The sequence below is a fragment of the Neolewinella agarilytica genome, from assembly GCF_900110645.1.
GTDB classification, from domain to species: domain Bacteria; phylum Bacteroidota; class Bacteroidia; order Chitinophagales; family Saprospiraceae; genus Neolewinella; species Neolewinella agarilytica.
Window position 1 is genome coordinate 57,672 of record NZ_FOFB01000019.1, and the last position, 57,671, is coordinate 115,342.

Here is a 57,671-nt window from a genome sequence, read left to right on the forward strand (position 1 = left end):
CATCAAAACTATCCAGCTGCATGCGTGCCTTCCTCCTCACCCTGCTTTTATCAGCCATTCTCTGCACCAGCGTCAGCGCCCAACAACGCTTTGCACAAAACCCGCAGACCTTTAGTGTTAACCGATTACCGGCTCACGCAACGATGTATCACTACGCCAACGAGGCGACGGCAAAAGCCGGTGGTGCGATCGTTGGCCGGACGAGCCTGAACGGCAGCTGGAAATTCAAGTGGCATGAACACGGAGACAACGGGATCCCCGACGACAATAAGAAGCTGGACCTGAGTGATTACGGTAACATCCAGGTGCCCGGCAACTGGGAAATGCAGGGCCACGGCATGCGGATTTACACCAACTGGGAGTATCCTTTCCGCCCCGCTAACCCTCCCTTTGTTCCTTCCACAACGGGCCCGACGGATCATGACCGCAACCCCATGGGGGCCTACCATAAAACCTTCGACATTAAGGGCTTTCGGGCCGGCGACCGGCAGGTACTTCACTTCGGGGCCGTTAGCTCCGCCTTCCACGTCTGGGTCAATGGCCGCTACGTGGGTTACAGCGAAGGAAGCCGCACCCCCGCAGAATTCGACATCAGCGATCTGGCCAAAGCCAGTGGCAATGAAGTATACGCCGAAGTGTATCGCTACAGCTCCGGCTCCTACCTGGAAGATCAGGATCACTGGCGGCTCAGCGGGCTGCACCGGCAGGTGTACGTACAGAGTACGCCGGCTGAATACCTTATGGATCTCTTCGCCAAACCCAGTCTGAAAGCAGACAAGACCACCGGCCACCTGCGGGTAGAACCAAAGATCCATTTCCGGAACCCCGCCAGCCTGAAAGACTGGACCTTCGAGATACAACTCTATGACCCAACGGGAAAGGCCGTCCTGCCCAGGGCTGAATCCATCTCCGTCAACCCGATTCCAGATTATTACAAACGCAAAGCCTACCGTAACCCCTACGGCATTCACCAGTTCTACGGCCTGGAAGTAGAGGTACCCAACGTAGCACCCTGGACGGCCGAAACACCTACCCTCTACCGCCTGACGGCCACGCTAAAAAATGCCGCAGGGCAAACCGTTGATGTGACCGGCCACAACATTGGATTCCGGAATCTGAGCTGGGGAAAGGATGGCTTTAAAGTCAACGGTAAAGAGGTGATATTCTATGGCGTCAACCGACACGACCATTCCGCCAAAAACGGTAAGGCCGTCACCCGGGCAGAAATCCGGGAAGACCTGCGGCTGATGAAGGCTTTTAACCTTAACGCGGTGCGTTGCAGTCACTACCCCAACGATCCTTACCTCTACGAACTGGCCGACAGCATCGGTCTTTATGTAATGGACGAGACCAACTTAGAGACCCACAAGGCCGGCAGCATGATCAGCAGTATGTCCATGTACGCCACGGCGATGCTGGACCGGGCCATCCGAATGGTGGAGCGCGACAAGAATCACCCCAGTGTGGTGAGCTGGAGCCTGGGCAACGAAGCCGGCACCGGCCCCAACCACGCAGCGATGGCCGCCTGGATCAAAGGAAGGGACGGCAGCCGGATGCTTCACAATGAAGGAGCCGCCAGCAGCAGTTTCTCCATTGATGGCGACGTGAAGAATGACCAGGCCTACGTTGACGTTCGCAGCCGGATGTATACACCAAAAGAAACCATGCGGGAACTGCTGGCTGGTGATGATGATCGGCCCTTGATTTATTGCGAGTACGCCCACTCGATGGGCAACTCAACGGGCCACCTGGACACCTTCGTCAATATGTTCCGCAGCTACCCCAATTTTGCGGGTGGATTCATCTGGGACTGGGTGGACCAGGGCCTGGAGAAAACCGATGAGAAGGGGCAAAAATTCATGGCCTACGGCGGTGATTACGGAGAGGACATCAATGACAACAACTTCCTGGCGAACGGTTTGATTTACAGCGACCAGACGCCTCAGCCAGCGCTCTGGGAGGCGAAACATGCCTTTCAACCGGTAGCCATCAGTCAGCAGGGGGAAAGCTTCCTGTTCAAATCCTGGCTCACCCACACGAACCTTAACCAGTATGATATGGAAGTCCGGGCCGTCATGATGGGCGAGACGAAAGTCATCTGGAAAGGCAGTGCTCCGGATGCGGGCGCCGGTGCGCAGGTGCAATGGACCTTTGATGGCAAGGTGCCCGACGATGCCAAATATCTGGAAATCGCCTTCCTGCAGCGGGTACCGGAGTTCGGCCGCCCGGCGGGGCACGAGATTGCCTTTGAGCAGTTTGAGCTGGAGCCCCGCTTCATCGCGATGGCTCCGGCCATCCAACGGAGCAACTTTCAGGAAACCCCAACGGGGCTTTACCTCACCTCCGGCGATTTCAGCGTAGAGGCAGACCCCAAAACCGGTATCATCGTCAGCATCACCGAGCGAGACGTCGAGCTGCTGGCCGCCCCGCTGACGCCCAACTTCTGGCGGGCACCGACGGACAACGATAAGCCCGCGGGCCTGGCCCGCGCCTACAAAGTCTGGGCAACGGCCTCCCCCACCCTGGTAAGTAAAAAAGCTACGGGTGCCGGGATGCAAATCATCCGTACCTACCTGAACGGCAAAGTGGAAGAGACCGTTACCTTAAACTTCATTAAGGATACTCCGCAGAGCAAAGCCCGCCTGCAGATTTCTTCTTATCTGGAAGCCAAGGAGTCCGTGCCGGGTGTCTTCCGCTACGGACTACAAACTCAGGTCAGCAAAGAATATCACACCCTCAGTTGGTTCGGTCGCGGACCGCACGAGGCCTATGCGGACCGTTTTCGGGGTGCTCGCTTTGGCCATTGGACGATGTCTGCCGATAAGATGACTGAGCCCTACATTAAGCCCGCCGAGAACGGCAACCGGATGAATGTCCGGGAGCTATCCCTCAACGGAGACAACGTAGAAACACTTCTCATTCAGGGAGATGGATTCGACTTCAGCCTCTGGCCCTATACCCAGGCGACGCTGGAAGCCGCCGAGCACACCAACGAGCTCACCCCCGCTACCAACTTCATTCTTAACATCGATTACGGCCAGATCGGCGTTGGTGGAGACAATAGCTGGCTGCCAAATGCCGGTCCGTATAAAGAGCACCGGCTGGAACTGGACAAGCAGCTGAAGTATTCGTTTACGATTGGGCTGGAGTAACCGTCACCTGTTGGCAAGCTTAGCCGATGCTGCCTCAGAACTTAAACGTCAGCTCCATTAGCATGGGGTTATCGTCATTGCCAAAGTAATTTTCAGCGTTTCCCTGAGGGCCCATCGTTTCTGGATGCTGAAACTTTGTGCCAATCGGAGCGATATTTTTGAGGAATGAAATATCTCCTGCCGGAAAATATGGAGACACTCGCTTTTTGGGATCACCACCGGCCTCGTGGGCTTTGGGGCTTAGCATACGGAAAAAGGTCTGGGGAGAATGACAAAAAACGGTAAAACCGTTGTTGTTCCTGCCCTCTACCTTTGCCCAGTACAAATTGGAAAAATACCCTTTAAACTCAGGGTATTCCATGCCTGCCTCCCCCGTAACCGTGTTGTTATACTCATTTTCCCAGACCTGGAATCTGCTGCCCTTCATACGGTTTCGCCAGACCCGATAAGGGCCGTCACCAAGCCACTTTTTATGCTTTACGGCCGACTCCGGAAATGAAAAGCTGATCCCTTTTAAGTCTTCAGCGATCCTTTTTCCTTTAAACTCTACGTAAAGATTCAGCAGGCCATCGGGATACACCGTCCACTGTACTCTGTCGGCACTTTTTTCTTTGACACTTGCCCAGGCTGGCGACTTATTGGTTTTTTCAAAGAGCGTTACAATTTCTATCTTCTCTTTCGATCCAGATACGGTAATGGTATCTACCTTATCCTGATGGCCTAAAATAGTGGGGCCGTCCCTTAAGGGGATCAGTTCATTGCCCTTCAGCACCTTGAGGAGCCTACCGTTTTCTCCGGAAAACGTATAGGTCATATTTCCGGCCTGCACAGTTATCCGGTCATTTTCAACGGATGACTCAAGCTTGTTTTCTTCGGTACTGCCACCAGGCTGAGGTCTTACTTCCTCTGGTCTCATTACGGGATAGGACCAGGTGAAAATTTCGTTTCCGTTCTTATCGGTGGCGGTGAGGTGAAGCGCATGCGCCGATGTCCATCCGGCAGGTTTTTCAACGAAGAAAGATCCTTTTTCGCCTGGGTTTAAGGCAGGCAGATTAACCTTTCGCTGGTCTAATACAAGACCATCAACAGCATCGTCCGGCCCGCTAAACCTCATCCATTTGGCCGTCATCGTGCAGTTATCCAAAGAAGTGAAGTGATAACGGTTCTCCACCCGAAAAACGCCATTAAAATCTTCTCGGATAAAACGATCTTCAACGTAAACCGGAGACCAAATTTCCTTTATGGTGAAGAAACTGGCTTCCTTTTCACCGTAGGGCCCAACGATGCCATCGGCGGCGTGATTACCATCGGTATCAAGCACTCCGTTCTTATCGGTCCGTACTACGGCTTCGTCCGCAAAATCCCACAAAAAACCGCCAGCCACGGTTGGCATATTCCACATGAGTTTCCAGTAATCGTCCAGGCCCGCTCCGTGCCCTCCATCGTACAAGCCATGTAGAAACTCCGTCGGGAATAATATGCGATCAGCAGAATAAGCATCATTGGCTAAAGCATGGTAGTTGAAATAATGCAAGGTATTCGTTTTCCTGAAGATGTTCCAGGGGTGAATCACTTCTCTCTGTTGAATATCCCATCGGGCATAGTCGTCGTCCAACTCCGTATTCCAACCGGTTTCGTTACCGTTGGCCCAAAGGATTATCGATGGATGGTTTACGTCCCGGATGACTGTTTCACGCACAATTTTCCGGCCGACCTCCGTATCCAGTTTTGGCTTATGCCAGGTACAAACCTCATCGATTACGAATAAGCCCAAAGAGTCACAAACATCCAGAAAATGAACATCAGGCGGATAATGAGACATCCGCACCGCGTTCATATTCATCTCTTTCATCATTTTCACATGCTCGATGCTCAAAGCTCTTGAGGTTGTTCTTCCGGACTCAGGATAGAAGGAGTGGCGATTCACCCCTTTTAATTTAATCCGGACATCATTCACGTAGATTCCGTCACTTTCCAGAACTTCTACTGTTCGAAAACCAATCCGCTGATCGACTTGGTGTACTATTGCTCCCCTGGTATCCAGCAAGTTGAACCTTAAGGTATAGAGCTTAGGCGATTCCGGGTTCCAGGTCTTAACATCGGGCGCTTTTGCCTTAATGCTCCACTTATCCTGCTCTTTCATCAGGTTTTGCATCGAAACATTTCGAACCGGTGTTCCATCGAGCTCGTAAAGTTCCAGTTCTATACGTTCTGCTTTGTCTGATCTGATGTAGACATCAGCGTTGATGGAGCCATCCGCCTGCGCGTCTGTAGCTACCCGGTCAATATGATCGGCGGGTAATCTTTCCAGATAGACTGGTCGGAAAATTCCTCCGAAAATCCAAAAATCCGCCTTACGCTCTGCGTGGTTGATGGATTCGTTCGATGAAGCTTTATCCACTCTTACCTCAAGAGTATTTACACCATCATAATTAAGTAAGTCACTTATCGGGTATTTAAATTCATAGAAAGCCCCCTGGTGAACGGGGCCCGCCATCTTACCGTTTATTTTCACCTCAGCATCCGTCATAACGCCTTCGAAGACAATTCTTATCTCGTCTTTTCCCCATGAATCGGGAACCTGAAACTCGTATTTATACAGCCCATACTCGTTTAGGCGATCATCAAAATCATCATGACCATAGTTGTAGGCACCGAAGCCCTGCAGTTCCCAGCAAGATGGTACTTCGATGGTAGACCATTGTTTGCTGTTCATTCCTTCCGACACGAAAAAGTCCCAGGTGACCGTATTGTCTTTTCCTGTTCCGGACAGATACAGTCGTTCCGTTCTGGGGGGAGCGTCTCCGTACAGGTTGAACGAACCCACAATCACTAACAGTAAGAAAATTACTCTGCTCATATCCGAAGTTGTTTCAGCCAGGTTGCTTGTTTCTTAGCACACATTCTACTCGTGAATTGAAATTGTACCTGGCTGTAGCCTGAGTATAGTCCGGCTGAAAAATTATTTTAGCCCGTATGCTGGCAGCTAAGCTAGTTTCAAGACCAGCCAGAGTGAAATTTTACATAGATTGTTGTACAGAAATAACTATTACTACATGTCTCCCTCTTTCCTGGCCACCTGTTTTGCCCTTATCGTCGGTCTCACCATTGAGCTGTTCTCCCGGGCAGCGGGCAAAAGTGACTGGCGGCTTTGGGCGGGAATATTCGTTTATGCCCTGATTCAGTTTGCGGTGGCGGCCACGGGATTTTACGAAAATACGGAGGCGATCCCGCCAAGATTTTTACTGAACGTATTGCCGGCCATTGCCCTCATCATCTGGCTTTTCACCAGTGAGCGTGGGAAAGCCTTCCTTAATAGCCTCGACCTGAAAAAGCTGACCTGGGTCCATGTCGTTCGCGTCCCCGTAGAGCTAGTGCTTTATTCTCTTTTCCTTCAGGGCAGTATCCCCGAGATCATGACCTTTAGCGGAAATAACTTCGACATTGTGATGGGGCTCACGGCGCCGGCCATCATCTACTTCGGCTACGGCAAAGGGATGATCTCGCCTACCCTGATTAAGATCTGGCACATCGTAGGGCTTATCCTGCTTATCAACATTATCGCCACGGCGGTGCTTTCCGTACCGTTTTCCTTCCAGCAATTTGGCTTTGAGCAGCCCAACGTAGCGGTGCTGAAAGCTCCCTATAACTTGTTGCCGGCAGTGATTGTACCGCTCGTCATTGTGGCGCATTTGGTGGGACTGAGCAGAAAGCCGGCAAACAAGTGATTTTTACGCTGCACAACTTGACCCAAATCTGACCGCCGGCGGCCTCCCTCACCGTACCTTCGCACAGCGAAGGGCGGTGGGTTCCCCCCTGCGTTTCAGTATCTCTTTGCACCTGCGTGCAGCGCCCAAATTCATGCCGTTATGAAAAAGACATATATCATCGCCCTCATCATGGCCATCGTAGCCATCGCACTGGTCGTCAACGCCGGTGGAGAAGTGGCACCTTACGCTGACTTTGAAACCGCCGCCGAAAGCGGCGAATCCGTAAAGCTGGTCGGCACCCTGGTGAAAGACAAACCTATGGTTTTCGAGCCCATGAAGGACCCCAACAAGTTCACCTTCTTCCTCGAAGATCAGGCAGGTACCGAGCGGGAAGTCCTCCTGCTGATGGGTAAGCCGCAGGATTTCGAGATGTCCGAGTCCATCGTCCTTACCGGCCGCATGGAAGGCGAGAAGTTTATCGCTAAAGACGTGCAGCTCAAGTGCCCGAGCAAGTATAAGGATGAAGAATCGATGATTAAAGAACTGACGGAGTAACATAGTAATGTATTAGTGTAGTAATGTAGTGCCCGTCACACATGCTACACGGCACTACATCACTACATTACCACAGAACTACACTACTACCATTGGAAGAAATACAATACATCGGCGAACACCTCGGCCCCCGCTACATCGGTCACTTTGCGATGCTACTGGCGTTTTTTGGCGCGATCCTGAGTGGGTTCAGCTACTTTAAAGCCACCCATCACCGGGAAGAGAAGCTGCGCAGTAACCGTTGGGGACGCCTCGGACAGCTGGCCTTTCTGGCGCACGGCGCAGCGGTTTTCACCGTCATTGGTACGATCTTTTACGCCATGCTCAACCAGTACTACGAGTACAGTTATGTGAGTAGTCATGTGAGCGGTGACCTGCAGCAACGCTATATTTTCTCAGCCTTTTGGGAAGGTCAGGAGGGCAGTTTTTTGCTGTGGATGTTCTGGCACGTCATCCTGGGCTACGTGCTGATGGTGACAGCCCGCAGGTGGGAGCGGCCCGTGATGACGGTTCTCTGCTCGGTTCAGGTGATCATTGTCAGTATGATTCTGGGTGTCCACTTTGGTGTTGGCGACTGGGTGCTAAAACTTGGTTCCAGCCCGATGTTATTGCTGCGGGAGACCATCGAAGCCCCCATATTTCAGCAGGCGGATTATGTCTCGCTGCTTAAAGGCAGCGGCCTCAACCCCAGCCTGCAAAACTATTGGATGACCATCCACCCGCCTACTTTGTTCCTGGGCTTTGCCAGTACGGTAGTTCCTTTCGCCTTCGCCGTAGCGGGGCTGTGGACGGGCCAACACAAAGAATGGCTAAAGCCTGCCCTGCGCTGGAGTCTGTTCAGTGCCGGCATCCTTGGCATCGGCATCCTGATGGGCGCCGCCTGGGCCTACGAAGCACTCAACTTCGGAGGGTACTGGGCCTGGGACCCGGTAGAAAACACCAGCCTCGTGCCCTGGCTTTTACTCGTTGCCGGCTTGCATACCAACCTGATCAGCCGGGCCACCGGGCAGGGAATACGGGCCACTTACCTCTTCTATCTCTTCACTTTCGTGATGATCATTTACAGTACGTTCCTGACCCGGTCGGGCGTGCTGGGAGACACCTCCGTCCACGCTTTTACGGAGATGGGCCTGGAAGCACAACTACTGTTTTTCCTGGGTTTTTACGGGCTGGGAAGCATTGGCCTCATGGCCTGGCGCTGGCACAGTATCCCGGTTCCGGAAAAAGAAGAATCACTGAGTAGCCGCGAGTTCTGGATGTTCATCGGCAGCCTGGTGTTGTTCATGTCTGCCGTCCTGATTACGGGCTCAACGAGCCTGCCCGTGTACAATGAAATCCGGGAATACTTTAATCCGCTGTTCGACGGGCTATCGCTCACGGACCCGGAAGACCACCACAACCGCTTCCAGATCTGGATTGGCATTTTCATCGGTATCCTCTCGGGCATCGCGCACTTTCTGCGCTGGCGGGAGCGGGACTTCAGCAAACACATTCGCTCGTTCTTACTGCATTCAGGGGCCGCGGTCGCAGGTGCATTGTTTTGTTCCTGGCTAACGCTCCTCTGGATTGACGCAGGTCCCTGGCAGTGGAAACTGATGCTTTTCTCCGGTTGGTTTGCGGTGTGGACAAACGCCGACTACCTGATTCGCTTCATCAGTAAGGATGTAAAGGTCTTCGGCAGCAGCCTGAGTCATATCGGATTTGGCATCATGCTGATTGGCATTCTTGCCAGTGGTGCTAACAAGCGCATCATCAGCCAGAACCAGTTCCTGATGGAGGGGCTGAGTGACGACGAAGAACTCGTCCGCACCACCGTCATCCTCATCAAGGATGAACCCATGGTCATGGAGAACTATGAGCTTACCCTCCGGGGAGACAGCATTCATGGTTATAACCGGACCTATCAGGTAGACTACAAGCAACGGGACGAGGCCGGAAACGTCATCGAAGAGTTCCAGCTGGAGCCCAATATTCTCTACGATAAGACCTTCGAGAAGATTGCCATCACGAACCCCAGCACGAAGCATTACTGGAATAAGGATGTCTTCACGGTCATCATGAGCTTGCCCGAGGAAGAGCAGAGCATCAAAGCTAAAGAAGCCAAGGAGGACAGCCTGAAGTATCGGGTTTACCCCATGACGGTGGGCGATTCCTTTGCCTTCAAGGACACCCTGAAGATCCGGGAGCCGGACACCTTCATGATTCGCAACTTTGCCCTCAGCCTGACCGACTTCAAGCGGGTGCCTACCCACCCGGAGTACGTAGCCGAAGCCGGAGACATTGGCGTTGGCGCGACGGTGCTCATCCAGCGGGGGCGGGATACGGAAACCTACCAGAAAGAAGTAGCCCTCGTTTTACGCGAAGGTCTGCTCTACCACTACCCCGCTCAGATCAATGAGATCGCCACGCGGATTAAGATCGATGAATCCGTCTTTGACCAGCTGCTGGTGGCAGAGGAGGAACTGGACTACGAGGAGTTCGTGCTGAAGCCCGGGTCTACCTTTACCGTTGGGGACAAGCGCCTCACCTTCCGCAGCTTCAAGCCTCAGCCGGAGGTGGACCATTACGCCCCCCGGGAGGGAGACATTGCCGTAAGCGCCGTGATTGACATCACGGCCCTCGACGGAACCACCGGCACGATGGAGCCCGTCTTCATTATCCGGGATAAAACTCCAAGCCGGATTCGGGACGAGCACCGGGAGCTGGGTTTATTCTCTAACCTGGTCAACCTTAATCCGGAAACCAGCGAGGCGACCTTACTCATTGCCGAGGCACCGCCACGGGGGGAGCTGAAGATTCCCGTTGCCGTAGCGACTAATTCTTCGCGTTCGGACTGGCTGGCCCTGCAGGCCATTGAGTTCCCGGGGATCAATCTCTTCTGGTTCGGCACGATTGCAATGCTATTGGGCCTGCTGATTTCAATGATAATCCGAATCCGGGCTCGCTTGTAGCGTCGACTTCAGTCGACGTTAGGCGCCGACTGAAGTCGGCGGTACAAACAGTTAGACCTTCACCCCCTCCGGCAAAAAGGGCGTAGCGTCTCCCCCACCCTTGATGATCTCGCGCACGATGGTGGAGCTGATGTGCGAGAAGGCCGGTTGGCTGATGAGAAAAACGGTTTCCAGCCCTTCCCCGACGATGTCGTTGAGCTGAGAGATGGTTTTCTCGTAGTCGAAGTCGCTGGCGTTCCGAAGGCCCCGCAATAAATAGCGGGCACCGATCTCGTTGCAGAAGTGAGCGGTGAGGCCTTCGAAGCTGCTGACTTCTACGGTTGGCTCATCGGCGAAGACTTCATTGAGCCAGGCGAGGCGTTGCTCGAGGGGGAAGAGGTATTTCTTCTGGCTGTTGACGCCTACGGCAACGACAATCTTGTCGAACAGCGGAACAGCACGACGCACCAGCTCCGCGTGGCCGGTGGTGATGGGATCAAAGGATCCGGGAAAGACGGCGGTTTTCATGGCAGTAAGGTAGGTTGGTATTTTGATTCTTTGTTATTTTGGTTTATAAGAATCCGGAGCCGTTTTGGACGGTTCCCTGCCCATAAACAATTATTGCACCTGCGCGAGGCGCCAAAAATTACTGCTGAACAGAAATAGCACCTATCTTGGCAGCATGCTGCAACAACTCAACGACCGCCGGACGATGAACGGCTGGGCTCTTTTCGACTGGGCCAACTCCGCCTTCGCACTGGTGATTACGACGGCTATTTTCCCGCCTTACTTCGAAGCCGTTATCGATAAGGAATTCACGGCTTTGGGCATGCAGTTCAGTAACAGCTCCTGGCTCGCCTTCACGATCAGTATCAGCTACCTGATCATTGCGGCGCTTTCCCCCGTTCTGTCAGGTATCGCTGATGCGGGCGGGCGGCGGAAGTTTTTTCTTCAGGCTTTTACCACTATTGGAGGATTAGGCTGCCTGAGCCTCTATTTCTTCCAGGATATGGGCGACCTGTGGCTGGGAACCATTGGCTTCATGCTCGGCCTCATAGGTTTTGCGGGCGGGCTCGTCTTTTACAACAGTTTTTTGCCCGTTATCGCTACGGTAGACCGCTTTGACAAGCTTAGCGCCAAAGGCTTTGCCATGGGTTATGTAGGCTCCGTACTACTGCTGATCCTCAACCTGGCGATGGTGCTTAAGCCAGAGCTGTTTGGTATTCCAGATACCGGCATGGCAACGCGCCTGGCCTTTGTTACCGTCGGTATCTGGTGGCTCGTTTTCGGCTACATTTCCTTTTCCCGACTGCCGGACGATGTTCGAAAAAAGAGTGCCGGACTGGCCGATGTGGCTAAAAAGGGAGTAGAGGAGTTCCAATCTGTCTGGAAAAAGGTCAAAGCTTCTCCCCAAACGCTTCGCTTTCTGGGCGCTTTTTTCAGCTATTCTGCCGGAGTACAAACAGTCATTTTCCTGGCCTCTTTATTCGCGGCTAAAGAGTTGGGGTTTGAAACCAGTGAACTGATTCAGGTCGTCCTGATATTACAGATTGTTGCTATCGGTGGGGCTTACCTTGCTGCTTCAGTCAGTAAACGCTACGGTAATAAAGCGGCCATCTACTTTCAACTCGTCATTTGGTTTTGCATTTGCCTGGCGGGGTACTTCGTGCAGGGCAAATCGACCTTTTATGGTGTTGCAGCGGCCGTAGGCTTAGTGATGGGCGGCATTCAAAGTATGAGCCGCAGCACTTACGCTAAGCTTATTCCCACCCGGGAGGACGTCACCTCCTATTTCAGCTTTTATGATATTCTGGAGAAAATGGCCATCGTAATGGGCACCTTCATTTTTGCGGGGCTTGACCTCCTCACCGGCAGTATGCGCCTCAGCCTATTAGCACTTTCTTTCTTCTTTGCGATGGGGATGATTATCCTCTGGCGGTTCAGGCTGGAGGAAGTAGAGACGATCTAGTCAGCAAGTGCCTCTCTGTCAAATCTCAACAATTCCTAAATCGATCTGATCATGGCAGGTCAATTACTTGACTCTCCGACTATCTGACTGCTTGACTATCTGACTGCTTGACTATCCGACTCCTTAACTAATTTGACTTCCTGACTCAATTTGCTCTTCTCCTCCCTCATCTTTCTCTGGCTGGCGCTTCCCATCATCTGGAGTGGAAGTTTACTCTTGCCCAAAGTAGCCCGCAATGGTTGGCTGCTACTGATGAGCCTGCTGGTCTACGCCTGGGGCGGCGTGAGTTATACGGGCGTTCTGCTTTTTAGCATTGTGATGAATTATGGAGTTGGTTTACAGCTTCACCGGTCAACAAAAAAGCTTTGGCTGGCGGCGGGAATAGTGGTTAATCTCGGAACGCTGGCTTACTTCAAGTACGCCGCTTTTGCCGTTGGCGAAGCCAACGATCTGCTGCGCCTCCTGGCCATTCCCACTTTCGAGTTACCGCGTATTGCCCTGCCTCTGGGCATCAGCTTTTATACCTTCCAGGCAATCTCCTACCTGGTGGACACTTACCGGGGTACTACCGAAGCACAGCGCAATCCTTTCCGCCTGGGGCTGTATATCTCCTTTTTTCCGCAGCTGATTGCCGGTCCGATCGTTCGCTATAAAGACATGAACCAGCAGATTGACCAACGATCCATCAGCTGGGACAAAACCGCCGAGGGTTTACAACGCTTTCTGTACGGACTGGCTAAAAAGGTACTCATCGCCAACACACTGGCGGCGGTGGTTGAGGAGATTTTTGCGCTCGACTTCGCCACAATGGACGCCTTCACCGCCTGGGCCGGGGTGCTGCTCTACGCCGGGCAGATCTATTATGACTTCAGCGGGTATTCAGATATGGCCATCGGGCTCGGCCTCCTCTTTGGCTTCCGCATTCCGGAGAACTTCAACTTCCCCTACGCCAGTAAAAGCATCCGGGAGTTCTGGCGGAGATGGCACATCACGCTCGGGGCATGGTTTCGGGACTACCTGTACGTCCCCCTCGGCGGCAGCCGGGGTGGAGAGTGGCGCACGATGCGCAACCTGCTCCTGGTGTTTCTGGCTACGGGCATCTGGCACGGAGCAGCGTGGGCCTTTGTTATCTGGGGCCTTTGGCACGGGCTTTTCATCGTACTCGAACGGCAGCGCTGGTGGCCGCTGGAGAACGTGCCCTATGCCTTCCTGGTGGTACTCATCGGCTGGGTGCTGTTTCGAACGGAGAGCGTGGCGCTGTCCCTGGATTATTACACAGCGATGCTCGGGCTCAGTACAACAACGGTGCCTTTCGACTGGGCTTTCTACTGGGATCGGGAGCTTACGGTGGTGAGCTTGGTGGCGGTTTTGTTGGGGTGGCCCTGGGGGAAATGGCTATTTTCGGGTACAAGTACAGATATACCCGAAAGCGTTTCCGGTACAAGTACAGATGTACCCGAAAAACTTCCCGGTACTTTTACCCAAATCCTCCAAATCACCCTCCTCCTAACCCTTTTCCTCCTCTCCACCAACGCCCTGGTCAACAACTCCCTCAACCCCTTCATCTACTTCCGCTTCTGATGTCAAACGCCCTCCGCTACGGTCTGCCCATCGCCTTCGCCACTCTATTGATTGTGGCCTGGGCGGATGCTGCGTTTTTCGGGGCGCTGACGCAGGTGCAGAGTTTTAATAATAAAGCCAAGAAACCCGCCCCTGAACTTCGTATCGATTATCTCGATCCTTTCCCCCGGGATGCAGAGGCCTGGTTCAACGACAACTTTCCCTGGCGAGGACTCTTTCAGCGCTTCAACGGCCAGCTTCGCGCCTTCACCAATCGTCGCTCTCCCCTGCCCGACCTGGTCGTGCTTGGCGAAGATGACTGGCTCTATAAGGGCGGTCTGCAGCTTGACATCTACCGGGGTAAGCGTCGCTTCAGCCCAGAGGAACTGCGGAAAGTCACCGCAGAGTTACTGGCCCGCAAAGACAGCATCGAAGCAAGAGGAGGCCAATACTACCTGGCCATCGCCCCCCTGAAACACCACGTATATCCCCAGTACCTGCCCGGTCATGTCCGTCCTCTTAATCAGGAATACGCCGTCCGTCAGCTCTACGCCGCGCTCGGGTCTACCGATCTTCGCTACATCGACCTCCACACGCCGCTACGGGCTTACGCTGCCTTACACCCTCCACTGCACCTGCGTGCACGCCAAAAAAACGACGCAGAAACCCACAACCTATATTACCGCACGGACCACCATTGGACCGTCCGTGCCGGTCTCCTCGCCGCCCAGACCATCCTCGATACCCTGATCGCCGATGGTCACCCCATCCTGGCCATCGACACGAGCACTTACGCCTTCAAAAACCGGCCCACCCACGGCATGACCCTAGCTAAAATGGCTGGCCTCGACCGCGAGAACCAGGATCACTTCCTTTCCCTCCACCACGACTGGACGACGGAGAGTAGCCCCCGCCCCAACATACAATCTCCACCAAAATTCCCCTACCCCAATAGCTACGTCAAGGCCCGTCAGCAAAAAGACCCCATCCTGCGGCAGTCCTTACCCTCCCTATTCGTTACCCGGGAAAGCTTCGGTGAGAACCTGCTGCAGCCGCTATCCGATCATTTCGGTCGTTCCTTTTTTCTCTTCGACGAATGGAAGCACAAGCTCAACCTGGATCATTATGACCGGGAAGGCGGAGATGTCTATATTCAATTGATCTGGGAAGGCTTTCTGTTCAATCTGCTGGAAATTCCGGAGGAGGACGGAAAGTGGTAAGTCCCCCCCCTCAATACCGCCCCAACACAAAGCGCCGGTGCGTCAGATAGGGATCCTCCGGCGAGTAGCTCAGCGCCTCATCAATGTATTGTCGGGCACTGCGGTAATCTTCTACCCTGAAATGATAATTGGAAGCCGCAACGAAAGCCGTCAGCGTCCAAAGATTGCGTTCCCGGCCGATGGGGATATCTACCAGCGACTGTCGGAATCGTTCCAGGGCAAGGCTCGCCAGGTCCGGGCGGTCCTCAGCGTAAAGGTCCCTCACCTTCCAGGCGAGTTCCCGCAGCAGCAGGTCCGCAAAGCGGTCCTGGGTTCGGATGAAGGGATATTTCTCCGCAGCGGCTTCCACCTGTTCGGTAAAAACAGCCCCACTGCCGCCTGCGCGGCGCAGGCCGTCAATCACCAACTCTCCCAATACGTAGCGTACCGTCTCGTTGTCAGGCGTCTCCGCAAACAACTCATCCGCAATGGTTTTGGCCCGGTCGATCCGTCCGCGCTGGTGGAAGTGCGTCAGCAGGCGCAGCCGTTGCAGCCGACCAAGTTCCGTGGCCCATTCCCCGCTTCCAGCGGGGGACCGGCTCAGGTAATCGCCCAGCAACTTAGTCGCCAGGTCTTCCCGCCCCTGGGCCAGCAGCAGGCGCTGCTGCTCATCAAAGTGTTGCAGAATGGCCGCTGGCAAGTACCGGTTAGCGGGGTTCTCCGCCCACAACTGAAAAAATTCATTAATGTCTCCTTCCACTTCCGGACGATCTCTGGCGGCAATCTGCAACTCCGCCGCCCGCTTTAACACCAGAAAGGCCGGTCGCTCCTCCCGCTTAAGTGCTTTCTCCAGCCGGACAATGGCTTCATCGTAGTCTTCAGCCGTGTAAGCCGCCTGCGCACGCCTGAACTGAAGGTAGGCCGACAGCTGGCCAAAAGAGAGTTTGTTAGAGGAATCATAGAAGTACTCCTCAAACTTCTTGTCCATACCCGCCTGGTCTGCCCCGGTAAAATCCACCTCCATGGTCGTCCCGACCATGGACAAATACTCCTTTCTGAAGGTAGCCTCTTCTCCCTCTTTTCGCTTTCTGCTTCCGGGGCGGCGTATCACTTCCTTACGCCCCTCGGGGTCGACGATGAGATAGGCTTCCCAATGGTCTACATACCCATCGTAATCCAATTCAAAATGCTCGTAGGCCAAAGCCGTCAATACCGCTGCCGTAGCGTCGTTATAGCTCCCTACCCGGAAAGCATCCGCCAGGTCGGCATTGGAGTTGTAAGTGCGAAACAGGTCCTTGCGTAAACGTGATTCTATCCTGCTGATTTTTTTCTTTACCGACTTCCGATCCACCTTATCTTCCTCCTCCAGGGTAAGCAACAGCTGATTTACCCGCTGATAGAGGAACTGACGGGTATTAACGGTCCCGGGCTCTTCACCCGGCAACAGTAAGCGCAGCCTTGCCGTCAGATCATTAGCGAACAGAGATGAACAGAAAGCCAGCAGGATAACAGAAAAAAGAAAGCGCATAGGCGAGGTAGTAATTGGGAAGACAAAGGTAAGGCGATAAAAAGGGCTTTTAACCTACCCTGCTTTCTTAATCCTCGCTCTGCACCTGCGTGCTCGCCACCTTAGCTGTTTAATTCTTCCCGATCTGCTTTTCCAGGACCGGCAAGCGGACAATAATTTGTATCACTTTCACATCCAGTCCTTTCAGTGCCGGGTTCTCACTACTGGTCTCCTGTTCTCCCGTAATGGAAGGATGAAGAACCGTTTTTTTCCGGTTCTCAAAATCGTAGGATACCCGAAGCCGGTAGTCTTTCAGCGCGCCCCCTTTCCAATCGGTCACCGCTCCGGCGTAATCCCATTCAAATCCGTAGAAGCTAAAGGGGCCACCGTTAAGGCGTTCCAGTTCTTCCATAGTTGTACCAATCTTAATGCCCGTTTGTGCAGCTTTCCAATCCGTTGCCGTTAGGTCAACGGTGACCTGCATATCCCGAAGCTGGGCCTTCCCACCGGGAAAAAGCAGGGAAGCTTCTGAGGGAGTGCCCGGAAAAAGCTTGTACCCCGCCAGGTAATATCCTTCCCCCAGGTGAATACTGTCTTTCTTTACATTCTCTTCTCCGTAGTACTCCACCAGTTGTTCCGGCGTAGTATTGGCGGTGATTTTCCCAAAGCGCTCGTTAGGTACATACGTACGGTCATCGGCAGAAATGCCGTCTACGGAAATAACTTTAGAGGGAACAGCATCCTGCTCAGGCGCGGCCGCAGGTGCAGGCTCAGAAACGTTGTCAGCAGGGTTTTCCCGCAGGTCAGCGTCCGCCTTACAGGCGGATAATAAAAGCAAGCCTAACAGTAATACGAGGTTGGTTTTCATCTGATTTTTTCTTGATCTGCCAGCGAAAGTACAAGCTTTCCGCAAATACATTCGATTGCTTTGTCTCCATCACGTTATTCCCCTCCGGGAAGTTGTCAAATTCCTTCTCCAGCCCTTAAATTTAGCTTCACACGATCGTGCATTAATAAATTTTAAAAGTCCATTATGCGAATTACACTACTCCTTTTAACCAGCCTTTGTATGGGGCTGCTGACCGCTCAGCCAGATGCTTACCACACGACACTCACTACCTGGCTAAGCACTCAGTACACCCTCACCGGTGCAACCTACCCGACACACGATTCTGAGGTGGAAAACTTCTCGGCCTCCGGTGGCTATGGTATGGCCCAAACCAGTGGTACTGTTTCTGATCAGGACTTCACCCGTATATTGAAGTTCAGCGTCCCCGGTGGCCTGCTAAATCCCTGGGATGCCGGCTGGAACATCAGCAATACCCAACCCGTCAATATTGGAGACAAGGTGCTGTGGGTAATTTACCTCCGGGTTTCCCCCACCGAAGCCGGGAACTCCACCGGCCAGGTCTCCCTCATTTGTGAAAGGAATGATACTTACGAAAAAGAGGTCAACATCAATGTTGAACTCACCGAAACCTGGAGGCGCTATTTTATTGCCATGGACATTTCCACCCGTAATCATCCGGTTGGCGGCCTGACCACCGGTCTGCACCTGGGCTCCCGCCAACAAAACGTCGAAGTCGGAGGATTTGCCTTGCTTAACTACGGCAACAGCGTGCCCTTGGATCAACTCCCCAGCGACCTCAACAATGATGAATACGGTGGCTTCGAAGCAGATGCTGCCTGGCGAGCACCGGCGGCTGACAGAATTGAATCCATTCGTAAGTCTGACCTGGAGCTAACGGTACTGGACGTTGACGGTAACCCGATGGCCGCTACGGACGTACAGCTGCGCATGCAACGCCACGCCTTCGACTTCGGCACCGCCATCAAGGCCTGCCGTTTTCCCGGTGGCCGTTGCTACAACCCAACCTACGTCAGCAAACTCTTCGACCTCGACGGCCGCGGGCATGGCTTCAGCGCTGTCGTTTATGAAAACGACCTGAAGTGGCCCGCCTGGGAAGACGAATGGGTCTCCACTAATGAGCAAACCATCCGGAACATGCAGCTTCTTAGCGAGATGGACATCGACGTCCGCGGGCACGTGCTGCTCTGGCCGGGCTGGAGCAATATGCCCGACCGGATGGAGCAAAACAGCAACAACCCGGATTATCTGAAGGGAGAAATCGAAAAGCACCTGGTAGACTTTCTGGAAACAAAGAATTTTGATCAGTACGTGACCGATTGGGACGTGTTGAACGAAGTCAACACCAATACGGATCTGGCCGCAGCCCTTCGTGGCACCCCGGGCTACACCACCGGCCGGGAAATCTACGCCGAAGTGTTCAAGAGAGCCCGCGAGCTCGCACCTGATGCAGAGTTATACATCAACGACTACATCACTATGTCGCTGAAAAACACCGACGGAGCCCTTTACAACCAGTATAAATCCTTCATTCAGGAGATGCTGGATCAGGGCGCTCCGATGGACGGCGTCGGATTCCAGGCCCACCTGGGCGCTTCGCCCAATAGCATTTACGACATTCTGGGTACCCTGGACGATTTCCACGAAGCGTTTGGCCTGCAGGCAAAAATCACGGAATTTGATCTGCCAAGAAACGTACCTGAAGAATTGGCTGCTGATTACCTGGCAGACTTCCTTACCGCTACCTTCAGCCACGAAAGCGTCGAGAGCTTTATGTTCTGGAATTTCTGGGACGTCGATACCTGGGCCAACCCCGGAGCCAATCTTTACGATGGCGGCTTTAACGAAACCCCTGCTCATGCTGCTTTTGTGGACCTCGTCTTCAACGAATGGTGGACGGACGCTGACCTGACTACTGACAACGATGGCAAAGCCACCGTTCGTGGGTTCAAAGGCACTTACGAAGTTACCCTAGACTGTAACGGAGAATCCTACGTCGTCGCCTTTGATATGAATGACGATCTAGCCCAAACCATCGACTGTTCCGCACTGGTCAGCACCACCCTGCCCACGCTACCGGAAGGATCTGTAGAGGCCTACCCCAACCCCGGTCGCGGCCCCTGGACGATCAATAACCACCTTCCCACTACGCTGGATGCCGTGCTGATAGATGGCACCGGCCGCAAGCTTTGGAGTGGGCAAATGCTGACGGGGAACCATCCGTTAGACCTTGACCTCCCCGCCGGCGTCTATCACCTTCAATTGACGGATGGGACGCGCGCCAGCAGCCTCCGGCTGATTCAGCTGTAGGAACGGTACTCATTGCTATTTATCATTTTAACGCTTTACGAACGGCCGCAAATCCGTTCGTAAAGTGTTTTCTTATTTACTTTTGAGGTGACTTACACTATTTGCCGCCCGTCTTAAAGGCAAAATGATAACAACGCGATGAAACAATTTTTACTTTTTTCCCTGCTGCTGGCGGGCACTTTTGTGTCTGGCCTATCAGCTCAAGACCGGGTCTCTCTCTCTATTCCTGATGTTGTAGCTGCCGGCGGAGCCAGCGAAATTTGCGTACCGATTATTGCGGATAGCTTTCCGGATATTGCTGCAGTAGACTTTTCCATTGGTTGGGATATGACCCAGGTTAGTTTCACGGAAACCCGCCTGGGTGACAACCCACTTGGCTTGACGGACAACACCGTAGCCATGCCCGAACCTGATAATATTGTTATCACCTTCACTACCAATGACCTGATGGGGATCACCCTTTCCCCCGGAACGGTGATGTTGGAACTTTGCTTCAACACCACCGGAGACAGTGGCTTTAGTCCCCTGACTTTTGCGGGCTTTCGCTCACCGGAATTCGTACAAGAAGGCGAGTTCACTCCTTTCCCCTTCGACACTTTCCCCGGCAGCATCACCTACGGTGCTGACGTAGCGGCCAACGTCTTGCCCGGAGACACCAACAACGACGGACAGGTGGATCATACCGACCTCCTAAACATCGGCCTCGGTCACGGCACCAATGGCCCGGAACGATTCAACGCCTCCGGCGAATTCACCGCTCAGGTAGCGGCCATCTGGCCCACTAACTTTACGAATGGTCTTAACCTGGCCTACGCCGACGCCAATGGCGACGGAGCGATCGCCGATAACGATCTGAATGCCGTCTCCGCCAATTATGGCCAGATTCTTGATGGTGGCAGCTTCACCCCTGCCGCCAACGGCAGCAGTGTAATCCCCGAAGCCCCCGTATTATCAATAGCGGTCAACGACGTAAACGCCGGAGAAACCGGCACCATGATTGTTTCCCTCGGAGACGGGAATGACCCGCTGGCCGTCGGTTACGCCCTGGCCTTCACGCTCACCTATGATCCCGCCCAAATTGACGCCGGGAGCTTTGAAGTCAACTTTGCCAACGCTTTCCTGGGAGAGGACCTGCTGACCATCGACCGTGTTAACCCGGTCGTTCCCGGCCGTTTAGAGATTGCCCTGAGCCGCAAAGACCAGATCAATACGACTCTGCCCGGTGGGCAGGTTTGCCGTATTAACTTTCAGGCACTTAATAACAATAGTAGCGGAGATTACACCCTGGATCTTACTATCGTCCCCAATGCGTTCCTGCTATCTGACCAAAGCTCCGCGCCGATTACTGGCAGTACGGCTAGCTTGATGGTCATGGGCACCACCTCCGCCAGCGAACCAGCCTGGGGCCGGGAGCTCAGCATTTTCCCCAACCCCTACACCAACGGTCCGCTGAGCATTCAGGGCAACCTGCCCGCTTTTGATCAGGTGCGTATCCTGGATCTTCAGGGGCGCTTACTCCAAAGCTACACAGGAAACCTACGCCAGCTGGACCTGACGAACCTCCCCGCAGCAACCTACTTGCTTCAGATCGAAATCGATGGAGAGCGCGTAAATCGCAAGCTAATCAAGCGCTAAGCATTACCCACCTGAAAGCAGCTTACACAACATTCGCCCCCTCAAACCGGTTTGAGGGGGCGAATAACGTTAAGGTCTATGTTTTACAAAGTACTGCTGCTGGAAATACTGCTCATCTTCGGGATGATTAGCCTGAAGGTATACCAGAGCCTGCCGGAAACTAAAGTCTCCGTAGGGGAAACGACCGTCGTCATTAAGTCGGTAAAGGAGGTCGCAGAGCTTCCTCAGCGCCCGATCCCCTCCGTAAGCTCCAGTGGAATATCTGATCTTAGATTTCCCGTAAAGGGTCATGGCCCGGAGGACATCATTTCCGTTTTTGGCGACAAGCGGGGTAAAAACCGAACGCATGAGGGGATCGACATCAAAGCTCCCAGAGGGACAGCGATTGTGGCCACCACTGATGGATTCATCGAGCGGGTGAAGGAAGGTGGCAACGGAGGGAAACAGGTATATCTGCGCGGCGTTAAGGGCCGCCTGTTCTACTACGCTCACCTGGAGGATTGGTCCGTTGAAGAATACCAGGCAGTTTCTGCGGGGGAAGTGCTCGGCACGGTCGGAGACTCCGGTAATGCTCAGGGAACCACTCCTCACCTGCACTTTGAGATCATGCTGGGAAAGGAGAAGAAGTCCATTGACCCGCTTAAGTTTTGGATCAATGCCTGATGAGGACTTCCACCCTGCTCTTTTCTCCTCCCCCTGCACCCGCGTTCGCGCAAAAAAAAGGACCGGCTGCTTATTGGCAACCAGTCCCTTTTTCAAGCTAATCGTAATTCGTAATTACAGTTTAAATGCTTTCTTCACCTTGGAAACATAGTCCAGTTTCTCCCAGGTAAAGGTTTCTACGTTCATGGTTTTCGATTTGCCGGACCCATCCACAAAGGTGAGTTTCTTCTTTTCCGGCGTACGTCCCATGTGGCCATAAGCTGCCGTGTCAGAATAGATTGGCTTGCGCAGTTTCAAGCGCTTTTCAATCGCATAGGGGCGCATATCAAATACCTGAGCAACCTTTTTGGCAATCTGTGCGTCGGTCATTTTCACCTTAGCGGAGCCGTTGGTATTGACGTAGATATTGGTTGGCTTTGCAACGCCGATGGCGTAACTCACCTGAACCAGAATTTCGTCGGCAACGCCGGCAGCCACCAGGTTTTTAGCGATGTGCCGGGTCGCATAAGCCGCTGAGCGATCCACCTTACTCGGATCTTTACCAGAGAATGCACCACCTCCGTGCGCTCCCTTTCCGCCGTAGGTGTCAACGATGATCTTGCGGCCGGTAAGACCGGTATCTCCGTGTGGTCCGCCAATTACGAACTTACCCGTTGGGTTAACGTGGTAGGTGATGTCCTTGGTGAAGAGTTTCTGAATGTTCTTTTTCAGACCTTTTTTCACCTTGGGGATCACGATGCTGATTACGTCCTCCTTAATTTGAGCGAGCATCTTCTTGTCCACATCAAAATCATCGTGCTGGGTAGAAACGACGATGGAATCGATCCGAATGGGCTTATGGTTATCATCATACTCAATCGTTACCTGGCTCTTGGAGTCAGGGCGCAGGTATTTCATCTTTTTGCCCGCTTTGCGAAGCGCTGCCAGCTCCTGGAGGATGCGGTGACTGAGGTCCAGCGCCAGAGGCATATAGTTCTCCGTTTCGTTGGTGGCGTAGCCAAACATCATCCCCTGGTCACCAGCCCCCTGGTCTTCCGCTTTTGTGCGTTCTACTCCCTGATTGATGTCGGGGCTCTGCTCATGGATCGCCGAAAGGACACCACAGCTGTTAGCCTCGAACATGTATTCGCTCTTGGTGTAGCCGATGCGTTTGATGACGTCACGGGCCAATTGCTGAACGTCCAGGTAGGTTTTAGATTTAACCTCCCCGGCCAGCACTACCTGACCGGTAGTTACCAATGTTTCGCAAGCAACCTTCGAAGAAGGGTCAAAAGCAAGGAAATGATCTACGAGGTTGTCACTGATTTGATCCGCTACCTTGTCGGGGTGGCCTTCTGATACTGACTCAGAAGTAAAGAGGTATGGCATATGGTTGATTTTTTAGGATCGCTAAGGTAGGACGCCCACCGGGAGTATGGTAGTGCTTGCCCAAAATTTACGCTGAAGGGTGAGTTGGAGGTTGCAGGGGCCAGGTTGCAGGTTGCAGGTTGCAGGGTCCAGGTTGCAGGGGCCAGGTTGCAGGTTGCAGGGGCCAGGTTGCAGGGTCCAGGTTGCAGACGCCTGGTAATAACCCGCAACTTGCAACTTACAACCTTGCAACTTACACCTTGCAACTTGCACCTTGCAACCTGCACCTTGCAACCTGCAACCTACCCTACTCCCCCAATGCCGAAAACCGGAATCGCTCTACCGTACTTGGGGTATGCTCCCGGGCCATGATAGCCTCGATTTGAGTGACAATTTCCGGAAATTGAGCCGCTACATCGTTGCTTTCCTGAATGTCTTCTTCCAGATCATAGAGCTCCACCACCAGATTACCATCCTGCATTCGCTGTCGCATACCTTTCCACTTTCCCATTCTAACGGCCTGCTGGCCTTTATAGGCAGGAAACTCCCAGTAGAGGTAATCATGTGCTTTTTGCGCTTTACCCTGCAGGGCAGCTAAAAAACTGATGCCGTCTCCTGCCGGCGCACTAGCGCCGGTTATCTCTGCCAGCGTAGGCATTACGTCCTGAAAGCCAGAGAGGTGATCACTGGTCGTGCCCGGTTGGATCACCCCCGGCCAGGCAGCAATCATCGGTACGCGGATGCCCCCTTCGTAGACATGTCCCTTGATTCGTCCATTAGTCGAGGGAAAGGGGCCGGCGCTCTGAAAAAAGCCGGCATCTACTCCTCCGGCGTAGGTTGGCCCGTTGTCACTACTGAATACGATCAGGGTATTCTCGTAGATTCCTTTTTCTTTGAGCAGCGCAACGAGCTCTCCAACCTGTTCGTCCAGGGTAGAAATCATGGCAGCGTAGGTTGCCCGGGGATATTGAGTAGGGAAATATGCTTTGCCCCGGTAGGCTTCCTCCGGGCCGAATTTCTCCCGGTAATAATCAACCCACTCCTGTGGAGCCTGCAATGCCAGGTGGGGTAACGGACTGGCGTAATAGAGAAAGAAAGTACTGTCCGCGTTTTGGTCCACAAAATTGAGCACCGCCTCCTGCATGACATCCGGTGCGTAGTCGTTTTGCAGAAACTCGCCAAAGAATTCGTCGTCAGGTTGTCCCTCCGACTGTTCCCGAAGCTGGTGAGGGGCAATCAGGTCATTGTCCAGATAAATCCGTTTATCGTTTTCCCACAGATGCGTCGGATACAAATTGTGCGCCTGCCGCTGGCAGTTATAGCCATGAAAGTAGTCGAAGCCCTGCTTATTGGGGGTTCCCTCAGAACCGGGATACCCCAGCCCCCATTTCCCCACCAGACCGGTGACGTACCCTTTATTCTGCAGCACCTCCCCCAGCGTAACTAGAGAGTCCGGGATGGGCCGCTGTCCCTCCAGGCTTGGATCATCAAACATGGCTTGAAAATTCCAGACATCGCCGCGGCTTTTATCCTCGTCGTTACCCCTCACAAAAGCGTGCCCCGTGTGCCGTCCCATCAACAATACGCCTCTGGCCGGGGCACAAACCGGCGCCCCGCTGTAGTGCTGTGTAAAGCGCGTCCCGCTGGCGGCCAGCGCGTCCAGGTGAGGAGTCTCAATGAGCTCCTGGCCATAACTGCCTAATTCTCCGTAACCGAGGTCATCCGCAAGAATGTATATGATGTTGGGGGGTGGCACTTCCTCCTTAACGGGGTCAGTACAACCGGTAAATGCAAGAGAAAAAAGAAGGCAGGTCAGGTAAGAAAGGGAGGTTTTCATACCGAAAATATACAGATTAACGGCTGAAAGAGGAGAACTTCCACCAAAGCATTGCTCCGTTTATTATTCATTGCACCTGCGGCACGCGCCAAATTTGTAGAGGTGTTTTGCAACGCACGGTCTTGCAACTTATCTTTCGTTTGACACGGATATTTCAACAGATGCAGCGATGTACGCAGGTGCAATGCAGGGGACAAAAGCAGTGTCGGCTCCTGGCTTTGATGATCATTATTTGCCCGGAATTTCATCCCAAACGATCTACTTTTTGTATATAATCACATGACTAGATACTGGAATGCTTTTGTTGAAGGCTATACTGGTTACGCCAACTATCTCTTCCACGAAATTACCCACCCTTCCTGGAACAACTACTTCTATTGGTTGATCGCCGTTTCTTTGTTCTTCTTTCTGCTGGAAGTCGTTATTCCCTGGCGCAAGAAGCAACCTGTTTTTCGCAAGGACTTCTGGCTGGATGGTTTCTACATGTTTTTCAATTTCTTTCTCTTTTCCCTCATTATTTACAGTGCAGCTTCCAACGTAGTCGTCAATCTGTTCAACGACGGAATTGCCTGGATCACCGGTGGTTTCAACCTCCAGGCCAATAACCCGCTCAATAACTTTCCGATGTGGAGTATTCTCCTGATCGGCTTCCTGGTTCGGGATTTCGTGCAGTGGTGGATTCACCGCTTGCTGCATCGTTCTGACACTTTATGGGAGTTCCACAAGGTCCACCATTCCGTAGAGGAAATGGGCTTTGCTGCCCACCTGCGTTATCATTGGATGGAGAACATCGTGTATCGCACGCTGGAGTATATCCCCCTGGCTCTGCTGGGCATTGGGCTCTATGACTTCTTCATCATCCACATTTTCACCCTGGCCTGGGGGCACTACAACCACTCGAACATCAGCGTTAGCGGATACATCACCGGCGGAATCCTGGGTATGCTTTTGGGTATCGTTGCCGCCAATGGCTTACTGGACATTACGCTCTTTAACGACCCGGAGTTGTTAGCTAAACTCGGCATTATCCTGGGCTTTACCCTGGCAGGCAGTCTGCTCCTGGGAAAGCTGATGAAGTATCTTTTCAACAGTCCGGAAATGCATATCTGGCACCATTCCTACAACTTACCCGAAAGCCGGTACTACGGTGTCAACTTCGGCCTGACGCTGGCCATCTGGGATTACCTCTTCAAAACAGCGTATATTCCGCATGATGGTCAGGACATCAGGCTAGGTTTCCCGGGCATAGAGAAATTCCCTCAGGATTTTACCGGTCAGATCACCCATGGTTTTAAGGATGACAATACTGAATGATCCTTCCACCACTACCCGTAAAAATCTGAATTCCTACCCGGCGACACCCGCCCATTAAGTCGAAATCCATGCCAGATAAAAAAGTCATCGGACTGCACGAACTCTACGCCAAAGATGCCATTGAGGCCGACAAGCAACTTTGGGGCCGGACGAGCGACCCCGTCAGCCGACGCGGCTTCCTGCAAAAAGGTGCCCTGACGGCCCTTTCCATGGCCCTGGGCTCCCACATGGTCTTTGCAGAGCATTTCCCCGCAGGCATGATTCCTGCCGGACTGGCCAATTCCGATCTACCCTTTAGCCTGCCCGGCAAACGGGCTGGTTTGGTGGTGCTTAACGACAGGCCAATTAACGCGGAGACCCCACCCCATCTGCTGGATGATGAGCTGACGCCAAATGACTTGTTCTTCGTCCGCAACAATGGTATTCCCCCCGAAGATATCGATGTAGCCAACTGGACGCTAACCATTGAGGGAGAGTCTGCCAAACAGAAAAAGACCTACACGCTTGCCGAGCTAAAATCAACCTTCGAGCACGTCACCTATAACCTGACGCTGGAGTGTGGGGGCAACGGGCGTTCAGAGTTTAACCCGCCGGCGAAGGGTAATCAATGGTCTACCGGCGCCGTTGGTTGCGCCGCCTGGACGGGCGTGCGGCTCCGCGACGTGCTCAAAGCGGCGGGCGTAAAGAGCGACGCCGTTTACGTTGCGTACTACGGCAGAGACACCCACTTGTCCGGAGAGCCCGGTAAAGTGGTCATCTCCCGTGGCGTACCCATCGCCAAAGCGATGGAAGAAGAAAGCCTCATCGCCTGGGCCATGAACGGCCAGAACATCCCGCTGCTCAATGGCTACCCCCTACGACTTGTATTTGGTGGCTTCCCGGCCTCCTGCTCGGGTAAATGGTTGTCAAAAATTGTCATCAGAGATCGTGTTCACGACGGACCGAAGATGACCGGACAGTCTTACCGCGTGCCCTGCAAGCCGGTTGCTCCCGGCACGAAAGTCCCCGACGATGAAATGTGCATCATCGAAAAGATGCCCGTTAAGTCCTTAATCACCTACCCTAAAACGGGAGCGATGATCAAACGAACCGCCAGGCTCCCCATTCGGGGTAAAGCCTGGACCTCAGCCGCCAGGATCAAGACGGTAGAATATTCTATTGACTTCGGCTCCAGCTGGAATCCATGCAACGTAAAAGTGCCGACCAACCGATACGGCTGGCAGGGCTTCTTCGCCTCCGTATCCTTTCCGCAAACCGGCTACTACGAGGTCTGGGTGCGGGCAACCGATATGGAAGGGGACACTCAGCCCATGCTCCTTCCGGGGTGGAACCCCCGGGGCTACCTCAACAACGCCTGCCACCGCATCGCCGTAAAAGTATCCTGATCATGAGATTTCGCCCGGATTTGCTACGCGCCATGATCGTTCTTTTCAACCTCGCATTGGTGATCTTTGGCTTTACCTTTTTCTACCTGCTCTTTGGTGAAACGCTGTTGAAAAGCTACCATAACCGGCCTGTCCCCATGGAACAGCCGGGCTACCGCTCAGGCGGCAGCGGAAAGACCGCCGATGCAGAGGAGGAAATCGTCAATGGTATCCACGTCCAATCCGGGCTCATTTATGCCGAAGGCTTCGACATCGTCCGCGGCAACTGTACTGCCTGTCACTCCGCCAAGCTAGTCACTCAGAACCGCGCTACCCGCGAAGGATGGACGGATATGATCCGCTGGATGCAAGCCAGGCAGGGTCTTTGGGACTTAGGCGAAAACGAACCCGTCATCCTTGATTACCTGGCGACCAATTATGCTCCGGAAGACATTGGCCGCCGGGCTACAATTGATGTAGAGGAGATTGAATGGTATTTGCTGGAATTGGAGGAGGAATAAGCTATTTCGCTACGGGAGTCGGCCCTTGCCAAGGCTAATAGAAAAAGGCCGTTGTCTTACGACAACCAACCATCGGCGGGCTACCAGGATGCCGCTAGCGCGGGAAAAAGTCCGAACCGATGGGGGCTAATAGAAAAAGGCCGTTGTCTTACGACAACCAACCATCGGCGGGCTACCAGGATGCCGCTAGCGCGGGAAAAAGTCCGAACCGATGGGGGCTAATAGAAAAAGGCCGTTGTCTTACGACAACCAACCATCGGCGGGCTACCAGGATGCCGCTGGCGCGGGAAAAAGTCCGAACCGATGGGGGCTAATAGAAAAAGGCCGTTGTCTTGCGACAACCAACCATCGGCGGGCTACCAGGATGCCGCTAGTGCGGGAAAAAGTCCGAACCGATAAGGGCTAATAGAAAAAGGCCGTTGTCTTGCGACAACCAACCATCGGCGGGCTACCAGGATGCCGCTAGCGCGGGAAAAAGTCCGAACCGATGGGGGCTAATAGAAAAAGGCCGTTGTCTTGCGACAACCAACCATCGGCGGGCTACCAGGATGCCGCTAGCGCGGGAAAAAGTCCGAACCGATGGGGGCTAATAGAAAAAGGCCGTTGTCTTGCGACAACGACCTTTTCGTCGGGGTACCAGGATTCGAACCTGGGGCCTCCTGCTCCCAAAGCAGGCACGCTAACCGGACTGCGCTATACCCCGAAGTGAACCGAAGTTCACATTTAATTTGTGGCGGAGACGGCGGGATTCGAACCCGCGGTACCCCGTTAAGAGTACGTCGATTTAGCAAACCGGTGGTTTCAGCCACTCACCCACGTCTCCGGGTGTAAAATATGTAGTATCCTTTGGCCATTGCTCAAAGGGGAGATGATTCAGCAAACCGGATGGTTTACCTACGGTGGTCGCTGTGCTCTGCTCAGCCACTCACCCACGTCTCCGGGTGTAAAATATGTAGTATCCTTTGGCCATTGCTCAAAGGGGAGATGATTCAGCAAACCGGATGGTTTACCTGCGATGGTCGCTGCGCTCTGCTCAGCCACTCACCCACGTCTCCGGGTGTAAAACTGCTTTGCTAACAACTTTTTGCAGCATGGAAGTTGCAATTGGGCATGCGTTACTTCCTTAAGCGGTCGCAAATTTACGCGCATAAACTCATTTACAAAAGCTTTAAACCAAAATTCTTCCAGAAAGAAGAAAGTATTTCCGGCATATCCCTATGACTCCCTGACAATCAATCTTATAGAAATATTACTTTCAGCGTTTCAAATCGCATCAATGGTTAGAAAAACCTTCGGCTCGCTGCGCTCGCTATGTACCGGCTAACAAATCAGCTAGTGAAACGGAGTCGGCCGGCATGAGATCGTCGTCTATACCGTTAACCCAGAGTACGTCCTGCTCTACGAAGACCCCACTGATGGGCTCGGCGGGCTGACCGAAAACCGGACGAACATTATCAATGGCTTTGGAGTCTTTACCGGGGTTACCAGTGTAAGGGATACGTTTACGGTTTATGCGCAGTAGGGGCTCTACTCAAGGCAGCTTTGCTTAATACTCAATACGCCTTGCACGAAAGTAATCCTGACATAACTCCAGTCGGCTAGATTATTGGTTTCCTTTTCCCTGTAGAAAAACTCAGTCCCTACAACATCGGAATGAATCTTTCTTGGTGAAAGGAGTCCCACATCAATCTTTTCACAACGCAACCAGTTTTCAGTCGTCACTTGTGCCTGACTTTCATTCAATCCTGCCAATCTCAAATCAGCCCAACAAGTTTCCCATTGGTTGAATTTTACCAGTTGGTTCCCATGGTCGTCTTTACGGATATTCAATCGGTAAGCGTGATCTTCTTCCTCATGATTGGAATAATTTAGACTGTCATCTAAAAACAAGTTTCCTTTAGCGTAATCTGCCAGTGCTGCACGCTGAGTAAACACCCCCACCGGACTCACATAAGCATCAAACACCCACCCCCGGCCAATATCCGACCCGATAAACGTCCATTTTCCGGAGAGTCCATCGATGACGGTTTCTTCTTCCTGCTGCCGGATGATCCCCAGGCTGGCGCCATAGTCCAGCTTCCCGACTACCGCCGAGTCCAGGCTGGGTGCGGAGCGAATGTTAAGCCCATTCCAAGCATTAGCGAAATGGTAGGGCCTGATCACCGTCGGGTCATACCACTGGTCAAAGGCCCGGTTGAGGGCCTCGTGGAGGATGGTGTTGTGGTCTTCGGCCGGGAGGTGGAGGAAGGTGGCATCCGTCCTATCTTCCAGCAGGCGGGCAAGCTTTTGGGAGCCGTTTACCATGACGGGGTACTCCGTGCCGGCGGAGAGGAAGACGCGTTGGGGGAGATCCGTCAGGGCCGACGTCAGCGAGTCCATTCGTTGGTAGAGTCCTTCGCGGTCCCACCAGAGAGAAGGGCTGATGATGATGTAGTCATCGTAATGGCCCGGGTATTTCAGCAGGACTTCCGTTGCCAGGAGGCCGGCGAGGGACTGCCCGACCAGGGTGCGATGCTCAGTAGTCCGGAAGGTGGTTTCGGTCCAGTTCGTCAATTCTTTTTGCAAGAATTCGATAAACCGGGCAGAACCGCCGGTAGTCGGAAAGTCCGCCCGATCACGCGGGTCAGAGCTGGGGTAAGTCATATCCCGCTTGCGGTCGGTGTTGGCAATCCCGACGAGGATGGTCGGCGGCATCATGTGGTGATCCTGATAATAGCGAACGAGGCCGGCGACGTGGAAAAAGTCTTCGCTAGCCGCACCATCTAACAGGTAAATGACGGGGTATTCTTTAGCCGTAGAATCGGCGTATTCCCGGGGCAGCAGAACGTTGAGCACCCGGTCTTCTGCCAGCATTGTCGACGGCAAGGTGTATTGCTGCCCGAAGGTGACATCCTTTTGGGCGCGGACGCAGGTGCAGAGAATGGTTAACAAAAGCAGGCTTAGGAAGCTTCGCATACGGTGGGCCATGTTAAAATCCGGAGAGCTTAAATTTGGTCTTGCAAGGTAGCCTTTTGAGCGTACACCAATGTCTACTCTTATGTTACGTTCACTGCTCCTATCCACACTCCTTTGCACCTGCGGCAGCGCCTGCTGACTTAGCTGCCGTTACACTCGCGCAAGCGCTCGGGTTTTTCGGAGCGGAGCTCCTCGTCCGAAAAGCCAGCCGCTTCGCAGTGTGCCCTACAACAGCGGCAGCTACTACCTGACTCCTTGACTACCTGACTGTTTGACTCCTTGACTACCTGACTCCCTGCCTCCTACTTCGCCTCCCCACTCCACCGCAAGTAAGCCTTCAGAAACCCTTCCAGGTCCCCGTCCAGCACCGCATCCGTCTGCGAAGTCTGCCAGCCCGTCCGGTGGTCCTTCACGCGGCGGTCGTCGAGCACATAGCTCCGAATCTGGCTGCCCCATTCGTTGGCGGTTTTCCCGGCTTCCACTTCTTCTTTCTCCGCGCGCTGCTTCTCCAGCTCTTTTTCGTAGATCCGGCTACGGAGCATCTTCATCGCCCGGTCCCGGTTCTTGTGCTGCGAGCGTTCATCCTGGCACTCCACCACAATACCCGTTGGGGCGTGGGTAACCCGGACGGCGGACTCCGTCTTGTTAACGTGCTGCCCACCCGCGCCACTGGCGCGGAAGGTATCCCAGCTCAGATCGGCCGGGTTAATCTCCACCTCAATGCTGTCATCCACCAGCGGGTGTACGAATACGGAGGCGAAGCTCGTCTGCCGCTTTCCCTGGGCGTTGAACGGACTGATACGCACCAGGCGGTGCACCCCGTTTTCGCCCTTCATCATGCCGTAGGCGAAGTCGCCCTCAATCTCAATGGTCGCAGATTTGATGCCCGCGACGTCCCCGTCGTTGCGGTTGGCGGGGCGGACTTTATAGCCCGCGTGCTTCTCGGCGTACATTGTAAACATCCGCAGCAGCATCTCGGCCCAGTCGTTGGCCTCGGTGCCTCCGGCACCGGCGTTAATCTCCAGAATACAGCCCAGTTCGTCTTCCGGGCGGTTAAGGGTGGCCCGGAACTCGGCGTCGTCCAGAACCGCAACGGTTTCTTCGTATCGGCGGTCCAGGTCTTCTTCCGTCCCCTCCCCTTCTTTCAGAAACTCCAGCAGTATTTCCAGGTCATCCACCCGGTCAGCTACCACCTGATATTGCTTTACCCAGCCCTTGTTACTCTGCAGCTGCTTCATCACTGCTTCGGCGGCTTTACTATCGTTCCAGAATTCCGGATCCAGGCTTTTTTGTGTAAGGTCTTCAATGACGAAGCTCCGCTTCTCCACGTCGAGGTAACCGCGCAGCAGGGCCAGGCGATCTTTGAGCTCTTTGAGTTGGTCTGAAGTCATGATAGATTCGTTGAGTAGGCGGGGCGCGAAAGTACAGTATTTAGCAAGAAGATCGAGCGTTGCAGATTGAGTACTACAACAGAAAAGCAAAGAGGCCCATGTCGCGTTAGCGAAATGGGCCTCTTTGTATCCAGAAGAAGTAAGAATTACTTGTCCTTCATGAATTCATCAATCTTGTCTTTGTGGACCATTACCTCTTTGTAAGAGTACTTGCCCGTTACAGGATCCTTTACGGACTGTACGACTTTGATGAAATCGCGGCCGGAGCCAGCGTTGGCGGCCCGTTGTCCGGTCCGAGAGTTCTTTGATACTTTAGCCATTGCAGAATTGGTTGTCTATCCTTAACGACAACTGCCGCTATGGATAAGTTCAATGATTACTTGATTTCCCGGTGTAGTGTCACCTTGCGCAGAATCGGGTTGTACTTCTTAAGCTCAACACGATCAGGAGAGTTCTTACGGTTCTTTTGAGTAACGTAGCGGCTGGTGCCGGGCTGTCCGCTGGTCTTGTGCTCGGTGCACTCCAGAATGATGAGGTTGCGGTTACCTTTACTTTTCTTAGCCATAATTAATGATCTTTTAGATTTTGGCTGTTCTTAAGTCAGCCGAAGAAACAAAGCTCCACGCCTGCGACAGTGGAGCTTTGTTTCTCCGGCTGACACAGCCAAAATCTAAAAGATGTGGAGCAATAACCTCTTTGGTAAGGAGACTAAATTATTTATTTCAGCTTAACGCCGGTTTCGATGCCTTTGCTTTCCAACTTCTTGATGTAAGCATATACACCAAGCTTGTTGATCGTACGCATGGCAGAAGTAGAGATGCGAAGAGTTACGAACTTGCCTAACTCAGGAACAAAAAATTTCTTCTTCTGAATGTTAGGAACGAAACGACGCTTCGTCTTCCGGTTAGAGTGGGAAACGTTGTTGCCGCTGATCGGCTTCTTACCCGTGAGTTTACAAACTTTAGACATCGTTACATACGTTATTCGGCACGAATGCCGGGAACAAAAAGGCAGACCGAAGTCTGCCCGATGTGACCGCGTCAGGATTCGAACCTGAAACCTCTTGATTCGTAGTCAAGTGCTCTATCCAGTTGAGCTACGCAGCCATTCTTCTTCCGAAGCGGGTGCAAAGGTAATTCTTGTTTTGGAATTACACAATAGAAGGGTAAATATTTTATTCTTTTTTTATTGATTGCCCTTTTGCCCGCGAAGGTCTATTTGTTCCGCCCAATGATTACAACCCCGACAATCACCAGGCCTGCACCAATACCCTGTACCAGGTTCAGGCTTTCGTTAAGCACCAAGTATTCCAGCACAATAGTTGCTACGGGGCCAATTGCCCCGAGAATGGCGGCGTCCCCTGCACCAATCCGGCGTACTCCCTCCGTCACCATATAGCTGGGGATGACGGTACAGAAAACAGCCAGTACTAATCCGTAGACATATAAACCCGGCTCCAGCCCGAAAAGAGTGTTGCCCGAAAAGAACACGTGCAGCAATACCGCGATGCTGGCAGCGACCAGTGCCAGAGAGGTGAACCGGACCGTGCCCAGGCGCGGCGCGAAGCGCCCGCTGCCGATCACGTAAAAGCTGTAAAGAAAGGCACTCAGGAAAACGAGGCTGGCGCCCAATGCGGTATAATTCCCTACGGAGAAGTCCGATCCACTAAAGGCTAGTGCAATGCCGGCGTAGCAAATTCCGGTGGCCAGCCATTGAACGGGCTTGATGGGCGTCCCGAAAATTATCCGTTGCAGCAAAAGTACCATCGTAGGGTATACGAACAGGATCAGTCGCTCCATCCCCGCACTGAGGTACTGCAAGCCGAGAAAATCGGTGTAGCTCGCTGCATAATAGCCAAAGACCCCCAGAATGACGATCACAATAAAATCACGCCGGCTGAGCGGCCCGTGGGTAGCCGTACGCTCCCGCCGAAACCAGGCGATCAATAAAAACAAGGGTAATGCGAAAGCCATCCGCAGGCCAAGCAACGTGATGCTCGTCACTTCATACTGATAGGCCAGTTTAATCACAATTGCCTTGCAGGAAAAGAGTATGGCCCCCAGCAGCATCAGACCTACGCCAATTTGGCGATTACGAATGGCGGCGGCATCAATGGAGGGCTCGGCGGCTGGCATATGGGATCAAGTTCGCACAAAGGTCGACAGATGGGGCTTAGGCTACGATCCTTTCCCCGCCTGAATTACGATGCAGCAGGTTGGGCGCCGGAGCGCAGGTGCAGAAGATTGTTTTTTTAGCAGTGGAGGCGCTTTCAGGCTACCAGACGATCTAGTGCGCCGTAAAGTAAGCCACCATCATCCCCACCACCACTACGGCAAATTTCTTAGCAGAAATGCCGTGGTTGCGGTCTCCGTCCGCCTCGAAAAGGATCGTTGTGGAGATATGCAGGAAGCTACCGATCACGAGGGCCAGCACCCGGTTCCGCCAGACGGGATCAATACTGATCACTTCGCCCAGCACGGCCCCCAGAGGTGAAAGCAGACCAAACAGCAATAAGCACCCCCAGGTAGTACGCGATGAATAGCCCGAATGCCGCAACAACAAACCCAGAGCAAAGGCCGCAGGAATTTTGTGCAGTACAATTCCCACCAGCAGGTGGTCGCCATCCATGTGTGTATGCTGGTGTAGCGAGTGGCCCATCTCTCCTGCCGTGCCCAGCGGCAAACCTTCCAGCAAAGCGTGCAATCCCAAGCCGACCATTACCGTAATAGCATAGCCGTATCCCTGTCGTTTATGGGCGTGTACGTGGCCATGTTCCACGCCCTGGCTAAGACCTTCCAGCAGGAGTTGAACAAAAAAACCGCCCAGTAGCCATACGCCGGTATGATACTCCGGATTACGGAATACGGTGGGCATTAACTCCATGGCTGCAATACCTAAAAGGTAAGCACCACTAAAGGATAACAAAAGAGGAAGAACAGCCTGCCAGCGATTTTTGTCAGAATCGGTACGGATGGCTTGCGCCAATCCTCCACCGATCAGTACACTGCTAAAGAGGATCAGATATTGCCAGATGGCCATAGAGAGTCAGTCGGGAGCACAAAAAAATCCATAGAAATGGAAAAGGAATACAGGGGTGTTTTACAGCAACTAATCAGTACATTCACATATTACACTGGCAGTTCTCCAGGCATTCAATGATCAGGCTAACGTCACGTTCCTTCAGGCTATACATCATGGAGCGTCCATCCCGCTTGACGGAAAGAATCCCCTTAAGCTTCATGTTCTGAAGATGATGGCTTACCAGAGATTGTTCGGCGCGGGGCCCGAGGGCGGCGCAAATATCCGTCACGTTAAGGCGTGGGTGCTGCTCCAGAAGATGAACGATACCCAGCCGCAGAGGATGAGCCACCGTTTTCAGGATAAAAGCGATACGCTCCAGCTTCTCCGCTTCCTGTTCATTCAATATGGTGGGCTTCACATTTTCCATGCTACCGGGATTTTTTCGTTGCCATTGGATACAAGTAAGGAGTAGGATTAGTTGAGAATATGGTCAATTCAGGCCAATCACCCGGAAAATCATTGTTGATTTCCTGCTGCGAGTTCCTGCCCACTCTTTTACTTCAACATTGGGAGCCAACCCCACGTCGCCCCCCTCATCCACCACCCGGCAAGGCCTCCTACTACAGCACCCATGCCCGGAAATTTATCATTAGCTCCGGATCTGAATCAGCACCGTATCGCGCCTGTTGGCTGAGTACCCGTATGCACTAAGCTAGAAAAGCGGAAGGGCTAACCACGGATGCGGCCGAATTTCGGAAGTGTACGTTTAGGCGTACTTTTCAGCGCTTAAATCAGCGTGCTTTAAGGTGCAAAGTCTGTTGCATTGCTGAGCACGAAATACTTTCGCTGAAAGTCAAATCCATTTCCCGCAATGCTCAACGCTAAAAAAAGGAAAACACGAAAAGTATCCAAAGGTGACGTCCTTTTGAGTTCCGGAGATATTGCCATCTATGGTTATCAGGTCCTAAGCGGTTGCCTGAGAAGTTACGTCATCGACCGTAACGGAAAGGAGCACATCCTGCAATTTGCTCCCGAAGACTGGCTGATCACTGATTTGGATAGCGCCATGAACAAAAAGCCGTCGGCTATTTTTATTGATGCAATCGAAGACAGTGAAGTCATTTCTGTTCGCGTTGCTGAGTTCATGAATTTCCACAGCCTGGACAAAAATACGCTGGTTGAAATGAATCTCAAGTTCCGTAACAGCATCATTGCGTCCAACAAGAGAGTCATCAATATGCTGTGCGCAACGGCCGAGGACCGTTACCTCGAGTTCCTCGAAACTTACCCCGACCTGGCACAACGGATCCCCCAGAAACTGATCGCTTCCTACATTGGCATTACACCAGAATACCTGAGTGATCTGAGGCGTAAACTTGCTAATAAGTAACAGACGCTTTAAGGCCTGCCGGAAGGGCAATCCTTTTCTATTCCTTTTTCTTAAGGTATCTTATTTTTTGCCCGAATTCCTACCCGCAACTTTGCCCCGGTGTAAATCAAGAAAGGTTTTCACTCTTCCAAATTTGGCGGTGTGCCAGATGTAAGGATACACCTTAGTCGTCAGACGAGCTTTCCACCGACTGAAACAGGAGGAAACAACTCATCCGGCAAATACAATTACCATCCTTACACCTGTTGTATTGCCCCTGATTTCTTATCAAACCAAACAAATTTCGGGTATAATGTCAGTCCAGAACAACAACAAAGCAATCAATATCGGCCTGTGGATAGCACAGGCTTTACTCGGCCTCATGTTCCTGATGGCCGGCTCAATGAAAACCTTTCAACCCGTCGAAGCACTGGTGGAGGCACTTCCCTGGGTCGCCAATACTCCGGTAGCGCTGGTGAAGTTCATCGGCATAAGCGAATTGCTCGGTGGCCTGGGTTTGCTACTGCCCTCCATTTTACGTATCAAGCCATTCCTGACCGTTTGGGCAGCCTACGGCCTGGTGGTCGTAATGGTGCTGGCCGCTGCTTTCCACGCCTCAAGAGGGGAATTCTCCGCCATCGGTATGAACGTTGTTCTTATCGGCCTGGCAGCCTTCATCGCCTGGGGCCGGAGCAAGAAAGCACCGATTGCAGCTAGGGCCTAGGCTGCCGTTGCTTCCAAACCCGGTACACCTGCAGCAACATCACCGGCACGAAGTGCACAAGGGCAGCGCCCATGCTTCCCCCCTCTCCCTGTAAACCCAACAGGGCCCAGTGGGCAAAGGCCATAATTGCGGCGAGGTAAACCCACCGCTGAAGCTTTTTCCAGGCAGGGCCCATTCTCCTGACGGCAGCATCGGTACTCGTGATGGCCAGAGGGATAAAGATGAAAAAGGCAATCCAGCCGGTTAGGATGGCGATATCGGCAAACTCATTGACGATCCGCCCCAGGGAGTACTCCAGAAGGTAAAAGATGGTGTGCAACAGGGTATAAGCAAAGGCCGCTACCCCAAAGAAACGACGATTCCGCATGAGCCAACCTACTATTTTGGCCTTGGGAAACAGCAAGGAGACGGGAGTGGCTACGAGACTGACAATCAGCATCCGTCCGGCTAATTCGCCGGTGATGTGCATAATCTGATCGTAGCTGATGCCGCTACTCAGGTAATTCCTGGTGAGTAGAATTCCGGGGATTGCCAGAATTACCCAAAGGATATACTTACTGGTGAGGAAAGATTTTAATTTATCCATTATATGTAGTCAGGTGGATGCAGGATAGCCTTGTGGAGGGCTCTATTCCGTCGCCAGAGTAAGAGAATAATCACCGGTTAATAACACCGCTCCTTCGTCTTTCCCCTGCACCTGCGTCCGCGCCCGCATTCCACACTCAGTAGAATCAGGCGCGGACGCAGGTGCAGGGTTTAGAACGAGAAAGCAGTGTATGTTGCAGGCTTCGCAAAAATGCTTAACGCAAGGTTTGGGCTTTGGAGTACCTGGCCGTCCGTTCATCCTGAATAACTCCGTCCCAATTCATTCCAAAGCCGAAATCGTAGGCGTGTCCTGCAGCGTCTACATGTGGATCCATGTCCAGTGGTACATCCTCGAACTGTTTCTCAACGGTTATCATATTGGCGGGCATCTGTAACGGTAACAGACCAGAAGGAGTTTCCTTACCCGCCAGCACGTCCAGCACCGCCTGGCGCTGCACCCCAAAGTCGATCAGCAAACCTTCGATCTCTTTTTCAAACTCTGCGACCACGGTAGGATTACTCAGGCTGAGCACCACCACTACAGGCTTATTGCCCATCTCGCGTGCGGTTTTCAGGACCAGCTCCAGGTCCGACCGATTGGTAATCTTGGCCAGCTTGTTTTTGTACGTACGGTTCAGTACGTCCTGCTCACGGGAATCTCCTGCCAGCGAGGGATCCCTGGCCTCGGCAGCCCGGTAGGCGTCGTATTGCAGGCTGATGGGCAGGAAGCCATTGTCACCAGACTCTGCCAATTCCGCGCTATAGCCCGCCGTTCTGCCGTTCTGCGGGTCGGTGATAAACACGACGGCAACGTCCGCCTCTGCGGCGGTAGTCACGGGTGTCACATATCTGTCCAGCAAAGCCGAATCCACAGGAGCGGCCCAGCCCCCGGGCGTGCCCGGGCCAAAAAAGCCCTGCGTTGGCGGGTTGTAGCGCTCCGGCACGTAAACCCTGGTGGTCTTTCTAAGCGGCAGCACGTTGTTTTTGTTCTTCAGCAGCACCAACGACCGTAATTGAGCTTTGTAACCAGCTTCCATGAATTCAGGCTTACCCACGGTCGCTTCCGTGTTCGCCACGTCGAGGTAAGGGTTTTCAAAAAGACCGACATTGAAGATGTTCTTCAGCAGGCGCACAGCAGACTGATTCATCCGCTTACGCATAGCTTCTTCGCCCATTTCTTTCACGCCCATTTTGTAGGCTTCAATGACCGGCCCGGAGGCGTTATTGCCGCCAAACTGATCACACCCCGCCAGCAGGACACGGTAATGACGTTCCGCTTCGGTAAGCCCTTCCACCCCCCAGGGCGTAGCTCCGAATTGGGCCATTCCGCCGTCTTCACGGGTAACGCCCCAATCAGTACAGATCACGCCGTCGTAGCCATATTTGCCTCGCAGCATGTCGTTAATGAAGTAAGCACTGAAGGCATTACCTACGTTCTCGCCGCTGGGATTCAGCCCGGTGGAGATTGTGTAGTAGGGCATCACCGCCGAAGCGGATCCAGTCCCCCCTTTGAGATTAAAGGCTCCATCGACAAAAGGCTTCAGGTGGTCCGCCAGGTTGTTGCCAGGGAAAACCGCAAACTTCCCGAAGCCGTAGTGTGCATCACGGCCGGCCTCTCCGGTACCGCCGCCGGGCCAGTGCTTGACCATCGCGTTGACGCTCTCATTGCCCCACCCGTTGGCTGATCTCGTGGTTTGAAAACCGTCCACGTAAGCGCGGGCCATGTCAGTAGCCAGTGTGGGGTCAGGGCCAAAGGTGCCGTTAAAACGGTACCAGCGCGGGTCAGTCGCCAGGTCTACCTGGGGAGACAGCGCCGTAGCGATACCGAGGGCGCGGTACTCGCTGGAGGCAATCTCTCCGAATTCCAGCATGAGCTCAGGGTCAAAGCTGGCGGTGATACCCAGGGCGTTGGGCCAGCGGGAGATGTCTCCACCGGCGCCAATGTTGAACTCATCGTTATTCTCCGCCTGGTGGCGGGGGTCAGAGCTATTATTGGCCGGGATGCCAAGACCGATTCCTTCTACCAACGCCTGGGCATTGTTGTTCCAGCGGGCAGCAACAGCGGGGCTCTCTACACTTGTGTACAGTACGTGACGGAGGTTGTCTTCCGTAAGGAAAGTAATCTGCTGATCGCTCAGCTCATAAGCCTCCTTGCCGCTTTCCGCGTAGGGTTTACCGCCATAAGTAGACCCGCGAAAGCCCCCACCGGGAATGCGCTGGTGACCGCTGTACAACATCAGCCCGGCGATCTGCTCAATGCTCATACGGGCGGCCAGATCGGTAGCGCGCTCATCAACGCTTAGCCGCCAGTCTTCGTAAGGGTCGAGCGTACCATTTTTATTCAGGTCTTTGAAAGCCTTGTTGTCAACGGTCAGGATCGTAACGCCGGATTCAGGTGAATAGCCAAGTTGAGCACCATCAGTATTAGTAACCAGGTTGAAATCAGTGCCTTGGGTTTCGATAAATTCCGGCCCGCCGCACGAGGCGACCAAAGTGCTTAAGGCAACGAAGCTTAAAAGTTGTAGGTAAGAAAGTATATGCATTTAGCTGCAGGTTAAATTTTGAGTATTGAAATGGGCTTACTGAACCCGTTTAAACTTTCCGTTCGCGACCTTTTGCGAGCCCCGATATCCTTTATTTACCTTATAAAATAACTCAGGTAGCAAGGGCTTTGCTTGGTTTTACTGCTTTGCCAGATAACATCAGGACTGCGGAGCAGTCAGCTCAGAAAGATTTAAAACATATCCACTGAAAAAGGTGGAGGGCTATCTGCCTTTCTGGCGGTTAAAATCGAGAAAAGCCTTGTCCGGATGGTATCGGAGTTGCCACTCCTTATCGATCATCATGGTTGCTCCTTTCTCCGTAGTATAGTGTTCCCAACGTGGTAATCCGGCTTGTGAGGGGTTGCCAAAGCGAGCAAAGTTTATCCAGGCCTGACTGACCTTCGCCGCCAGAGTTCTGGCTTCAGGACCGCCTCCGGTCATGTTTCTGGCCAGGTCAGTGGTGTTGAAGGTAAAAGGGACCTCCACGCAATGAATCGCTTTGTATTTGCCGCCCATCACGGGCGACTGCCAGGTAAACAGGTACATGTACACCGGGGCGCCACCGGAGAGACTTGCTTTAGTATCTGCCTGGGCTACTGCGCCCATCCGGAACATGACGTCAACGTCGATCAGGTCTGAAGGAACTCTTTGTTCCGGGTAAGCAGCCTTTACGGCTGCGACAAAATCAGCCGCGCGGTCGCCGTGCTGTTGTTTGATACGCTCCATGATCGTTGCTTCGGGAGCCGCAGACAGTGCACCGTTCATAAATGGCATAAATTCGTTTTTAACCGTGCCGATCAGTAACGGAATATCCCTGGCCAATGACAATGCCTCATCACTTGAGTACTGGTAAGGTAAAATAGCGCCATCAACGCTTGGCCCCCAACCGAGGCCAAAACCACCAACCTCCTTACCGGCAGCACGTAGTTCTCCTTCAACCGTCTTGAGGGCCCGACTGGAGGCCTCTGCAAGTTCGGCGAAGGGAAGATTCTGCAGGCGATTAACTTCGGCTGCCGGAATATCCAATTCCTTTAAAGTAGCGGCAGCAATCCGCTGCGTCGTCTCTTTAGTGAGCATATTCGAGCGGAAGGAACCACTCTGGTTAATGGCTTTATGGAAAAGGCCTTTTGCGGAGGGCATAGACATAAGAGTATTCACCTTCGCTCCTCCTCCTGACTGGCCGAAAATAGTCACGTTGTCGGGGTCTCCACCAAAGTTTCCGATGTTATCCCTAACCCATTCCAGTGCCAGCTTCATATCCATAACGGAGTTATTGGCTGAAGCAGCGTATTCGTCTCCGTAGGCGGAAAGGTCGAGGAAGCCTAGAACGTTAAGTCGGTGGTTGATGGATACCACGACGACGTCGCCCGAGCGCGCCAGGTTCTCTCCATCGTAGGAAGGAAGTTCCTGCGAAGAACCAGAAGTGAACCCTCCACCGTGAATCCAAAACATGACGGGGCGTTTGCGACCATCTTTCAGGCCGGGGCTCCAGACGTTGAGTACCAGGCAATCTTCGCTAGTATATCCCCAGTTGTGGTCAAAGACGAATTCGCTTTCGTCCTGAACGGTAGTGGTTGGTGTAAGTAGCGGAGCAACCGGACCGTAGGTACGGGAGCTGCGAACACCCTCCCAGGGGGAAGGCCTGGTGGCGGCCATAAACCGTTTGGCCTGGCCGTAAGGAATGCCCTTGAAAGTGAAGATATCATTACTGATATAGCCCTGGACCTGGCCACTTTCGGTGGTCGTAATGGCGGCATCATTGCTCGTCACTAACTGAGCCTGCACCTGCGCGCCCGCCAAAAAAAGAAGTGCAATAAGACTTATTAATCGTGTCATGATCGAATTTTAATCTATCAAAGTGGTAAATATAACCCCTATTGTTGCGTTTCGCAACAATAGTTTCACCTGCAGCCCTACTCTCGAAAAAATTCCTTACCATGGCAACCGCTTAATCGCTCTTCTATGCAAGACATACGAACCACGAAATTTTTACCTCATCTGGCTTTTGACATTGTCATCTTTGGTTTTTCCGGAGAGGAGTTGAAAATTCTCCTGCTCGAGTACCATAACACGGGTTGGTTCGCTTTGCCGGGGGGCTTTGTGGGAAAAGACGAAGATCTGGACCGGGCCGTTCTTAAGGGCTTGCGGGAAAGGACCGGGCTGGAGCATATCCACCTGGAACAGTTTCATACTTTCGGGAGTATAGAACGCAACCAGCCCGACGTGATGCGAACCATTCTGCGGGCAAACGGTACAGACCCGGAGGACGTCCCCTGGATGCTGGAGCGTTTCGTATCCGTTGGCTATTATAGTCTGATTGATTATACAAAGGTCCAACCTACTCCTGATGAACTGTCGGACTCGCTGGAGTGGTACGCCATTGATAAACTACCGGAACTGTTGTTTGATCATGAGCAAATCGTGCATAAAGCACTGTTGACCCTCCGGAATAACCTCGACACTATTTTGGTGGGGGTAAACATGCTACCGGAAAGATTCACCATTAAGGAGCTCCAAAAGGTTCATGAGGCGATCCTCGGGGAATCTCTTAACCGGAGTAGTTTTCAACGGCGAATGCTTGCTTCAGGGCGGTTGGCACGTCATGAGAAACACTATTCGGGCGGGTCACATAAAGCGCCTTACTTGTATAGTTTTGTGAAGACATGATCGCCTGAGCCGAACCCAAAATACTGTTTAGAAAGCCCATACCGGCCACAACGTAATGACTTTGGGTAGTCAATTATCTCATCTGAGTAGTGTTAAATTTATCGGACTTTCAAACCACCATTACAGACTTTTAAAGCTAACATTTTTCTTGCATAGCGGGAGAAAATGTAATGTTCTCTTTTGAACAGCTTACTTACAGAGCCGCCTGCGCCTGACCTTGACTGGTACTCTGAATATTAAACTCACCATGTATTCCTCCAAGTTCCCTCTGCTTATATTTGCGGTGTCAAAAGACCCGAAGAATGACCAAAGAAACCAGTCGCCCTACCCTACTCCTTCTCATTGGCCTGATTGTACTGGCTGCTGGAAGCCGCCTACTACCGCACCCGCCTAATTTTGTGCCTGTAGGAGCTATGGCATTGTTTGGAGCTGCAGCTCTTCCTAAAAAATGGCTGGCCGTAGCGGTGCCACTTGTTGCTTTTTACCTGAGTGATCTGGTGCTCAACAATGTGGTGTATGGTCAGTATTATGAAGGTTTCTACTTAGGCGTAAGCCCCTGGGTATATGGTGGCCTTATGCTTATGATTCTACTGGGTATGGGAGTCCTCCGAAGCCGATCTTTCTCCTGGTTAAGGGTAGGAGGAGCAGCCGTTGGTGCTACTCTGGTATTTTTTCTGGTTACCAATTTTGGCGTTTGGGCCGGTGGCCTGATGTACCCCAAAACTGCTGCCGGCTTAATGGCAGCTTTTGCCGCCGGGCTTCCATTTCTGGTTAACAGCCTGCTGGCTAACCTGCTCTTCAGCGGCCTGCTTTTCGGCGCTGCTCAATGGATGGGGGTACCTTTTGTATCCAAGCAGAAAGCGACTCTTCGGGCTTAGATCATAACTCGCGCTTCGCGCTCGGGTGTTTCGGAGCGGGAGCTCCTCAACGAGGGTCTTTTCTTATCTTTGAGGTATCCCACTGATACCCCGAACAATGCCTTCTATCCATAGATCAAGCCCCTTAACCCTGCTTTTTGGGGGCTTTCCCTGCACCCGCGTCCGCGCCCTGATTCTCTGTTCTTTCTTGTTTCCCATCATCGTCAACGCCCAGATCGTCAACATCGAGGATAAGCGTAAAAAGCTTGACACTCTAGGCTGGTACGGACAACTGGACCTGGGCGGCAACATCAATAAAAATACTTCACTGGTCACTACCCTCAAGGGGAGCCTGCGGCTGGACCGGCTGGGCCAGCGTGGCAATGTCCTTTTCCTGGCGGATTATCAACTCGTTCAGGTGAGTGGCGATAACGCAGTCAACGCCGGCTTTGGCCACTTCCGCTATGGTTACGAACTCAAAGACCCCTGGCGTTGGGAGAGCTTCGCCCAGGTACAGTACAACGAAAAGCTACGGCTTAACCTTCGTTTCCTTACGGGCACCGGTATCCGGCGGCGCTTATACAAAAGAGAAGGTCGACGCGCCTACCTTGGCTTGTTGTACATGTACGAATATGATGAATTGGCTGGTGTAAATATTACTTACCGGGATCATCGCCTGAGCAGCTACCTCACCCTTTCTGCCAGTCCGCTGGCCAACCTTACTCTGGCCAGTACCACTTACTACCAGCCCCGGCTGCCCAACTTCAAAGACACCCGGCTTTCTTCCGTCCTTTCCGTCCAACTGACCATCACCAACCGCATCCGGTTCACGACCCAATACAGCCTCACCCACGATGCCCGGGTAAGCCGTGATTTACCGGATGTTCCAAACACTACCTATAGCTGGGTAAATGGCTTACGGTGGATCTTCTGAGCATCCGCCGTAGCCAATGCACTGCTTTTGTCCGGGTAATAAATACCTTCGTCTAATTCAATCCTCTTCCATAACTGCTGCGCCCTATATTCCCCCTGAATGGTAACCGCAAAGGACATAAAAATCACCCTTGACGATCTCAGTAAAGCTGACGGAGAATTTCTGGTGGGGGATATTGTGAGCGGCCAGCTAAGAATTGACATCCCCGGCAAGTTGGCCGTCTGGCGCATTGAGCTCCGGATGGGCGATCAAAAAACCACCATCGGCAATGATCTGGAATTGAAAGCCGGCACCAATTATCTCCCCTTTGTTTTTGCCAAACCGCTCGACAATTTTGACTTCAAAGGGCCGGGCTTTAGCATTGACCATAAGCTGGAGGTCAGATTATTCCCCAGCCGGATTCGAAACGAGAAATCAGGAGATGCCTACCTCCGCGATTTCGGTGGCACTACTTACGGTCTGTCAACCTTTGGGTTCAAAGAAGAGATATTCCCCTTTACTGTTTCCCGCGGAGATGCCCGCTACCGCATTGCGGGCCGGCAAATACTGCTGAACGGCAAAGATCGCAGCTGGTGGCTTTTCCTTATGGCAATTCTTTTTGCATCATCTATGCTCATGCCGGACGCGTCTTACGTCCCCTTGATTATTCTGCTTGGTTTCCTGCCTTTCCTGTACATGCTTGAGGGCGATTACGTGGGCCGTCATCTCTTTGGCCACCTGCTGGCAGAGATAAGAACGGACCATAAAGGCTTCCCTCACCTCCACCTGGAGCCCCGTGGTGCCGGCGAGGAATTTCTCGATGCCTGGATCGGCTTTCGGATCAGGGAAGTCATTGGGGCGGGTGATGATATACTAACAACAGATCTATTCAAAAAAAATGTCCGCATTCGTGACGCCGCCGTTCGGGTGGGAAAACACTTCCGCGTCCCGCTGCCTTTCCCCTTAGGAACACTACCTGCCACCTACCGGCAGTTCCCGAATAGCATCGAGTGGGAGTTTTACCTGGAGTACCCCAGAAAGCGGGGAAAAAACATTCAATTCCGGATACCCGTCGACGTGGCTTTTGCCCGACCGGAGCCCTTTATTGAGTCAGAGATAGACGAAGACGACTTTCTTGAGCTCGAGCCTTTGCAGGAGAAGCAGTTACATCAGCGGGAGAGATAGATCTCCACTCACCCCAACCCCTCCAACAACCGGTTCTTCCAGCGCGGGAAACCACCGACGAGCGCCGAGTCCGCTGATTCGTGGATAACGAACCAAAACTCATGCTCAAAGTGCAGCGTGCGGCGATATTGCCCGCGCCCGATGCTGGCGACGGCAGCAATCTCTTTCTCTACGGCCCGGAACTGCTCATCAAGCGTTCGCCATTCCAGCGGCAGGCTCCAGACGTAAGTAGCGTTAGAGTCGAGTAACTCAAGGATGAAATGACGGCCTTCCTGTCCTTCGGCGACGAAGACGAAGCCAAATTTCGGGGAAAGTACGAAGCGGAGTTTACGGTCTTGCCGATGAAGGCGGCCGGCCAGAAATTCCAACTGCCGGGCATTCCTGACCTTTTTGTGGCGCAGGATTTCGTTCAGCAGGTCGAGACCATCCTGCGGCAAAATGGCTTTGCCGAGTTCATTATCGTCAAGGCTCTCAAAAACATCTTCGGGGGTGAAGAGGCTTTTGTCAACCGTCGTGATTCGATCTGGAGTAAGCAATTGCCGGACTCCTCGCGCACGAAAAACCTCCAGCATGTTATCGTCAATACGATCAATCTGCGGCGAACGGGCGGATCTTAGTTCTGGCTCGTCATTGGTAAACAGAACCTCAGCCGTTACACTGATGGTCTTCCGCTTTAATGCCTTTACGAAAAAAGGTTTGATCGTGTTAAACTCAGCAACGACATGGTCATTGGGTATGCTAAAGTCTGCTGGATCCGTCAGTCCCGGTAACTGTACACTTCCCTTCACTCCTCCGTTGACGAAAGTTAGCTCAAGCAGCGGCACCGAGAAAGAAACGCTTCGGGTAGAAGAAGGCACCTCCCAATCTTCCGCTTTTGGGGCCGCGGCCGCAGGTCCACGAGAAGTTGCGGAAGCAATGGGAGTTGCTAATAACCGGGCCAACGGCCCTGCCTGATAATAAGCCAGCTGTGCCTTAAGGGGTGCTTCCTCCAGGGGCGCCAGCCAAAGTTGCCGCACGGGACTATTCATCTTCCGCTCGGCCTTAAAGCCCTCCGGCTCCGCTTCATAATCCAGCACCCGGACTACCAGCCGGCCGGAAGCCTTGTCGTAGGCCGTCATCGCCAGTTCCCAAAACACCTCCTCCCGCTCCCGAAAGCGAAAGCTCCCGGCGGGCAGGTTCGTGTCCGTCCAGGGAATTGTTCCACTGCCATAACGAATCCCCTGGTTACTGATTTTGACGGTGATGGTTTTCACGGTGGGAAGGTACGAGGGATAACGAATTTATGAGAGCACTCTCCAGCCTGCCGACTGCTTAGCGTCCTTACAACCAACTCCATATCACAGGTCTACTTGTTCAAGAACTCGCTGGGCGGGCTTTAGTCTGCACATCCGGCTTACCCTTCCAGACTGTTCTGTTTTATCACCTCCGCATACCAGCTCGCCGAACTCTTGGGAATCCGCTCCATCGTCTCAAAGTCGATGTGGATCATGCCAAAACGTTTGTCGTAGCCGCTGGCCCACTCGAAGTTGTCCATCAATGACCAAACGAAATAGCCCCGGACATCCGCCCCGGCCGTGATGGCATCATGAACGGAGCCCAGATAGCCGTTCAGGAAGGAAATCCGTCGGGGGTCTTCAACGCTGCCTTCCTTCACAATGTCCGGAGTAGCACAGCCATTCTCGGTAATGTAAATCGGCGGATTATTGTAGCGGTCGCTGATCCAGAGCAGCAGCTTGCCCAGTCCCCACGGCACTACCGGCCACTGCATATCGGTCAGTTCCCAGTCGGGATCCGCCGTAAGCGCCACCTGTTGATCTTTGAAAACACCGGCATTGGCGTACACGTAGTTGTCCACGGTTATCCCGGGCTCCACGTTACTGGCATACATGGTGTTGTAGTGGTTAAGGCCGAAAAAGTCGGAGCTCCCTTTGATCAGTACTTTTTCTTCTGCCGTAAAGACCGGCAGGCGCTCCCCCACCCTTTCCCGCATCACGGCGGGGTAATCACCGAAGTAAATGGGGTCCGCAAACCAGGCAAGGAAAAATTCCACCGACCGCTGAGCGGCGTCCTGGTCAGCTTTACTGTCCGTTTTGGGTTCTCGCCAATCACAGTTGTTGGTCATCCCGATTTGTCCGCCCTGGGCAGCCTGAAACTCCTCACGGTAGACCTTCACGGCTTTAGCGTGGGCAAGGATGAGGTGGTGAGCGACTAAGTAAGGCTCCGAGTCGGACTTTCGCCCCGGGGCAAAAATACCTTCATGGAAGCCCAGAGTGGCAATTACCCAACTCTCATTGAGGGTAATCCAGTTCTTCACCCGATCTCCAAAACAGTCAAAGCAGATACGGGCGTAGGCGGCGAAGTAATCCGTCGTGCGCTTACTGAGCCAGCCGTCATCTTCAAGTTGAAGGGCTACTGGCAGGTCCCAATGATGCAGGGTAATCCAGGGCTCAATACCATTGGCCAGCAGTTCATCAATGAGCTTATTATAAAAGGCAATGCCCGCAGGGTTGGGTGCTCCCTTACCGTCCGGCTGGATGCGCGCCCAGGCGATACTGAACCGGTAGGCTTTCAGGCCCATTTTGGCCATCAGGGCGATGTCTTCCGGATAGCGGTTGTAATGATCACAGGCACGATCTCCATTGTCCCCTCTGGCCGTACGGCCGGGAGTATGACTAAAGACGTCCCAGATGTGAAGTCCCTTGCCATCGGCCTGCCAGGCCCCTTCAATCTGATAGGCAGAGGTGGCGGAGCCCCAGAGGAAGTTGTCGGGGAAAGTTTTCATAGGTTGGAAGTTGTGGGTTATGGGTTGCAGGTTGCAGGTTGCGGGTTGCGGGTTGCGGGTTGCAAGGTACAGGTCGCAATCTGAAACCTGAAACTTGCCTCCTGCAACCCTGTACCCTACAACTTGCAACTTGAAACTTGCACCCTGAAACTTGCCCCCTGCAACTTGCAACCTGCCCCCTGCAACCTGCCCCCCCTACCCCCGCCCCGCGAAAGCCACTTCAAAGCGCCACAGGTCCCGGGCAGCATGGCTATTGGGAAACACTTTGCGGGCTTCGGCTTCATGAGCGGACAAATCCGGGTATCGGCTACTGAAATGCCCCATGATGAGCTGTCCTGCGGCTGCATCACGGGCAACGGTAGCGGCCTGCAGGGCCGTGGCGTGTCCTTTTTTGAGGGCGTCCTCCTGCATATCATGGAGGAAAGTCGCTTCATGATAAAGCAAATCCACCCCCTGCACCACTTCAGCCAGTTCCGGGAAGTAAACCGTATCCGAACAGTAGGCGAAGCTTCTGGGCCCGGGAGCAGGGAGGGTCAATTCCTGATTCGGGATGAGTTCGCCGCTTGCCGTTATAAAGTCTCCACCGTTTTTGATGGCGGCGATGGCCGTCCAGGGAATATCGTGCGCAGCGATCTGGTCTTTGATGATGTTTGCCGGGCGCTGCTTTTCCCGCAACAAGTAACCGTTAGTCAGTACCCGGTGCCGGAGGGGGAAAGCCGTCACTTCAAGCTCTTCGATGTCCGGCAGGCGGGTCGGTTCTTCCGCCGCGAAGGTCTCAAAAGTGAGTTCATAGGGCATGGGAAAGCGGTCCAGTTCAAAGAGCGCTTCCAGGCGCGGGCGCAGGGGCAGTGGGGAGATGATGCGCAGAGGTTCCCGTCTGCCGTTGAGCGCCAGGCTGCTAAGCAGGCCTGGCAGGCCAAAGTAATGGTCTCCGTGTAAGTGAGAGATCAGGATGGTGGACACCTTCCCCATTCCCAGGCCAGCGGCCTGGAGTTGAAACTGCGTCCCTTCACCACAGTCAATGAGTACATCCGTCGTCTCCGAACGCAGGAAAACCGCCGAGCAGTGCCGGCCGTAAGCGGGCACTGCCCCGCTGGTGCCAAGGATGATTAATTCGAATCGCATCCGGAGATAGTTTTGTGCTTGCCAGGAACAATGGCTGACCTTGGTGTAAAGTTGCTTAAGCCCGCTAAAACTGAAAACGGCCAACAATTTGCCGGCAGGCTACCCTTTGACGTAAAAGGTAGGCCGCCAGCAAATTGTTGACCGCTAAGGGCTGCTCAAGCAGGGAATCGTCCCCTACTCTTCGCCGTCTCCCTGAAGATCCCGCTGCAGTTCCTCCATCATAATGAAGTCGCTGGATTCGGAAACCGTTGGCAAAATCGTTAGTACGGAGTCTACTTTAGAGATCTCCACCAGACGCTGCACGGCGGGGTGGTCTACGCCGGTAACGACGAAGGTGCCCAGGTTGGTCCAGAGTCTGCGCGCCGTTAGAATAGCGCTTAGTCCTGAGCTGTCAACGTACTTTACCGCGCTCAGATCAAGGATCAGGTTATTGATCCCTTCATTAGCCAGAATGACGAATTCGGACTTCAACTGTGGCGCTACGGCGGAGTTGAGGTTGTCTTCTTCGGGCTTAATGAGCGTGTAGCGTTCTTGTTTATCGAGGCTGAATTTCATAATCTTTTTATTTGGCGCAAAGGTAGTTTTTTTGACTAAATCAGTGGAAAGCTAACAAAAGCCGGACCATTCATCAGAATTTGCCGATTTTTCCTCCAACTAAAGTTAGGCTTTATTGTTCCCATCAAATAAGCTGTCGAAGTCCCGTACAAATTGTCCGCAAACCGGCGAAATGTCAGGTTTATTTGTCAGTAGTCGTCATCTGGCACGTTTATTACAGCCTATATTTGACGAAAGACGATGTTAGGAACGTTGCTGTTTTTCAACATTGCTTGCACCAGCGTCCGCGCCCCGTTATCTTTCCCCAACCAAAGAAAATTTATAAAAATGAATCCAAGTAGAAAGGAATTCAGTCCTGAAATAAAGAAGGCCATGGCCCGCGGCAAAATTGAAGCCGAAAAACTGGGACATGCCTACGTGGGCCCCGAACACCTTTTGCTGGGTGTTTTGAGTATGCCGGACAGCCTGGCAAACCGCGTATTACGGAACCTGGCCGTTGATATCCAGGCGTTGAAGGACACTATCCGCGAGAATATTCAGCGAAACAGTGGCCAGACCAGCGGCAATACCATCTCTCAACTCCCGCTTAACGATAAGGCGGACCGCGTCCTGAAAGTAACTTTTCTGGAGGCTAAGGCATTGAAGACAACGATTGTCAGCCCCGAACATCTGATACTCTCTATTCTTCGCAACAAAGAGTTGCCGGCGGCTAAAATCCTCCGTCAGTTTGAAGTAGAGTATGACATTTATAAAGCAGAACTCGATTACGTGAAAGACGAAAAAGACTTCACCGAAGACATGGACCTCCCCATGGGTCAGGCTCCTGATGATGGCGGTGACCAATTTGAAGACGACGGCGATCAGGGCCGTGGCAACTTTCAGGGAGGCCAGCGTAAAGGTGGCCCCGGTGGTGGCAGTAAAAGCCGCACCCCTGTACTTGATAACTTTGGCCGGGACATTACAGCCCTGGCGGATGACAACAAGCTCGATCCCATTATTGGCCGGGAAACCGAAATTGAGCGGGTCAGTCAGATCCTGAGCCGTCGCAAGAAGAACAACCCCATCCTCATCGGTGAGCCAGGTGTTGGTAAAACGGCCATCGTTGAGGGTCTTGCCCTCCGCATTAAGGAGAAAAAAGTGAGCCGGACACTCTTCGACAAGCGCATTGTGATGCTCGACCTCGCCGCCCTGGTGGCCGGCACGAAGTATCGGGGGCAGTTTGAAGAACGGATGAAGGCCATTATGACTGAGCTGGAAAAAAGCCGTGACGTAATTCTCTTCATTGACGAAATTCACACGATTGTTGGTGCCGGTGGTGCCACCGGCTCGCTTGATGCCAGCAACATCTTTAAGCCTGCCCTTGCCCGGGGTGAACTCCAATGTATTGGAGCTTCCACGCTGGATGAGTACCGCCAGCACATCGAAAAAGATGGTGCCCTTGACCGTCGTTTCCAGAAGGTATTGGTTAACCCGCCAAGCGCGGAGGAGGCCGTTCACATCCTGAACAACATCAAGTCCAAGTACGAAGAGTTTCACAATGTGAACTACTCCGACGAAGCCATCGAAGCCTGTGTGAAGTTCAGCGACCGCTACATTACGGATCGCTTCCTGCCGGACAAAGCCATCGATGTACTCGACGAAGTTGGTGCACGCACTCACCTCAAAAACATCACCGTCCCTGAGCACATTGAGCAGGTAGAAGGAGAGATTGAGGAAGTACGGGAGCAGAAGAACCTGGCCGTAAAGAACCAGCAGTACGAACGTGCCGCTGACCTGCGCGACAAGGAAAGCAAGCTGCAGCGTTCGCTCGAAGAGGCTAAGGTAAAGTGGGAAGAAGAATCCAAGACCCGCCGCTACCCCGTTGAGGAAGACGACATTGCCGAGGTAGTGTCTATGATGACCGGCATCCCCGTGAACCGGGTTGCTCAGAATGAGAGCAAGAAGCTCGTCGGCATGGCAGAAGACCTGAAAGGGTCCGTGATCGGTCAGGATAGCGCTATCGAAAAAGTAACCAAAGCCATTCAGCGTAACCGCGTAGGTCTTAAAGATCCTAAGAAGCCAATTGGTACGTTCATCTTCCTTGGCCCTACGGGCGTTGGTAAGACGGAGCTGGCCAAAGTACTCACTAAGTACATTTTCGACAGCGAAGACAGTCTGATTCGAATTGACATGTCTGAGTACATGGAGAAATTCAGCGTCAGCCGCCTGATTGGTGCCCCTCCCGGATACGTTGGCTACGAAGAAGGTGGTCAACTCACTGAAAAAGTACGCCGCAAGCCCTACAGCGTGATTCTGCTCGATGAGATCGAGAAGGCTCACCCCGATGTATACAATATCCTGTTGCAGGTACTGGACGACGGGCAGTTGACGGACGGTATGGGCCGTAAAGTGGACTTCAAGAACACGATGATCATCATGACTTCCAACATTGGTGTCCGCCAGTTGAAAGACTTTGGTCAGGGAGTAGGCTTTGCCACTAAAGCCCGGACGGAGAACGCAGAGGAGAACAGCAAAGCGGTCATCAACAATGCCCTGAAGCGTACCTTCTCTCCGGAATTCCTGAACCGGATCGATGACGTTGTAATCTTCAACAGCCTCGGTCAGGAGGAAATCTTCAAGATCATCGATATTGCTCTGTCTGATTTGTACAAGCGTCTTGACGGACTGGAATTCAGCCTGGAGCTGGACGAAGCGGCCAAGAAGTTCGTTGCTGAAAAAGGCTTTGACCCGCAGTTCGGTGCCCGCCCTCTTCACCGCGCGATTCAGAAGTACATCGAAGATCCGCTGGCGGAGTTCATTCTGAACAATAACCCCGAAGGAGGCAGTAAGCTCATCGCCGTTCTTAATGAAGATGAGGATGGTCTGAGCATCACGCAAAACGAAGCCGTTGGCTCCGACGTAGAAGAATAGCCCTGCGCTAAGTATTGCTATTTCTATAATTTTTTGGGTGAGCCGGAGGGATTTCTCTCCGGCTCACCTTATTTTTACGAGAGTTAAGGGATAAATCGGGAACTATTTTCTTGCCTGTACCTTCTCTTATAGTACATTTTCCTAACAAGGTTTTTGCCCGCACACTGGGCAGCACCCCATTTTTAAATAAATACCAAAGTATTGGGTAGAAGAAGAGGCGGCGGCCGTAGACGCACTTTCCGCAGAGAAGATACTGCACCGAAACACCGCATCAATGATATGTTGCGGGTTCCGGAAGTTCGATTAGTCGGAGATAATGTAGCGGATATTGCCGCTGAGCTCGGAGAGGACATCTCTGCCGGGAATGTTTATGATACCCGCCAGGTTAAAGGCTGGGCACGGGACATGGCGTTGGACCTGGTTGAAATCAGCCCGAATGCAGTGCCCCCCGTTGCGAAGATCATTGACTATAAAAAGTTCCTTTACCAGCAAAAGCAACGGGAAAAGGAATTGAAAGCGAACACGGTTAAAACCGTCGTTAAAGAAGTTCGCTTCGGCCCAAACATGGGTGACCATGACTTTAATTTCAAGCTTCGTCACGCACGCGAGTTTCTGGAAGACGGTGCCAAAGTAAAAGCTTACGTACACTTCCGGGGTCGTTCGATTGTCTTTAAAGACCGTGGTGAACTGCTCCTGCTTCGTTTTATGAAGGAGTTGGAAGATGTTGGTACTGCTGAGGCAATGCCAAAAATGGAGAAGCGACGGATGAACGTTATGATTCAACCCAAGAAGCGCAAGAAAAGCGACGCTGCCAAGAAGAAAACGAGGGCAAAAGAAGCTGACGCTGAACTGGAAAAGAAGCTTAATACCATCGAGGAAGAATAGAGCAATTCTTCTGCCGTAAAAGCATTGCGGTCAACAATCATCACCTTATCCTTCAGAGAAGGAGCTGATGATTGTTGACCGCTTTTTTTATGCGATGAATACCCGGGCTGGGCCGCCGTACTCGCAAACCAGAAAGAAAACCAGCGGATGGAGATCCGGACTTCCCTTAAGGCTACCACGCACGCGCTGCCGGACTGCGCTCCCCTCCCTGGGAGTCGCATGCCTTTTTAGTTCTTAATTCACGCTAAAGGGTACAACAGAACCGATATGGGCCAGTACTACCCTTCTTTTTGCGCAGCGGCTTCTTCAGCCGCGTAGGTATTCAGCTCAACGTGCTTACTCTTCTTTCCTGGACGGATACGCATATTCAGGAATTCCACCATCAGAGAGAACGCAATGGCGAAGTAGAGATAGCCCTTTGGAACGGTCCCGACATGAGAGTCAAAAACAACCAGATCGCCCAGGTGAGCGCCTTCAGCAATCAGCATAAAGCCGATCAGAATAAGGAAGGCCAGGCCAAGCATCTGGACCGTTGGGTTCTTGTTGACGAAGTTACCGACGGGAACTGCAAAGAGCATCATGATCAAAACGGAGACCACAACAGCAATGATCATCACGATCAAGGCACCATATAGTCCGTTCGTCATCCCTACCGCCGTAAGGATGGAGTCAAAGCTAAAGACAATGTTGATGATGGTAATCTGAACGACTACGGAGGTTAGCGTAGCTCCTCCTTTGCCAGCTCCGGCACCGGCGTGATCTTCTTCTCCTTCCAGTTTGTGCCGAATCTCCGAAGTGGATTTATACAAGAGAAAGATACCACCGGCGATCAGAATCAGGCTTTGACCGCTGAAACCACCAGCTGCCCAGCCCCAGTCAAAGCTAAACCAGGGTTCTTCCATAGCGACCAGGATGGAGACGCCGAACAGTAGCACGATACGTAGTACCATTGCTAGTATCAGTCCAATATTAGTGGCCCGCTTGCGGTCTGCTTCAGACTTCAACTTGTCCGATGCGATAGAAATGAAGATAATGTTATCGATACCGAGAACGATCTCCAGAAAAGTAAGGGTTAGCAAAGAAAGCCAAACGGCACCGCTACCAAAATCAGGGATATCAAACATGCTCAAGCTGTATTAGATCAGTCGGAAGTAAAAATTCTTCCTGAGCTGCAAAACTACACAATGCCGGGCTTGTTTGGCAAACCATGAAAGAAACGAAATTTAGAAGACTGCGAAAGAGCGAGCTTGAGGAGGTAACCGATCAGTTCGTCAAATTCCTAAGTGTCAACGGAATTGATGCCGGAAGCTGGCAAAAGATGAAGGAAGAGCAGCCCGGGCGAGCAGATGGATTCATCCTGCAATTTTCCCAAATCGTGTTTGCCGGAGTCATTGAAAAGATAGAATACCTGGTTCATCGCCGGCCTAATGATCTGAGAACCTACAAAACCGGACCAGACAAAATTGAAATGCGGGGCATTCTCCTCGACGGACCAACCAGCATTGACTTTACCATAACTGATCTCCCGCCCAAGGAGATGTTTGCCCGCATGAAAGCAGAAGGCGTGAGCCCTAAGCTGTATTCCGCTGAGCGTAAATATATGCCCACGGGGCGTGATCAGGACATTTTCCTCATCATGGAAGAGGGAGCCCTGATCGATAGTGGAGAGCTCTTTGAGACGCTGGCGGGCTTGTAGCTATTCCTCTCCCACCCTGAATTCACAACTACCAAAGAAAGGCGTTCCGTCTTTACGAAGCCCCTGGGCGATAACGGTAAAAAGCCCTCGCTGGTCAGAAGTTACAAAGTCAACATCAACCCGGCCGCGCTTATTCGTACGCAAGTCCGCCACCCAGTACAGGGTAGTTCTCAGGTCCGGGCGGTTTCTGTTTTCGGGAAGGCTGGCATCAAAAGTGGCAAATTCTCTTACTTTCTGGTAGCCCTGAAACTCCGTCTCCAGTAAGCCAGCCTCCTTCAGCCGGCCGCGCTCGTCCTGATAGGTATACGCTACAATGGCGCCACCGGTAGGTGGCGCCCCAAGCCCAACCGCCCGGGGTCCTTTGACCACATCAATGAATTCAATAATTCTTACCGGCATATTTACCAATCGCTCGAAACGGGTTTCTACCCCGTCCAAAAAGTAAAGCGGCTCTACGGGGCCGTTAATTCCACTATTGCCTCGAATAACGATAATGTCCTCATTATCCACATTTTTGGTTAACTGTACACCGGGTAAGCCCCGCAGAAGGTCAAGAATATTTACCGCCGTTCGGATTCGGGGGTTGTCGGCTACCACTATCCGGGTGTCAGGTTGGCCACCATACAGTTTGGACCGTTCCTGCCTCACCTCTTCTTCCTGGTCAATGCGGGCAGCGGTAATATCCACTACGTCAAGATCAATGATCAGCGAATCATAGGTTCGGGCAACGGTAAGTGCCTTCCGGCTGATCTCGGCGTAGTCGTTTTCCTCTTCTTCCGACTCCTCTTCCTTTATGGCCGGGGAGCGCATATCCATCGCCGTAAGTGGAGGCAGTATCACCGGATCAAGCTCTACCCGCTTCAGGTTTACATTGCTATTGTCCTCCAGATCAATGTCAGGATTGTTCCGATTCTTTTTGCCAAACTTAAACCGCCCCTGGATCATCACCGGGAAGGTATCAAACACTATGATTGGGCCAAAAGCAAAGTACCCCTCCTCATCGCTCATGGTCTGAGCCGTAAAGCCGTTTTCCATTCTGGTCAGGAAGAGCTTACCCGGGCGGGCAA

General features: G+C 52.8%; 45 protein-coding genes and 3 tRNA genes (1 of these 48 only partly in view). 22 read left to right on the forward strand and 26 right to left on the reverse strand.

Features of this window, described 5'->3' with window-relative positions; translation table 11 throughout:
- The first annotated feature begins 20 nt into the window (after positions 1–20).
- Positions 21–3,152, forward strand: a complete 3,132-nt coding sequence (locus BM123_RS16280; RefSeq protein WP_175489427.1) for a glycoside hydrolase family 2 TIM barrel-domain containing protein — start codon at positions 21–23, stop codon at positions 3,150–3,152.
- Positions 3,153–3,186: 34 nt separating this feature from the next.
- Here BM123_RS16280 and BM123_RS16285 read toward each other — a convergent pair whose 3' ends face one another.
- Positions 3,187–6,012 (reverse strand): glycoside hydrolase family 2 protein, encoded by a 2,826-nt coding sequence (locus tag BM123_RS16285; RefSeq protein WP_090170465.1) that lies wholly within the window; start codon positions 6,010–6,012, stop codon positions 3,187–3,189.
- A 196-nt stretch (positions 6,013–6,208) separates the two neighbouring features.
- On the opposite strand from BM123_RS16285, the gene BM123_RS16290 reads away from it, so the two are divergent.
- The 3 genes from BM123_RS16290 to ccsA all read left to right on the forward strand — a co-directional run bounded on the left by BM123_RS16290 (position 6,209) and on the right by ccsA (position 10,368).
- Entirely contained in the window at positions 6,209–6,880 is a 672-nt protein-coding gene (locus tag BM123_RS16290) for a hypothetical protein (RefSeq protein ID WP_090170467.1), read from the forward strand.
- A 141-nt stretch (positions 6,881–7,021) separates the two neighbouring features.
- Positions 7,022–7,417 carry a cytochrome c maturation protein CcmE domain-containing protein gene (locus tag BM123_RS16295; RefSeq protein ID WP_090170469.1) on the forward strand — a complete coding sequence of 132 codons (396 nt, stop codon included), beginning with the start codon at positions 7,022–7,024 and terminating at the stop codon, positions 7,415–7,417.
- 92 nt (positions 7,418–7,509) lie between these two features.
- Positions 7,510–10,368 (forward strand): cytochrome c biogenesis protein CcsA, encoded by a 2,859-nt coding sequence (gene ccsA, locus BM123_RS16300; protein WP_090170471.1) that lies wholly within the window; start codon positions 7,510–7,512, stop codon positions 10,366–10,368.
- A gap of 51 nt (positions 10,369–10,419) precedes the next feature.
- Here ccsA and coaD read toward each other — a convergent pair whose 3' ends face one another.
- Positions 10,420–10,875 carry a pantetheine-phosphate adenylyltransferase gene (gene coaD, locus BM123_RS16305; protein WP_090170473.1) on the reverse strand — a complete coding sequence of 152 codons (456 nt, stop codon included), beginning with the start codon at positions 10,873–10,875 and terminating at the stop codon, positions 10,420–10,422.
- A 154-nt stretch (positions 10,876–11,029) separates the two neighbouring features.
- On the opposite strand from coaD, the gene BM123_RS16310 reads away from it, so the two are divergent.
- The 3 genes from BM123_RS16310 to BM123_RS16320 all read left to right on the forward strand — a co-directional run bounded on the left by BM123_RS16310 (position 11,030) and on the right by BM123_RS16320 (position 15,096).
- Positions 11,030–12,316, forward strand: a complete 1,287-nt coding sequence (locus BM123_RS16310) for an MFS transporter (RefSeq protein ID WP_090170475.1) — start codon at positions 11,030–11,032, stop codon at positions 12,314–12,316.
- A 150-nt stretch (positions 12,317–12,466) separates the two neighbouring features.
- Positions 12,467–13,897 carry an MBOAT family O-acyltransferase gene (locus BM123_RS16315; RefSeq protein ID WP_090170478.1) on the forward strand — a complete coding sequence of 477 codons (1,431 nt, stop codon included), beginning with the start codon at positions 12,467–12,469 and terminating at the stop codon, positions 13,895–13,897.
- Complete coding sequence (locus BM123_RS16320) at positions 13,897–15,096, forward strand: alginate O-acetyltransferase AlgX-related protein (RefSeq protein WP_090170481.1); 1,200 nt, start codon at positions 13,897–13,899, stop codon at positions 15,094–15,096. Before BM123_RS16315 ends, BM123_RS16320 begins: the two co-directional genes overlap by 1 nt.
- Positions 15,097–15,106: 10 nt before the next feature.
- On the opposite strand, the gene BM123_RS16325 is transcribed toward BM123_RS16320, so the two are convergent.
- Positions 15,107–16,603: a hypothetical protein gene (locus tag BM123_RS16325; protein ID WP_090170483.1), complete on the reverse strand. Its 1,497-nt coding sequence runs from the start codon at positions 16,601–16,603 to the stop codon at positions 15,107–15,109.
- Positions 16,604–16,712: 109 nt separating this feature from the next.
- A complete protein-coding gene (locus tag BM123_RS16330) occupies positions 16,713–17,450 on the reverse strand; it encodes a hypothetical protein (RefSeq protein WP_090170485.1) in 738 nt (245 codons plus the stop codon).
- 165 nt (positions 17,451–17,615) lie between these two features.
- On the opposite strand from BM123_RS16330, the gene BM123_RS16335 reads away from it, so the two are divergent.
- From BM123_RS16335 to BM123_RS16345, 3 genes are all read left to right on the forward strand, one after another.
- Positions 17,616–19,760, forward strand: coding sequence for an endo-1,4-beta-xylanase (locus BM123_RS16335; RefSeq protein ID WP_090170488.1), 2,145 nt, complete (start codon positions 17,616–17,618; stop codon positions 19,758–19,760).
- Positions 19,761–19,898: 138 nt separating this feature from the next.
- Positions 19,899–21,395 (forward strand): T9SS type A sorting domain-containing protein, encoded by a 1,497-nt coding sequence (locus BM123_RS16340; RefSeq protein WP_090170491.1) that lies wholly within the window; start codon positions 19,899–19,901, stop codon positions 21,393–21,395.
- Between the two features lie 78 nt (positions 21,396–21,473).
- Positions 21,474–22,058: a M23 family metallopeptidase gene (locus tag BM123_RS16345; RefSeq protein WP_090170493.1), complete on the forward strand. Its 585-nt coding sequence runs from the start codon at positions 21,474–21,476 to the stop codon at positions 22,056–22,058.
- 114 nt (positions 22,059–22,172) lie between these two features.
- Here the strand turns inward: BM123_RS16345 and metK are convergent, their stop codons facing one another.
- Together metK and BM123_RS16360 are read right to left on the reverse strand one after the other, a co-directional pair.
- Positions 22,173–23,426 carry a methionine adenosyltransferase gene (gene metK, locus BM123_RS16350; protein ID WP_090170495.1) on the reverse strand — a complete coding sequence of 418 codons (1,254 nt, stop codon included), beginning with the start codon at positions 23,424–23,426 and terminating at the stop codon, positions 22,173–22,175.
- A gap of 286 nt (positions 23,427–23,712) precedes the next feature.
- Complete coding sequence (locus BM123_RS16360) at positions 23,713–25,242, reverse strand: arylsulfatase (protein WP_090170501.1); 1,530 nt, start codon at positions 25,240–25,242, stop codon at positions 23,713–23,715.
- 279 nt (positions 25,243–25,521) lie between these two features.
- Here BM123_RS16360 and BM123_RS16370 point away from each other — a divergent pair, with 279 nt between their 5' ends.
- The 3 genes from BM123_RS16370 to BM123_RS16380 all read left to right on the forward strand — a co-directional run bounded on the left by BM123_RS16370 (position 25,522) and on the right by BM123_RS16380 (position 28,441).
- Positions 25,522–26,556 (forward strand): sterol desaturase family protein, encoded by a 1,035-nt coding sequence (locus BM123_RS16370; RefSeq protein ID WP_090170504.1) that lies wholly within the window; start codon positions 25,522–25,524, stop codon positions 26,554–26,556.
- Between the two features lie 68 nt (positions 26,557–26,624).
- Entirely contained in the window at positions 26,625–27,941 is a 1,317-nt protein-coding gene (locus BM123_RS16375; protein ID WP_090170506.1) for a sulfite oxidase, read from the forward strand.
- Positions 27,942–27,943: 2 nt separating this feature from the next.
- Positions 27,944–28,441 (forward strand): hypothetical protein, encoded by a 498-nt coding sequence (locus tag BM123_RS16380; RefSeq protein WP_090170507.1) that lies wholly within the window; start codon positions 27,944–27,946, stop codon positions 28,439–28,441.
- Between the two features lie 628 nt (positions 28,442–29,069).
- Here the strand turns inward: BM123_RS16380 and BM123_RS16385 are convergent.
- From BM123_RS16385 to BM123_RS16435, 11 genes are all read right to left on the reverse strand, one after another.
- Positions 29,070–29,144, reverse strand: a tRNA-Pro gene (locus tag BM123_RS16385).
- A 28-nt stretch (positions 29,145–29,172) separates the two neighbouring features.
- A tRNA-Ser gene (locus BM123_RS16390) sits at positions 29,173–29,264 on the reverse strand.
- Between the two features lie 704 nt (positions 29,265–29,968).
- On the reverse strand, positions 29,969–31,396 hold the full coding sequence (locus tag BM123_RS16395) for an alpha/beta hydrolase-fold protein (RefSeq protein ID WP_175489428.1): 1,428 nt from the start codon (positions 31,394–31,396) through the stop codon (positions 29,969–29,971).
- Positions 31,397–31,698: 302 nt separating this feature from the next.
- A complete protein-coding gene (gene prfB / locus BM123_RS16400) occupies positions 31,699–32,787 on the reverse strand; it encodes a peptide chain release factor 2 (protein ID WP_090170511.1) in 1,089 nt (362 codons plus the stop codon).
- Between the two features lie 146 nt (positions 32,788–32,933).
- Positions 32,934–33,107, reverse strand: coding sequence for a DUF4295 family protein (locus BM123_RS16405; RefSeq protein WP_090170513.1), 174 nt, complete (start codon positions 33,105–33,107; stop codon positions 32,934–32,936).
- A 56-nt stretch (positions 33,108–33,163) separates the two neighbouring features.
- The gene (rpmG, locus tag BM123_RS16410) at positions 33,164–33,352 is read right to left on the reverse strand and encodes a 50S ribosomal protein L33 (protein ID WP_090170515.1); all 189 of its coding nucleotides are present in this window, start codon (positions 33,350–33,352) and stop codon (positions 33,164–33,166) included.
- A 152-nt stretch (positions 33,353–33,504) separates the two neighbouring features.
- Entirely contained in the window at positions 33,505–33,756 is a 252-nt protein-coding gene (gene rpmB, locus BM123_RS16415) for a 50S ribosomal protein L28 (RefSeq protein ID WP_090170517.1), read from the reverse strand.
- 63 nt (positions 33,757–33,819) lie between these two features.
- Positions 33,820–33,893 (reverse strand) — tRNA-Arg (locus BM123_RS16420).
- Positions 33,894–34,001: 108 nt separating this feature from the next.
- On the reverse strand, positions 34,002–34,922 hold the full coding sequence (locus tag BM123_RS16425; RefSeq protein WP_090170519.1) for a DMT family transporter: 921 nt from the start codon (positions 34,920–34,922) through the stop codon (positions 34,002–34,004).
- A gap of 151 nt (positions 34,923–35,073) precedes the next feature.
- Positions 35,074–35,826, reverse strand: a complete 753-nt coding sequence (locus BM123_RS16430) for a ZIP family metal transporter (RefSeq protein ID WP_090170522.1) — start codon at positions 35,824–35,826, stop codon at positions 35,074–35,076.
- A gap of 82 nt (positions 35,827–35,908) precedes the next feature.
- Positions 35,909–36,235, reverse strand: a complete 327-nt coding sequence (locus BM123_RS16435) for an ArsR/SmtB family transcription factor (protein WP_090170524.1) — start codon at positions 36,233–36,235, stop codon at positions 35,909–35,911.
- 444 nt (positions 36,236–36,679) lie between these two features.
- Between BM123_RS16435 and BM123_RS16440 the strand changes: the two genes are divergently transcribed.
- Both BM123_RS16440 and BM123_RS16445 read left to right on the forward strand, forming a co-directional pair.
- On the forward strand, positions 36,680–37,198 hold the full coding sequence (locus BM123_RS16440; protein ID WP_090170527.1) for a Crp/Fnr family transcriptional regulator: 519 nt from the start codon (positions 36,680–36,682) through the stop codon (positions 37,196–37,198).
- A 292-nt stretch (positions 37,199–37,490) separates the two neighbouring features.
- Entirely contained in the window at positions 37,491–37,901 is a 411-nt protein-coding gene (locus tag BM123_RS16445; RefSeq protein WP_090170529.1) for a DoxX family protein, read from the forward strand.
- Here the strand turns inward: BM123_RS16445 and BM123_RS16450 are convergent.
- The 3 genes from BM123_RS16450 to BM123_RS16460 all read right to left on the reverse strand — a co-directional run bounded on the left by BM123_RS16450 (position 37,891) and on the right by BM123_RS16460 (position 42,865).
- Positions 37,891–38,487 (reverse strand): protein-methionine-sulfoxide reductase heme-binding subunit MsrQ, encoded by a 597-nt coding sequence (locus tag BM123_RS16450; protein ID WP_090170531.1) that lies wholly within the window; start codon positions 38,485–38,487, stop codon positions 37,891–37,893. The two genes, BM123_RS16445 and BM123_RS16450, sit on opposite strands and share 11 nt — an antisense overlap.
- Before the next feature lie 214 nt (positions 38,488–38,701).
- A complete protein-coding gene (locus BM123_RS16455) occupies positions 38,702–41,029 on the reverse strand; it encodes a glycoside hydrolase family 3 protein (RefSeq protein WP_090170533.1) in 2,328 nt (775 codons plus the stop codon).
- A gap of 222 nt (positions 41,030–41,251) precedes the next feature.
- Positions 41,252–42,865 carry a carboxylesterase/lipase family protein gene (locus BM123_RS16460; RefSeq protein WP_090170535.1) on the reverse strand — a complete coding sequence of 538 codons (1,614 nt, stop codon included), beginning with the start codon at positions 42,863–42,865 and terminating at the stop codon, positions 41,252–41,254.
- A gap of 126 nt (positions 42,866–42,991) precedes the next feature.
- On the opposite strand from BM123_RS16460, the gene BM123_RS16465 reads away from it, so the two are divergent.
- From BM123_RS16465 to BM123_RS16480, 4 genes are all read left to right on the forward strand, one after another.
- A complete protein-coding gene (locus BM123_RS16465) occupies positions 42,992–43,696 on the forward strand; it encodes an NUDIX hydrolase (RefSeq protein WP_090170537.1) in 705 nt (234 codons plus the stop codon).
- Between the two features lie 302 nt (positions 43,697–43,998).
- Positions 43,999–44,574, forward strand: a complete 576-nt coding sequence (locus tag BM123_RS16470) for a DUF6580 family putative transport protein (protein ID WP_090170539.1) — start codon at positions 43,999–44,001, stop codon at positions 44,572–44,574.
- A gap of 97 nt (positions 44,575–44,671) precedes the next feature.
- Entirely contained in the window at positions 44,672–45,487 is an 816-nt protein-coding gene (locus tag BM123_RS16475; RefSeq protein ID WP_090170541.1) for a DUF481 domain-containing protein, read from the forward strand.
- Between the two features lie 99 nt (positions 45,488–45,586).
- Complete coding sequence (locus BM123_RS16480) at positions 45,587–46,651, forward strand: hypothetical protein (protein ID WP_090170543.1); 1,065 nt, start codon at positions 45,587–45,589, stop codon at positions 46,649–46,651.
- 8 nt (positions 46,652–46,659) lie between these two features.
- On the opposite strand, the gene BM123_RS16485 is transcribed toward BM123_RS16480, so the two are convergent.
- From BM123_RS16485 to BM123_RS16500, 4 genes are all read right to left on the reverse strand, one after another.
- Complete coding sequence (locus BM123_RS16485) at positions 46,660–47,904, reverse strand: hypothetical protein (RefSeq protein WP_090170545.1); 1,245 nt, start codon at positions 47,902–47,904, stop codon at positions 46,660–46,662.
- A gap of 140 nt (positions 47,905–48,044) precedes the next feature.
- Positions 48,045–49,433 (reverse strand): GH1 family beta-glucosidase, encoded by a 1,389-nt coding sequence (locus BM123_RS16490; protein ID WP_090170547.1) that lies wholly within the window; start codon positions 49,431–49,433, stop codon positions 48,045–48,047.
- A gap of 195 nt (positions 49,434–49,628) precedes the next feature.
- Positions 49,629–50,558 carry a ribonuclease Z gene (locus BM123_RS16495; protein WP_090170549.1) on the reverse strand — a complete coding sequence of 310 codons (930 nt, stop codon included), beginning with the start codon at positions 50,556–50,558 and terminating at the stop codon, positions 49,629–49,631.
- Positions 50,559–50,732: 174 nt separating this feature from the next.
- Entirely contained in the window at positions 50,733–51,113 is a 381-nt protein-coding gene (locus BM123_RS16500) for an STAS domain-containing protein (protein ID WP_090170552.1), read from the reverse strand.
- Between the two features lie 327 nt (positions 51,114–51,440).
- Between BM123_RS16500 and BM123_RS16505 the strand changes: the two genes are divergently transcribed.
- Both BM123_RS16505 and infC read left to right on the forward strand, forming a co-directional pair.
- Positions 51,441–54,023 (forward strand): ATP-dependent Clp protease ATP-binding subunit, encoded by a 2,583-nt coding sequence (locus BM123_RS16505; RefSeq protein WP_175489429.1) that lies wholly within the window; start codon positions 51,441–51,443, stop codon positions 54,021–54,023.
- A gap of 201 nt (positions 54,024–54,224) precedes the next feature.
- Positions 54,225–54,908, forward strand: coding sequence for a translation initiation factor IF-3 (infC, locus tag BM123_RS16510; RefSeq protein ID WP_090170556.1), 684 nt, complete (start codon positions 54,225–54,227; stop codon positions 54,906–54,908).
- A 278-nt stretch (positions 54,909–55,186) separates the two neighbouring features.
- On the opposite strand, the gene BM123_RS16515 is transcribed toward infC, so the two are convergent.
- Complete coding sequence (locus tag BM123_RS16515; RefSeq protein WP_090170558.1) at positions 55,187–56,032, reverse strand: TerC family protein; 846 nt, start codon at positions 56,030–56,032, stop codon at positions 55,187–55,189.
- Between the two features lie 83 nt (positions 56,033–56,115).
- Here BM123_RS16515 and BM123_RS16520 point away from each other — a divergent pair, with 83 nt between their 5' ends.
- A complete protein-coding gene (locus tag BM123_RS16520) occupies positions 56,116–56,604 on the forward strand; it encodes a DUF6495 family protein (protein WP_090170560.1) in 489 nt (162 codons plus the stop codon).
- Here the strand turns inward: BM123_RS16520 and BM123_RS16525 are convergent, their stop codons facing one another.
- Positions 56,605–57,671: the end of a TonB-dependent receptor plug domain-containing protein gene (locus BM123_RS16525; RefSeq protein ID WP_175489430.1), read on the reverse strand. Its footprint extends 1,438 nt past the window's final position; 1,067 of the gene's 2,505 nt are visible here — the last part of the coding sequence; its start codon lies off the right edge, out of view; the stop codon is at positions 56,605–56,607. It abuts the gene before it with no gap.

Excerpts from the sequence above, each read along its gene's own strand:
- BM123_RS16430 (WP_090170522.1), bottom strand. The coding sequence starts at position 35,826 with ATGGCCATCTGGCAATATCTGATCCTCTTTAGCAGTGTACTGATCGGT.
- BM123_RS16330 (WP_090170485.1), bottom strand. The coding sequence starts at position 17,450 with ATGAAAACCAACCTCGTATTACTGTTAGGCTTGCTTTTATTATCCGCC.
- BM123_RS16460 (WP_090170535.1), bottom strand. The coding sequence starts at position 42,865 with ATGACACGATTAATAAGTCTTATTGCACTTCTTTTTTTGGCGGGCGCG.
- BM123_RS16335 (WP_090170488.1), top strand. The coding sequence starts at position 17,616 with ATGCGAATTACACTACTCCTTTTAACCAGCCTTTGTATGGGGCTGCTG.
- BM123_RS16450 (WP_090170531.1), bottom strand. The coding sequence starts at position 38,487 with ATGGATAAATTAAAATCTTTCCTCACCAGTAAGTATATCCTTTGGGTA.
- BM123_RS16490 (WP_090170547.1), bottom strand. The coding sequence starts at position 49,433 with ATGAAAACTTTCCCCGACAACTTCCTCTGGGGCTCCGCCACCTCTGCC.
- BM123_RS16425 (WP_090170519.1), bottom strand. The coding sequence starts at position 34,922 with ATGCCAGCCGCCGAGCCCTCCATTGATGCCGCCGCCATTCGTAATCGC.
- BM123_RS16395 (WP_175489428.1), bottom strand. The coding sequence starts at position 31,396 with ATGCGAAGCTTCCTAAGCCTGCTTTTGTTAACCATTCTCTGCACCTGC.
- coaD (WP_090170473.1), bottom strand. The coding sequence starts at position 10,875 with ATGAAAACCGCCGTCTTTCCCGGATCCTTTGATCCCATCACCACCGGC.
- BM123_RS16505 (WP_175489429.1), top strand. The coding sequence starts at position 51,441 with ATGAATCCAAGTAGAAAGGAATTCAGTCCTGAAATAAAGAAGGCCATG.
- BM123_RS16370 (WP_090170504.1), top strand. The coding sequence starts at position 25,522 with ATGACTAGATACTGGAATGCTTTTGTTGAAGGCTATACTGGTTACGCC.
- BM123_RS16405 (WP_090170513.1), bottom strand. The coding sequence starts at position 33,107 with ATGGCTAAAGTATCAAAGAACTCTCGGACCGGACAACGGGCCGCCAAC.
- BM123_RS16495 (WP_090170549.1), bottom strand. The coding sequence starts at position 50,558 with ATGCGATTCGAATTAATCATCCTTGGCACCAGCGGGGCAGTGCCCGCT.
- rpmB (WP_090170517.1), bottom strand. The coding sequence starts at position 33,756 with ATGTCTAAAGTTTGTAAACTCACGGGTAAGAAGCCGATCAGCGGCAAC.
- BM123_RS16500 (WP_090170552.1), bottom strand. The coding sequence starts at position 51,113 with ATGAAATTCAGCCTCGATAAACAAGAACGCTACACGCTCATTAAGCCC.
- BM123_RS16290 (WP_090170467.1), top strand. The coding sequence starts at position 6,209 with ATGTCTCCCTCTTTCCTGGCCACCTGTTTTGCCCTTATCGTCGGTCTC.
- BM123_RS16285 (WP_090170465.1), bottom strand. The coding sequence starts at position 6,012 with ATGAGCAGAGTAATTTTCTTACTGTTAGTGATTGTGGGTTCGTTCAAC.
- BM123_RS16325 (WP_090170483.1), bottom strand. The coding sequence starts at position 16,603 with ATGCGCTTTCTTTTTTCTGTTATCCTGCTGGCTTTCTGTTCATCTCTG.
- BM123_RS16295 (WP_090170469.1), top strand. The coding sequence starts at position 7,022 with ATGAAAAAGACATATATCATCGCCCTCATCATGGCCATCGTAGCCATC.
- rpmG (WP_090170515.1), bottom strand. The coding sequence starts at position 33,352 with ATGGCTAAGAAAAGTAAAGGTAACCGCAACCTCATCATTCTGGAGTGC.
- BM123_RS16520 (WP_090170560.1), top strand. The coding sequence starts at position 56,116 with ATGAAAGAAACGAAATTTAGAAGACTGCGAAAGAGCGAGCTTGAGGAG.
- BM123_RS16360 (WP_090170501.1), bottom strand. The coding sequence starts at position 25,242 with ATGAAAACCTCCCTTTCTTACCTGACCTGCCTTCTTTTTTCTCTTGCA.
- BM123_RS16470 (WP_090170539.1), top strand. The coding sequence starts at position 43,999 with ATGACCAAAGAAACCAGTCGCCCTACCCTACTCCTTCTCATTGGCCTG.
- BM123_RS16280 (WP_175489427.1), top strand. The coding sequence starts at position 21 with ATGCGTGCCTTCCTCCTCACCCTGCTTTTATCAGCCATTCTCTGCACC.
- BM123_RS16475 (WP_090170541.1), top strand. The coding sequence starts at position 44,672 with ATGCCTTCTATCCATAGATCAAGCCCCTTAACCCTGCTTTTTGGGGGC.
- BM123_RS16375 (WP_090170506.1), top strand. The coding sequence starts at position 26,625 with ATGCCAGATAAAAAAGTCATCGGACTGCACGAACTCTACGCCAAAGAT.
- BM123_RS16455 (WP_090170533.1), bottom strand. The coding sequence starts at position 41,029 with ATGCATATACTTTCTTACCTACAACTTTTAAGCTTCGTTGCCTTAAGC.
- BM123_RS16465 (WP_090170537.1), top strand. The coding sequence starts at position 42,992 with ATGCAAGACATACGAACCACGAAATTTTTACCTCATCTGGCTTTTGAC.
- BM123_RS16340 (WP_090170491.1), top strand. The coding sequence starts at position 19,899 with ATGAAACAATTTTTACTTTTTTCCCTGCTGCTGGCGGGCACTTTTGTG.
- metK (WP_090170495.1), bottom strand. The coding sequence starts at position 23,426 with ATGCCATACCTCTTTACTTCTGAGTCAGTATCAGAAGGCCACCCCGAC.
- BM123_RS16310 (WP_090170475.1), top strand. The coding sequence starts at position 11,030 with ATGCTGCAACAACTCAACGACCGCCGGACGATGAACGGCTGGGCTCTT.
- BM123_RS16445 (WP_090170529.1), top strand. The coding sequence starts at position 37,491 with ATGTCAGTCCAGAACAACAACAAAGCAATCAATATCGGCCTGTGGATA.
- BM123_RS16515 (WP_090170558.1), bottom strand. The coding sequence starts at position 56,032 with ATGTTTGATATCCCTGATTTTGGTAGCGGTGCCGTTTGGCTTTCTTTG.
- BM123_RS16435 (WP_090170524.1), bottom strand. The coding sequence starts at position 36,235 with ATGGAAAATGTGAAGCCCACCATATTGAATGAACAGGAAGCGGAGAAG.
- BM123_RS16345 (WP_090170493.1), top strand. The coding sequence starts at position 21,474 with ATGTTTTACAAAGTACTGCTGCTGGAAATACTGCTCATCTTCGGGATG.
- prfB (WP_090170511.1), bottom strand. The coding sequence starts at position 32,787 with ATGACTTCAGACCAACTCAAAGAGCTCAAAGATCGCCTGGCCCTGCTG.
- BM123_RS16380 (WP_090170507.1), top strand. The coding sequence starts at position 27,944 with ATGAGATTTCGCCCGGATTTGCTACGCGCCATGATCGTTCTTTTCAAC.
- BM123_RS16320 (WP_090170481.1), top strand. The coding sequence starts at position 13,897 with ATGTCAAACGCCCTCCGCTACGGTCTGCCCATCGCCTTCGCCACTCTA.
- BM123_RS16440 (WP_090170527.1), top strand. The coding sequence starts at position 36,680 with ATGCTCAACGCTAAAAAAAGGAAAACACGAAAAGTATCCAAAGGTGAC.
- BM123_RS16480 (WP_090170543.1), top strand. The coding sequence starts at position 45,587 with ATGGTAACCGCAAAGGACATAAAAATCACCCTTGACGATCTCAGTAAA.